At 46.9% G+C, this 57,671-nt stretch carries 50 protein-coding genes and 1 pseudogene (2 of these 51 only partly in view); 36 read left to right on the top strand and 15 right to left on the bottom strand.

Going from position 1 to position 57,671, the window contains the following annotated elements; translation table 11 throughout:
• Nucleotides 1–39 (top strand): annotated as a pseudogene (locus ACJJJA_RS19625) (transposase); its annotated part reaches 202 nt to the left of the window's first position; the annotation flags it as partial.
• Nucleotides 40–242: 203 nt separating this feature from the next.
• Here the strand turns inward: ACJJJA_RS19625 and ACJJJA_RS19635 are convergent.
• Nucleotides 243–566, bottom strand: a complete 324-nt coding sequence (locus ACJJJA_RS19635; protein WP_444905286.1) for a hypothetical protein — start codon at nucleotides 564–566, stop codon at nucleotides 243–245.
• Nucleotides 567–1,104: 538 nt separating this feature from the next.
• Between ACJJJA_RS19635 and ACJJJA_RS19640 the strand changes: the two genes are divergently transcribed.
• The 3 genes from ACJJJA_RS19640 (at nucleotide 1,105) to ACJJJA_RS19650 (ending at nucleotide 6,127) form a co-directional block, all read left to right on the top strand.
• Nucleotides 1,105–1,989, top strand: a complete 885-nt coding sequence (locus ACJJJA_RS19640) for a hypothetical protein (protein WP_444903125.1) — start codon at nucleotides 1,105–1,107, stop codon at nucleotides 1,987–1,989.
• Nucleotides 1,990–2,014: 25 nt separating this feature from the next.
• Nucleotides 2,015–3,211: a hypothetical protein gene (locus ACJJJA_RS19645; protein ID WP_444903126.1), complete on the top strand. Its 1,197-nt coding sequence runs from the start codon at nucleotides 2,015–2,017 to the stop codon at nucleotides 3,209–3,211.
• 1,728 nt (nucleotides 3,212–4,939) lie between these two features.
• Nucleotides 4,940–6,127, top strand: coding sequence for a TolB family protein (locus ACJJJA_RS19650; protein ID WP_444903127.1), 1,188 nt, complete (start codon nucleotides 4,940–4,942; stop codon nucleotides 6,125–6,127).
• 230 nt (nucleotides 6,128–6,357) lie between these two features.
• Here ACJJJA_RS19650 and ACJJJA_RS19655 read toward each other — a convergent pair whose 3' ends face one another.
• The gene (locus ACJJJA_RS19655; RefSeq protein WP_444903128.1) at nucleotides 6,358–9,165 is read right to left on the bottom strand and encodes an Ig-like domain-containing protein; all 2,808 of its coding nucleotides are present in this window, start codon (nucleotides 9,163–9,165) and stop codon (nucleotides 6,358–6,360) included.
• A gap of 576 nt (nucleotides 9,166–9,741) precedes the next feature.
• Here ACJJJA_RS19655 and ACJJJA_RS19660 point away from each other — a divergent pair.
• Complete coding sequence (locus ACJJJA_RS19660) at nucleotides 9,742–10,560, top strand: hypothetical protein (RefSeq protein ID WP_444903129.1); 819 nt, start codon at nucleotides 9,742–9,744, stop codon at nucleotides 10,558–10,560.
• A gap of 196 nt (nucleotides 10,561–10,756) precedes the next feature.
• Here the strand turns inward: ACJJJA_RS19660 and ACJJJA_RS19665 are convergent, their stop codons facing one another.
• Nucleotides 10,757–11,662 carry a LysR family transcriptional regulator gene (locus ACJJJA_RS19665; protein WP_444903130.1) on the bottom strand — a complete coding sequence of 302 codons (906 nt, stop codon included), beginning with the start codon at nucleotides 11,660–11,662 and terminating at the stop codon, nucleotides 10,757–10,759.
• A gap of 142 nt (nucleotides 11,663–11,804) precedes the next feature.
• Between ACJJJA_RS19665 and ACJJJA_RS19670 the strand changes: the two genes are divergently transcribed.
• Both ACJJJA_RS19670 and ACJJJA_RS19675 read left to right on the top strand, forming a co-directional pair.
• Nucleotides 11,805–13,295: an aldehyde dehydrogenase family protein gene (locus tag ACJJJA_RS19670; protein ID WP_444887162.1), complete on the top strand. Its 1,491-nt coding sequence runs from the start codon at nucleotides 11,805–11,807 to the stop codon at nucleotides 13,293–13,295.
• 36 nt (nucleotides 13,296–13,331) lie between these two features.
• Nucleotides 13,332–14,456 (top strand): alkene reductase, encoded by a 1,125-nt coding sequence (locus tag ACJJJA_RS19675; RefSeq protein ID WP_444887163.1) that lies wholly within the window; start codon nucleotides 13,332–13,334, stop codon nucleotides 14,454–14,456.
• A gap of 183 nt (nucleotides 14,457–14,639) precedes the next feature.
• On the opposite strand, the gene ACJJJA_RS19680 is transcribed toward ACJJJA_RS19675, so the two are convergent.
• Together ACJJJA_RS19680 and ACJJJA_RS19685 are read right to left on the bottom strand one after the other, a co-directional pair.
• Nucleotides 14,640–15,341, bottom strand: a complete 702-nt coding sequence (locus ACJJJA_RS19680; RefSeq protein WP_444903131.1) for a cytochrome c biogenesis CcdA family protein — start codon at nucleotides 15,339–15,341, stop codon at nucleotides 14,640–14,642.
• Entirely contained in the window at nucleotides 15,334–15,735 is a 402-nt protein-coding gene (locus tag ACJJJA_RS19685; protein WP_444887164.1) for a thioredoxin domain-containing protein, read from the bottom strand. The genes ACJJJA_RS19680 and ACJJJA_RS19685 overlap by 8 nt, the downstream gene beginning before the upstream one ends.
• A 342-nt stretch (nucleotides 15,736–16,077) precedes the next feature.
• On the opposite strand from ACJJJA_RS19685, the gene ACJJJA_RS19690 reads away from it, so the two are divergent.
• From ACJJJA_RS19690 to ACJJJA_RS19725, 8 genes are all read left to right on the top strand, one after another.
• The gene (locus ACJJJA_RS19690; protein WP_252083269.1) at nucleotides 16,078–16,437 is read left to right on the top strand and encodes a hypothetical protein; all 360 of its coding nucleotides are present in this window, start codon (nucleotides 16,078–16,080) and stop codon (nucleotides 16,435–16,437) included.
• 49 nt (nucleotides 16,438–16,486) lie between these two features.
• A complete protein-coding gene (locus ACJJJA_RS19695) occupies nucleotides 16,487–17,050 on the top strand; it encodes a DUF4166 domain-containing protein (protein ID WP_444903132.1) in 564 nt (187 codons plus the stop codon).
• A 219-nt stretch (nucleotides 17,051–17,269) separates the two neighbouring features.
• Nucleotides 17,270–20,290, top strand: a complete 3,021-nt coding sequence (locus tag ACJJJA_RS19700) for a DUF2339 domain-containing protein (protein ID WP_444903133.1) — start codon at nucleotides 17,270–17,272, stop codon at nucleotides 20,288–20,290.
• Nucleotides 20,291–20,579: 289 nt separating this feature from the next.
• Nucleotides 20,580–21,317 carry an OmpW/AlkL family protein gene (locus tag ACJJJA_RS19705; RefSeq protein WP_444903134.1) on the top strand — a complete coding sequence of 246 codons (738 nt, stop codon included), beginning with the start codon at nucleotides 20,580–20,582 and terminating at the stop codon, nucleotides 21,315–21,317.
• Nucleotides 21,318–21,482: 165 nt separating this feature from the next.
• On the top strand, nucleotides 21,483–21,914 hold the full coding sequence (locus ACJJJA_RS19710; RefSeq protein WP_444903135.1) for a DoxX family protein: 432 nt from the start codon (nucleotides 21,483–21,485) through the stop codon (nucleotides 21,912–21,914).
• Nucleotides 21,915–21,992: 78 nt separating this feature from the next.
• Nucleotides 21,993–22,964: a glutathione S-transferase family protein gene (locus tag ACJJJA_RS19715; protein ID WP_444903136.1), complete on the top strand. Its 972-nt coding sequence runs from the start codon at nucleotides 21,993–21,995 to the stop codon at nucleotides 22,962–22,964.
• 636 nt (nucleotides 22,965–23,600) lie between these two features.
• Nucleotides 23,601–24,497, top strand: coding sequence for a LysR family transcriptional regulator (locus tag ACJJJA_RS19720; protein ID WP_444903137.1), 897 nt, complete (start codon nucleotides 23,601–23,603; stop codon nucleotides 24,495–24,497).
• A 230-nt stretch (nucleotides 24,498–24,727) separates the two neighbouring features.
• The gene (locus ACJJJA_RS19725; RefSeq protein WP_444903138.1) at nucleotides 24,728–25,423 is read left to right on the top strand and encodes a pirin family protein; all 696 of its coding nucleotides are present in this window, start codon (nucleotides 24,728–24,730) and stop codon (nucleotides 25,421–25,423) included.
• Nucleotides 25,424–25,447: 24 nt separating this feature from the next.
• On the opposite strand, the gene ACJJJA_RS19730 is transcribed toward ACJJJA_RS19725, so the two are convergent.
• Entirely contained in the window at nucleotides 25,448–26,590 is a 1,143-nt protein-coding gene (locus ACJJJA_RS19730; RefSeq protein ID WP_444903139.1) for a flavohemoglobin expression-modulating QEGLA motif protein, read from the bottom strand.
• Nucleotides 26,591–27,098: 508 nt separating this feature from the next.
• Here ACJJJA_RS19730 and mbhE point away from each other — a divergent pair.
• Genes mbhE through mnhG form a run of 7 tightly spaced genes read left to right on the top strand, consistent with a single transcriptional unit; the run spans nucleotide 27,099 to nucleotide 32,835 of the window.
• Nucleotides 27,099–29,384, top strand: coding sequence for a hydrogen gas-evolving membrane-bound hydrogenase subunit E (gene mbhE / locus ACJJJA_RS19735; RefSeq protein WP_444903140.1), 2,286 nt, complete (start codon nucleotides 27,099–27,101; stop codon nucleotides 29,382–29,384).
• Nucleotides 29,381–29,800 (top strand): Na+/H+ antiporter subunit B, encoded by a 420-nt coding sequence (locus ACJJJA_RS19740; protein ID WP_444903141.1) that lies wholly within the window; start codon nucleotides 29,381–29,383, stop codon nucleotides 29,798–29,800. The genes mbhE and ACJJJA_RS19740 overlap by 4 nt, the downstream gene beginning before the upstream one ends.
• 1 nt (nucleotide 29,801) lies before the next feature.
• Entirely contained in the window at nucleotides 29,802–30,176 is a 375-nt protein-coding gene (locus ACJJJA_RS19745; protein ID WP_252083283.1) for a Na+/H+ antiporter subunit C, read from the top strand.
• The gene (locus ACJJJA_RS19750) at nucleotides 30,173–31,693 is read left to right on the top strand and encodes a Na+/H+ antiporter subunit D (protein ID WP_444903142.1); all 1,521 of its coding nucleotides are present in this window, start codon (nucleotides 30,173–30,175) and stop codon (nucleotides 31,691–31,693) included. Before ACJJJA_RS19745 ends, ACJJJA_RS19750 begins: the two co-directional genes overlap by 4 nt.
• Nucleotides 31,694–31,695: 2 nt before the next feature.
• On the top strand, nucleotides 31,696–32,169 hold the full coding sequence (locus tag ACJJJA_RS19755) for a Na+/H+ antiporter subunit E (protein ID WP_252083285.1): 474 nt from the start codon (nucleotides 31,696–31,698) through the stop codon (nucleotides 32,167–32,169).
• Nucleotides 32,169–32,504, top strand: coding sequence for a cation:proton antiporter (locus ACJJJA_RS19760; RefSeq protein ID WP_252083286.1), 336 nt, complete (start codon nucleotides 32,169–32,171; stop codon nucleotides 32,502–32,504). Before ACJJJA_RS19755 ends, ACJJJA_RS19760 begins: the two co-directional genes overlap by 1 nt.
• Nucleotides 32,491–32,835, top strand: coding sequence for a monovalent cation/H(+) antiporter subunit G (mnhG, locus tag ACJJJA_RS19765; protein WP_444882736.1), 345 nt, complete (start codon nucleotides 32,491–32,493; stop codon nucleotides 32,833–32,835). Before ACJJJA_RS19760 ends, mnhG begins: the two co-directional genes overlap by 14 nt.
• A 19-nt stretch (nucleotides 32,836–32,854) precedes the next feature.
• Here the strand turns inward: mnhG and ACJJJA_RS19770 are convergent, their stop codons facing one another.
• From ACJJJA_RS19770 to ACJJJA_RS19785, 4 genes are read right to left on the bottom strand one after another with little or no spacing between them, the layout of a single operon-like run.
• A complete protein-coding gene (locus ACJJJA_RS19770) occupies nucleotides 32,855–33,955 on the bottom strand; it encodes a 5-(carboxyamino)imidazole ribonucleotide synthase (RefSeq protein ID WP_444903143.1) in 1,101 nt (366 codons plus the stop codon).
• Nucleotides 33,956–33,960: 5 nt separating this feature from the next.
• Nucleotides 33,961–34,452 carry a 5-(carboxyamino)imidazole ribonucleotide mutase gene (gene purE, locus ACJJJA_RS19775; protein WP_286036982.1) on the bottom strand — a complete coding sequence of 164 codons (492 nt, stop codon included), beginning with the start codon at nucleotides 34,450–34,452 and terminating at the stop codon, nucleotides 33,961–33,963.
• Nucleotides 34,453–34,458: 6 nt separating this feature from the next.
• On the bottom strand, nucleotides 34,459–35,388 hold the full coding sequence (locus tag ACJJJA_RS19780) for a sodium-dependent bicarbonate transport family permease (protein WP_252083289.1): 930 nt from the start codon (nucleotides 35,386–35,388) through the stop codon (nucleotides 34,459–34,461).
• Nucleotides 35,389–35,390: 2 nt separating this feature from the next.
• Entirely contained in the window at nucleotides 35,391–35,612 is a 222-nt protein-coding gene (locus ACJJJA_RS19785; RefSeq protein ID WP_444903144.1) for a hypothetical protein, read from the bottom strand.
• Between the two features lie 112 nt (nucleotides 35,613–35,724).
• Here ACJJJA_RS19785 and ACJJJA_RS19790 point away from each other — a divergent pair, with 112 nt between their 5' ends.
• The 3 genes from ACJJJA_RS19790 to ACJJJA_RS19800 all read left to right on the top strand — a co-directional run bounded on the left by ACJJJA_RS19790 (nucleotide 35,725) and on the right by ACJJJA_RS19800 (nucleotide 40,094).
• Nucleotides 35,725–36,678: a LysR family transcriptional regulator gene (locus ACJJJA_RS19790; RefSeq protein ID WP_444903145.1), complete on the top strand. Its 954-nt coding sequence runs from the start codon at nucleotides 35,725–35,727 to the stop codon at nucleotides 36,676–36,678.
• 252 nt (nucleotides 36,679–36,930) lie between these two features.
• A complete protein-coding gene (locus ACJJJA_RS19795) occupies nucleotides 36,931–37,695 on the top strand; it encodes an OmpW/AlkL family protein (protein ID WP_444887180.1) in 765 nt (254 codons plus the stop codon).
• A 17-nt stretch (nucleotides 37,696–37,712) separates the two neighbouring features.
• Nucleotides 37,713–40,094: an autotransporter family protein gene (locus ACJJJA_RS19800; protein ID WP_444903146.1), complete on the top strand. Its 2,382-nt coding sequence runs from the start codon at nucleotides 37,713–37,715 to the stop codon at nucleotides 40,092–40,094.
• A 38-nt stretch (nucleotides 40,095–40,132) separates the two neighbouring features.
• On the opposite strand, the gene ACJJJA_RS19805 is transcribed toward ACJJJA_RS19800, so the two are convergent.
• From ACJJJA_RS19805 to ACJJJA_RS19815, 3 genes are all read right to left on the bottom strand, one after another.
• On the bottom strand, nucleotides 40,133–41,029 hold the full coding sequence (locus tag ACJJJA_RS19805) for a glycosyltransferase (RefSeq protein WP_444903147.1): 897 nt from the start codon (nucleotides 41,027–41,029) through the stop codon (nucleotides 40,133–40,135).
• A gap of 269 nt (nucleotides 41,030–41,298) precedes the next feature.
• On the bottom strand, nucleotides 41,299–42,225 hold the full coding sequence (locus ACJJJA_RS19810; protein WP_444903148.1) for a glycosyltransferase family 2 protein: 927 nt from the start codon (nucleotides 42,223–42,225) through the stop codon (nucleotides 41,299–41,301).
• A gap of 217 nt (nucleotides 42,226–42,442) precedes the next feature.
• Nucleotides 42,443–43,210 carry a class II aldolase/adducin family protein gene (locus ACJJJA_RS19815; protein WP_444899838.1) on the bottom strand — a complete coding sequence of 256 codons (768 nt, stop codon included), beginning with the start codon at nucleotides 43,208–43,210 and terminating at the stop codon, nucleotides 42,443–42,445.
• Between the two features lie 81 nt (nucleotides 43,211–43,291).
• On the opposite strand from ACJJJA_RS19815, the gene ACJJJA_RS19820 reads away from it, so the two are divergent.
• A complete protein-coding gene (locus ACJJJA_RS19820) occupies nucleotides 43,292–43,981 on the top strand; it encodes a Crp/Fnr family transcriptional regulator (protein WP_444903149.1) in 690 nt (229 codons plus the stop codon).
• 7 nt (nucleotides 43,982–43,988) lie between these two features.
• On the opposite strand, the gene ACJJJA_RS19825 is transcribed toward ACJJJA_RS19820, so the two are convergent.
• Nucleotides 43,989–44,891, bottom strand: coding sequence for a bile acid:sodium symporter family protein (locus ACJJJA_RS19825; RefSeq protein ID WP_444903150.1), 903 nt, complete (start codon nucleotides 44,889–44,891; stop codon nucleotides 43,989–43,991).
• Nucleotides 44,892–45,107: 216 nt separating this feature from the next.
• Here ACJJJA_RS19825 and ACJJJA_RS19830 point away from each other — a divergent pair, with 216 nt between their 5' ends.
• The 10 genes from ACJJJA_RS19830 to ACJJJA_RS19875 all read left to right on the top strand — a co-directional run bounded on the left by ACJJJA_RS19830 (nucleotide 45,108) and on the right by ACJJJA_RS19875 (nucleotide 56,302).
• Entirely contained in the window at nucleotides 45,108–46,058 is a 951-nt protein-coding gene (locus tag ACJJJA_RS19830) for a DUF1853 family protein (RefSeq protein ID WP_444903151.1), read from the top strand.
• Nucleotides 46,059–46,231: 173 nt separating this feature from the next.
• Nucleotides 46,232–46,786, top strand: coding sequence for a GbsR/MarR family transcriptional regulator (locus ACJJJA_RS19835; RefSeq protein ID WP_444887187.1), 555 nt, complete (start codon nucleotides 46,232–46,234; stop codon nucleotides 46,784–46,786).
• Between the two features lie 199 nt (nucleotides 46,787–46,985).
• Entirely contained in the window at nucleotides 46,986–48,380 is a 1,395-nt protein-coding gene (locus ACJJJA_RS19840; protein WP_444899835.1) for a cytochrome ubiquinol oxidase subunit I, read from the top strand.
• Nucleotides 48,373–49,392: a cytochrome d ubiquinol oxidase subunit II gene (locus ACJJJA_RS19845; RefSeq protein ID WP_252083302.1), complete on the top strand. Its 1,020-nt coding sequence runs from the start codon at nucleotides 48,373–48,375 to the stop codon at nucleotides 49,390–49,392. The genes ACJJJA_RS19840 and ACJJJA_RS19845 overlap by 8 nt, the downstream gene beginning before the upstream one ends.
• Nucleotides 49,393–49,598: 206 nt before the next feature.
• Entirely contained in the window at nucleotides 49,599–50,291 is a 693-nt protein-coding gene (locus ACJJJA_RS19850) for a TetR/AcrR family transcriptional regulator (RefSeq protein ID WP_252083303.1), read from the top strand.
• A gap of 511 nt (nucleotides 50,292–50,802) precedes the next feature.
• Entirely contained in the window at nucleotides 50,803–51,054 is a 252-nt protein-coding gene (locus ACJJJA_RS19855) for an HP1242/YdcH family protein (protein ID WP_252083304.1), read from the top strand.
• A gap of 76 nt (nucleotides 51,055–51,130) precedes the next feature.
• Nucleotides 51,131–51,733, top strand: coding sequence for a glutathione S-transferase N-terminal domain-containing protein (locus tag ACJJJA_RS19860; protein ID WP_444903152.1), 603 nt, complete (start codon nucleotides 51,131–51,133; stop codon nucleotides 51,731–51,733).
• Between the two features lie 225 nt (nucleotides 51,734–51,958).
• Entirely contained in the window at nucleotides 51,959–53,542 is a 1,584-nt protein-coding gene (locus tag ACJJJA_RS19865; protein ID WP_444903153.1) for an ethylbenzene dehydrogenase-related protein, read from the top strand.
• Nucleotides 53,539–54,180: an Lcl C-terminal domain-containing protein gene (locus tag ACJJJA_RS19870; protein ID WP_444903154.1), complete on the top strand. Its 642-nt coding sequence runs from the start codon at nucleotides 53,539–53,541 to the stop codon at nucleotides 54,178–54,180. The genes ACJJJA_RS19865 and ACJJJA_RS19870 overlap by 4 nt, the downstream gene beginning before the upstream one ends.
• Before the next feature lie 79 nt (nucleotides 54,181–54,259).
• The gene (locus tag ACJJJA_RS19875) at nucleotides 54,260–56,302 is read left to right on the top strand and encodes a DNRLRE domain-containing protein (RefSeq protein ID WP_444903155.1); all 2,043 of its coding nucleotides are present in this window, start codon (nucleotides 54,260–54,262) and stop codon (nucleotides 56,300–56,302) included.
• Here the strand turns inward: ACJJJA_RS19875 and ACJJJA_RS19880 are convergent.
• Nucleotides 56,213–57,671, bottom strand: partial view of an alkyl/aryl-sulfatase gene (locus tag ACJJJA_RS19880; RefSeq protein WP_444903156.1) — the 3' portion only. 530 nt of this gene lie beyond the right edge of the window; 1,459 of the gene's 1,989 nt are visible here — the last part of the coding sequence; its start codon lies beyond the right edge, outside the window; it ends in the stop codon at nucleotides 56,213–56,215. The genes ACJJJA_RS19875 and ACJJJA_RS19880 overlap by 90 nt on opposite strands.

The raw sequence follows: 57,671 nt of genomic DNA on the forward strand, positions 1-57,671 counted from the left end.
GTCTGCAAAGCGTTTGAAATACCCCGATCATGCTACTACAAAAGCGGAAGAAAAACTTAACTTACTGCATGGAAATAGTTGACCACTACACAGAAGCGTAAACAAGACTGGGGATGAATACCGAGAAATCTAGTTCCAGAATAAATCTATATTGTAATTCTGTCAAACATCGCTAAGTATCTTCGGGCTAATCGCATAATGGGTGTCACGCGATGCACTCTTAGAATTACCAAATAGCGTATTCATCCAATAGAACTCAGGTTTCTCGACAGAAAATTGATCAGTGCCGTAAACAATATGGTTATGCAAACAACCAGCTTCCTTAATGGTATTGAAGCATGAATACCCATTCGCGATCTCTGCGCTGCAGCTGAAAAGGGAATTTTTTCCCTTGACTCTGCACCACGCTTAAATTCGGTATGCTCGCCGCCGGGATAGCCGTTATCTAATTCAATAAGACCGGACAGCTTATACCGCTGGCCCCGCTCCAACATTACCTGTATGAACCTCTGCTTCAAGTGCCTAGCAGCATAGCGAGTGATACCCAGATAACGAGCTAGCTTCATAAAGGAAATACCTTTCCTGATCTAGGTGATCAGAAACATATCAAGCAGCCGGACCTTAAGGGGAGCTTTGGGAAGTCAAAAATCGTACAGGGGGATAAGCGAAGTCTGACGTCGGTGCCAATCACATTGTTAAAGATTGCGATAACCGAGGTGTCGATGTTTTTCATACTCGCAGTAAGGGCAACAAAATCCAAGAAGCCAGCGTCATCAACAGATTGGACAGAAGTACTATTCCTCAGTGCCGTACATTTTAGGGAATAGGTGCAGAAAAATACTCTTCAGAAGCTACACCCTGTTGCAAGCCATAACAGATTCCCTTCCATATCAACGGTGCAACTACATTTATATACAGCTAATTATGACTTATTGCTTAATAAGGGTAGTCATTAGGAATTATTGAAACGGTCGTGCAAGAAATTTCTCTTTACTGGTATCTCTATGTGACTAACATCTCAATTTAATGATAGATTTTTAATGTATCAAAAATATTCGTCTATTAGAATAATGCTTAGCAAGTACTCAAAGGATTTATTCCAAAATGCTAGAGCGTCTGTTTGCTTCCCGCCGACATCCCTATATACCACATCGCAATGAAAGAGAGAAGATTTCCATTGATCTCTCAGGAAACCGCGTTAAATTTTTTCTCCCTCCTCACACTTGTCACGATAGCTTTGCAGAATTCAAATTGAACTACCCTGAAAAAATTAATATTTTTGACAATAGTGATTATAATAATGGTAGTGATTGCGAAGACATGGAGCGTGAAGGTGTTGCCAGGCAGTGCTTAATGGAACGAAGCTGGGAACTTTTTGGACCTATCTGGCGCAGCCGTCCCATTGGCACTATTGATTTTAATCTAATCTTAAATCGCCACGACACCCTTCCCCACAGTATGAGCTGCTTAAATCCCAAGCACTTTGAACAGGTTGTTATGCGCTGCCTATATTACTGGGGCCCTGGTAACCCTAACGATCATGTGCAAAAAGCCCCTGTTAATTGGAAACTTTATAAATTAGGTGAGGTTACAGCAATCTTTCTTGAGAGACATCGCCTTAATTCTCCAGAAATTCTGACAAAAAATCCCCATCATGAAACCTACTTTACTAGTAGTTTCTTTATTCCTCTTGATAGAGCCCACTATCTAACACTCAATTTTAGGTATCTAGGCTATGCCCCAGCTAAACACTGCTTAGTAGCTATGAATAGTATTCGCGATGCAGTTTGTAATAGCGTTAGCTTACAGCTTGGTATAAATATAAAAAAACAACTTGCTGAAGTACAACGACAGCGACCGAATGACAAAGCTAGTACTAAACGTAAACTTGAGCCCTGGGTTTATCCAGAGTGGCACAGAGGTGGTGAATTTGATGAAGATATAATTATCACCAAGCCCGGTAGCCCACCGCCAGACTGGTTGGATTAATTTTTACATTAAGCAAGGACAAGCTATGAAAAATAATACACTTCGTTGGATTGCCGTTGTCAACAGCGGTGAAAGTCCTAATATTAACCGCAATGTATTCATATCTTCACAATTGTACGACACTTGGATGACAATTAAGAATGAGTATATTGGCAACTACTATAAAACCAATTTAATAAGAGCTATCTATAGTTTAGCAACGACCCCCGGAGGTAGAAGTCTAAGTAATAAAAACTTAGAGATAGACGGAGCAAAAATTAATTACCTGATTACTCCGCAAGGTGATGTTCGCATTCACTTCCTTGCCGTCACCAGCGACAATACCTTAGATAACACAGATCAAAGCTCGGGACTTTACCGGGTGAGAATAGATAGAATAACGCAAGAATGGACAACTGACTCTAGGCGATTGCGATCGATGGATTACAATCACCGTTGGAATAATGCCCATTACGCTGCAGTTAGTGGTTCGTTTGATGATAAGGAAGAGGCAGGCCGATTACTTATTAAACATATAGTGCCTGCCTACAAAGCCGCTCTAAACCCCAAGGATCTAAATATAGGGAATAAACACTACTCTCTATTTTGGCAAAACCGTGATCATTCGACCAAATCCAATAGTAGAAAACTTGCTGCACTTATCCAACAGGCACAGACAAATAATGCCACCATCAACTGGCTAGTGCATGGCGAGGGCGCTGGCACATTTGCTCAAGCCCTACAACATCTGATTGAGCAGCCAAGCGTTTCTAGATTAGTTGCTATGCAAAACACCCTGGAAAATCAAAGCGTTTTCTTTTCTAATCCCCGGGGAAAAAACACAAAAGAAGAAAAACTCAAAGAGCTATGTGAAACTGCGGGTATACGCTGGCTAGGATCAAAACATAATAGAATGGATTTAAAAAATCCCGATGCAAGACAAGCTGCGATAGATGGAGCTATGGTAGTTGGATCTAAATTTACTGTTGGCGGTGGTATAACAGGTGGCCTCCTTGCAGCTACCGGATTCGATAAAGTGGAGAAAGCGATAGCCTCTGTACACAAAACTGTTGATCTTCTTTCACCAAACTTAGCAGCGAACGTAGCAATTATTAGTGGATTTGGTCTTTTGGGCTATATAGTGGGGAAGGACGCCAAAAAGCACACCAGCTCCTATATCCGAAATGTGTTCGGTGTTAAAGAAAACACCTGGGGCAATGGGCATAAACACTGGGCTGGATAAATTTTCTTGCTTTCGGATAATAAGTTCAATTGAAAAGGGAGAGCTTAGCTGGCAAATTCGGCATCTCTCCCAACCAAGCGATGGACCTTAACATACTACTACCAACAAAGTGAAAATTGACAAAACCTGATTTAAAACCTGAGAAGGCTAATCACTACTGGAGGCAATTGCGGGACTGCTGAAGCAACTCCCATCGGCGAATACTCGAGAGCTGTATATTATAATAGAAAACAAAGACCTCACCTTGAGCAAGCTTACGGAACTAAGCTATCGGCAAGCATAATAAACGCGGAAACTGAGCGATGTGCTACGTTAATAAATATTTGTCTTTTCTTAGTTAGAATTAGACCAAATTATTAGTTATACCTGAGTATGAACGAGATAGAACATATCAAGACAACAACCAGACATACACTAACGATCAGTATCTATGAGCGCTTTCATAAAACCATTTTTCAGGAACTCCACTAACCCTCATTGCGCCGCAAGATCTATAGAGGATCCTCAAAAGAATCTGGATGAATGGTTCACATAGTACAACAATAACCACACTCATCAGGACAAAAAACCTCAAAGAAAAACTCGTAAACTGAACTTTACCTATCAGAGCACCTTCTGAAAACCGGTAACTGACAGACCAAGTCTGGACTAATACACATTAAACTAAAATATGGCGTCAAGAATTACTTTCCTCCAACTGCAAAACCCCAACTAACGGTGATAGGCGACTATAAATCTTCCATGATAGCCCCCAATTACTAATAGCGCTGAACTATTACTGAACCCAAAAAAAAGAAATACCATTGAGCTTTATTAATTATTGAACACTTAGCACTTCTAAATCATTATTTACAAAGCAACGCAAACCTCAACCATAAATTTTTGATGTTGACAAAGTTACCATGTTGTTATTTTTTGCCTTAGAAAGACTTATGCTTAAATTCTCATTTGATACCCCAGATGGAGTTTCGACGCCACCAAATCTAGCCAAACACTTTGCGATTAATTTCGAACCATAAAAAGAAATAGATTCATCTTCAACAAGACGTTTTTTCCCAGTAGAATTTAAATACAATAGGAAATATTTATTCAGCCCCTCCCCTTCCAGAAAATAATTTATCTTTCAAGTCTAATTCATCACCCAATGCAGAGAAAACAAATAAACATAGCCCACAGCTAAATAATTAAAAATCTTACGAATGATTAAATTTGGCTCTCTTTCTTTCACACTAATACGTTGAACAGGGTAGTACAGAACCGTTTGGGCCACTTTTCAAAACCATTCCAACGGTATTACATATTCCTCCCCGGTCTAACATATGACGATAAGGTGTACCCTCTGATAAAATCCAACCATCATAACCACGCCTAATATCATTATCCCAATCTACAGGAATTGTATGTATATTTCCTGATGGGTGTGTATGCTGTGTACTTAGAGCACTTCCTTTCCCATTATATGAACCAATTCTTATTATTTGGCAGAATGATGATTCTATTCCACAGGATAAGACAGCACCGGAAGAAGACTATACCATACCGCTAACCCAGAATACCTGTTACAACCTGGTAAGCCTGGACTTCCAAGAGGCATTAGTAAGTCCGCAACAACCAAATGTATTAATGCGCTGTAAGAACTCGGCCATTAAAAATCCGATATGGTTAAATAACAATGACCTCGCTATTTTGCATAATGAATCTGATCATTGGCGGCTAATCAAATATTCAGTGAGAGATAACACGAGTCAGGTACTTTATGACTTGGAAGAGGGAAACCTAGCTCACTTTGATTATTCAATCGATGACGATTTAATAGCCGTCACCAGCTATCATCAAGATGGCCAGCTTTATATCGATATGCTGGATTCTAAGGGGGCGCTTTTAACCAGCCATCCGATTGACTATCCAGATGAGATATCTGAACACAGAGCCATTTCCCCTAACTTTTCACCGAGAGAGGATGAGCTAATCTTTAGTACAGGGCGAAGACTCTTCTCTCTCACCTATGATGGCAAGGTCAGTAGAATTCAGTTACCTCTGGACCAGTCTGCCAGCTCTCCAGACTTTCATCCAGGTGGACATAGAGCACTGGTTATTAAAGGGCAATACGATAGCGATATTGCCTCGATACCGCTAAACCTGCCTGGGGCTAGCACCACACCTTCAGAAGAAGATGTCAGCACAATTTACCCAAGCGCCACACGGTCGATTTCCGGGGAGGATGACAGTATTTTCCAACCCAATGGCAACTTGATTGCGTTTACCTCCAGGCGCTCTGGTGAAGACCAGGTGTGGGTGACTGATGGTAGTGATTTACGGCAGGTATCGCAGTTTCCAATCGATACCAATATCGACGGTATCCATTGGTCTGCCGATGGAGAAAGTATTCTGGTAAATGCCAATAATGAGCTCAATAAAATTTTCTTGGATGGCCGTGTAGAGGGCTTGCCCCTGAATGCGCCTGTTGATCAGCTCTTCCAGTGGGACAGTATCGATAATTCAGCGTTATTATCCTTGACGATTAAAGGGGTTACAAAATTTGCAGAAGTCGATTTAGATAGCCTTGAGCCCAGGTTTATCGATGAAAAACCAGTTAGCTGGGCCCAGAGGACTAAAGATGGCCGGCTGATCTATATGGACCATATGAACCGCTTCTGGCAGCCCGGCCCTGCTGAAGACCAACTAATTGAGAAGCTGGTTAATCAAGGTAGCGAAAAGAGATTTGTTATCGAAGATAATGTGATTTACTCAATCAATCAAAACGATCAGCTGTGGTCATACAATCTTGACACCGATAACTTTTCCATTTTGAAGGAAATGCACAGGGATATCGATTACTTGACCGATGTTAATCAAGAGAACCTGATGATTACCTATGCTGTTGCCGCTAAAAAGGAAGTGGCTGAGCTTTTTTAAAAAAATAGATAAGCCAAGAAAAAAGTTTAGGAGAATTTAGGCTACCCAATATTGAATACAGAGAAGTAATTAAATTATTTGGAAGCTTACAAAGTCGACATAGGCATACTGCCATCCCAGTAGAAATTACAGTATTGGTTGAGAACCACTTTATAGTCTCTGCGAAAAATTAAAATCCACATTTCAGGGTAGAGAAATAGGGCCCCTTAGAGCAGGGACCCTGTTGCTCGTTATTTGGAAGCTAGTGCACGTTGGCCAGAACGTAAGTCGATAACAACGACTCCTCTGACACCAAACATACCATTGTCATAGGCAAAGATTCTGCGGCCATCTGCATCAATGGTCAGGGAGTCAAGACTTGCCACTGCAACACCACCACCTCGACAGTCGCTATCACACCCCTTACCGCTGGAGAGGGTTGATTGTGAAAACCCATCCAGGTCGATGGCTACCAGACTTCCACTTTCAGTACCTACCAGAAGACGGTTACCAGTTGAATCCAAGACAACGTCAGTAGGAATCTGGTCTGTGGTACCACCGTGCACTGGCGCAGCAATAATTTTCCTGTCGCCAGTAGCCAGATCCACCTGCCAGATGCCTCCGATATCACCGACTCGAGAATCGCTGACAAAGGCTCGGTTGTTAACGAGATCCAGTGCTAAGCCCTCGACGGAGTCAAAGAAGGGCGAGGAGCCAGTGTAGTTATCGGAGATAATTTCCCTGTCACCGCTGTCAAGGTCGACGCTCATCAGCCCTGAGGCCTGTAATAAAAGCATACGATTGTTAGTGGCATCCAACTCCATAGCCTCTACGAGACCGTAGAACTCAGGACCCTCACCTATATCTGAAGCAGAGACTACCTCGGGTTCACCGCTTTCTAGATCAATCTTGAGCAATCGATCGGAGTATTCATCGAATATATAGGCGTTGCGACCTGACTCGCCGGAAACGATTGTAGACGCTACCACGCGCGGCGAGTCGTTCGGATCAAAGTAAGACACAATGGTACGGTTGCCGTTCTGCAAATCTATTTCCGCAGCTGCGTGATTACTTTGGGAGACCACCAATAACCGGTCGGTCGAACGACTATAGCTCACATCGTGCCATCTGTAGCTGGGTCCCGTCCCGACATGGTTGGAGGAAATTTCTGCACGATCACCAGTAATGGTGTCAACGGACATGAGCACCGGATCGATAAGAATTCCAGAAACCAGCAAACGATCGCTATCAGCCCCCCGGCCAATTGACCAAGGGTTTTCAAGTCGCAACCCTTTACCTTTAGTCCAACTAGTTACAACTGATCGATTACCAGTTGCAATATCCACTTGCAGAATATTCTGGGCGCTACCGTTGGCGACATAAATTTGATTACTATCAAAATCGACGATTAAATCCATTGGCTGGTAGACAGGTTCACCACTACCAATACCATTACCGCTTATTGTCGTTCTATCGCCGCTGGCAATATCTATCCTAAGAATAGAGTCGGTACTATCATCACCCACGTACAGCTGTCCATTCGCCTCATCTAATGCAACACCCTTCGGGTACACCATATCTGCACCAGTACCCGTCGGAGATGATGAGTTTGAGCTGGATATCACGGAGTAATCCCCGCTCGACAGATCAAATTTAATAATCTCTCCATAAGTTCCCGCTGCTCTTGTGGTGTAAGCTTCACCTCCAGAGCCCGTCAGGGTCAGTGAGGTGAGGTCTCCCGATACCCATTTGGTCAATTGCGTGCGGTCACCGCTGTCGCGTTGGACAGAGTAGATACTCCCGTTATCATCTAATACGATAAAGTAGTCATTGGCAGGATTGCTGCGTATTTCAGGGAAGTTTTGTTCCATATCGATCGGATCGAATGTCGGGCCTGAACCAACCGATGGCCCAGAAATCACTCGACGCGCACTGCCTACCTCAAATATCGTTCCTAAAAAGGCGTCGGCGAAATACCAGCCTCCGTAAAAGTTGTCATAGGACACACCGATTGGGTACGAGATTGACAGCTCGTTCTTGACGATGATTGATTCTTGAACCGTTTCACCAGTGACGAACTGGCTTGAGAGAGCGTAAGAATGTCTACCTTCACTAATTGGAGTATCAAGATACCAGGTTGAAGGAGAAGCTGTGTCCGCAGTCGGTGACTGTCCATCGAGAAGGATATTAACCAATTGCTCAGAGGCATTCTCACCACTTTCTAGGTTGAACACCCTGGCAGTAAGAGCGATACTGGAAAGCTTCCCACCCATATTGGCACCGCCGGTCGGGAAAATGATGCGAGCCGAAGGTGCCGGTAGATTAGTTACAGCGATCTGCAACGAAAGCTGCTTCGCGAGCCCTTCACTATCGGCGGCACTGATGAACAGCTGATAATTGTTATCCTCGTCACTATCCGCAGGCGACTCAAAATCTGGGGCCGTGTTGAAACGCAGCTCTCCACTAGTTGAATCAATAGAAAACAACGCAACATCAGCACCACCGCTCAAAGAATAGGTAACCTCGTCCTTATCTGGGTCCTTAGCCGTAGCGGTGTAAAAAATACCGCTAACACCTTCTTTGACTGTGATCTCAGCTGCAGAAGAAAATTCTGGAGCGCCATCATTAACATCAACAACGGTAATTACAATTTCCTGGGTTGATTGGCCGCCGTTACCATCGCTGGCCTCGACCGTTACCCGGTAGACGTTATCTCCATTTGAGTCGGCAGGATTTTCGAAATCCGGTGCAGAGCCAAAGCGTAACTGGTTTCCATTCTCGATTAAAAAACGGGACTGATCTTCACCACCGATAATACTGTAACTGATACTGTCTCCATCAGCGTCACTAGCCGATAGTGTGAGTAGAGCACCGGAACCATCTTCCCGGAAAGCTATTTCGCTTGAGGATAAGAACACGGGCGTACGATTGGATGGACTATTGGGGCTGCCACTGTTCGAACCACCATCGCTCGAACCGCTTCCACCACCTCCGCTACAGGCTGACAAAAAAATTAGTGGTAAAATTGTTGTCAATGTTTTTCCGAAAAACTGCTTCATATTCGGCTCCCTATTTAAAGGATCATTATAATTCTTATGATGCCTTGAATACCAACAGCGATATAACCTCTAGCCATACTCCTCCCTCTAAAGTATTCGGCATTTTTCGGCACTTACTTGATATTCTTCTGCAGAAAATATATCTCTTCGCAGAAGCTCCTGTGTTTTTGAACCTTCATGCTAATAGTGACTATTTAAATCCTACTCCTCTTAGATGCTTTCGACGCATCAAGCCATTTAAGATTTATATTGCCGTAGTAATCTCGCGATCGGTAAGTTTCGTAAGTTGTACACAGGTGCCACTTTATCTATCACAACGAACTCTTTACTGATTTCCGTTAGAAGGTGACGACACAGGTTTAGTGAATATAGGTTCCACCACTAATTAAGTTATCCCTTAAGCTGTAGCCAGTTGGCATGTTTGAATACCAGCTTTATCATGCACACATTCCTATTGGATATCACCTTTGCCCACTAGGTACTGATGAAAGCTCACCTCGGCATGGCAGCCCCCAGAAATTTACCATTTGGCGACAACCATTAGTTTTATAACCCGCGTACTATTAAGAGGTAACAATGAAGTGCATTCTGAAACTCCTCGTATTCACCATATTAATCTATTCTCAACTGACATCTGCCGAGCTTTCGGAGAACAGCTTGATATCACAGGAAGATGCAAACTTCGCCCAAAATTATATTGGCAGATTTATGCAAAAGGATTCCGACTATGTGGTAAGTCTTGTCGATCCAGAGCTGGCTGATGAACTCACACCTGAATTACTTGAAAAAATGCTCAGCCACCTCCCAGAGGGGAACCTGCTTTCCACTGAGCTAATTGGTTCAGAAGCACAAGCCACCAATGACACTTGGATTGGAAATTTCATCTTCGAGTATCACTTTGAAGGTGGCTGGGCCTTGGCAAATGCAGCAATTAAGCGATCGGAGGGAAAGACTACCATTATAGGGCTTAATGTTTATAAAACACTGGCATCACAAAAGGAATTGAACCGTTTCACCTTATCCGACAAATCCCATTTACACTATTTAGTGCTGGCGATGACCATTATTTCCCCAATATTTATCCTTATAACGCTGGTAGTCTGTATTAGAACACCACTACAAAAGCGCAAATGGTTATGGATACTATTTATCCTATTTAGTGTCGGGGCAATCAAGCTTAACTGGACCACTGGGGCTTACCAAATAAAGCTCCTCAGCTTCCAGCTTTTTGGAGGCGGAGCGGTATCCGCAAGTGAGCATGCTCCACTAATTCTTACCGCAGGATTCCCATTAGGTGCCATAATTTTCTGGTTCAAACGCCGCAGTTTGATTGGCCAAAACAAGAAGATCGAAGAGTGTCAGGCGGAGCTTAAGGAATCAAATAATTCTGTTTGAGAGTGGCCATATAGAAAAGCGAGTAACGATTTATATCCAGTCCCACGCATAACTATAGAGAAATTGCTTGAGCCAATTGAGAGTTCAAAGCTTTGATTTACTACTACAGTGAGCAGCTCTTCATTCCGGAGAGCTGCTCACTAAGACGAGAAATCGACACCTTATCCTGGAATCGATAATTCCAGAATATTGCCACTTATTGTGAAATCTCACTTTTAAATAATCTCATAAGCTGATCAACTACCCACATATGGAGCTGGCTGTGATTAGATCGGCTATGCCATGCTGCAATGACTTCAAATTTTGGGGTCTGTGTATCCAGATTGAGAGGAATCACTTTCTTATTGGGCAACAATCTTGAGGGGTAAAAAGCAATTGTGTCAGTGGCAGCAATAATATCTGGTGCGGCTGAAAAGCAAGGTACTGACATTACGATATTGCGCTTTAGTCCTTGCATAGCAAACCATTCATCGTGAGACCCTCTCAAGTTCGGGCGAGAAGGTGAAATAATCAATTGTGGAAGCTCTGCTACGTCAGCCAAAGTTAATGACCTGCCCTTTAGAGAAGATTTTTTTCCTGCAATACAGACATGTTGCTCTTCAAATAACAGTTTGTAAGGCAGGTCATCCGGGATGAAATCAGGGAAAGTGAGCGCGAGATCGATCTCGCCGGCAACCATTAATTGATTTAGGTTATCTGTTTCAAAATCCCTAACGATAACTTTAAGCTCTGGGGCAGATTTACGGACAACCTCTAGTAGTTGGGGTAGTACCGATTGAATCGCATAGTCTGTGGCGCTAATGCTAAAAACCCCCTTATAGGTTGCCGGGTCAAAAGCTATTGGGGTCAGCAGTGACTCTACATCCTTTAAAATGCTGCTGATCCTACCGCCCAGTTGTTCGGCAATAGGAGTGGGCACCATGCCGTTACCTTGCCTAATGAACAGACGGTCATCAAATACTTCCCTCAACTTACGCAGCTGTTCACTGATTGCTTGCTGAGTTAACCCTACCTTTTCCGCTACTCGCGATAGGTTTCTCTCTTGCAGTAGCGCTTCCAATATACGTAGCTGTTTCAGGTCTAACCGGGCTATACCATTCATATTTGTAACCAGGACAAAGAGCAGTTGTTTCTAATTGTATCTTTGCCTATCTATTATTCCCACCATCGTAAGGCACAGCCACATCTGGCTGGGGCTATTTAATAGCCCAAGTAGTTACTCTTCTAATTATCTGGAGATAGATATGAGCCGACCCACTAAGCGCTTTGCTCCTCAGGAATCTTATAAATTATTTATTGGTGGTGAATGGGTTAATAGCAACTCGGGGCGTACGATGGACAGCCTCAATCCTGCTACAGGCGAATTACTGACTCGCATACCGTTGGCCGATTCAAGTGATGTCGATGCTGCTGTCATTGCGGCAGAAGAGGCGTTCCCCACCTGGAAACTTACCTCCGCTATTGAACGACAGGATGCACTGCTCAGAATTGCAGACATGCTTTCAGAAAAGAAAGCATTTTTCGCCCACCTTGAGGCACTGGAAACCGGTAAGCCAATTCGCGAAACTTCAAATATTGATATCCCACTGGCCATAGACCACTTCCGCTACTTTGCAGGGGTTATACGCTCCCACAGCGACGAAGCAGTGATGATTGATAATCAAACCATGAGCTTGGTATTCAGCGAGCCAATGGGTGTAGTCGGTCAGGTAATCCCATGGAACTACCCTCTGCTGATGGCAGCCTGGAAGATTGCACCCGCTATCGCAACCGGTAACACCGTAGTGATTAAGCCATCCGAGATGACTTCATCCACCCTGCTGGAGCTGACCAAGATTTTCAAAGAAGTATTACCAGATGGTGTGGTGAACGTTGTCACCGGCGTAGGCCCAGAAGCGGGCCAGGCTTTACTGGATCACCCTAAAGTCGCGAAGCTGGCCTTCACCGGGTCTACCGGCATCGGCTATAACGTGGCCAAAGCTGCGGCTGATAAATTGGTACCGGCAACTCTGGAGCTGGGCGGTAAATCAGCCAACATTGTCTTCCCCGACACAAACTGGGAAAAAGCACTGGAGGGCGGAGCCCTGTCTATCTTGCTGAACCAAGGGCAAGTCTGTGAATCTGGTGCCCGTCTTTTTGTGCACGAAGATATTGTTGAGCGTTTTACTACGGAACTAAAAGCCAAGTTTGAAGCCGTGAATGTCGGCGACCCGATGGACCCCAGCACACAAATGGGTAGCCAGATCAGTGAAGCGCAAATGAACCGTATTCTTGGCTACATAGATGTCGCCAAAGAGGAAGGTGCAAAAATCCTGACTGGAGGTAAGCGATTACAAAAGCCGGGATTAGAACAGGGTTTTTATATTGAGCCGACAATCATTACCCATGCCGATAACGCAATGAAAGTCGCACAAGAAGAAATCTTTGGCCCAGTTGTTGTAGTGATTCCATTCTCCTCTGAGGAAGAAGTTATAGCGATGGCCAACCAATCCGATTATGGCTTGGCAGGTGCTGTTTGGACTCAGGATATAAACCGTGCACTTCGCGTTGCACGAGCTGTGGAAACTGGCCGCATGTGGGTGAATACCTATCACGAACTCCCTGCCCATGCACCGTTCGGCGGCTACAAGAAGTCAGGTATTGGGCGTGAAACCCATAAATCGATGATTGATGCCTACACGCAGAAGAAGAATATCTTTATCAGTCTTAATGAAAAGCCCTACGGTCTTTTTTAAGCCTCACTGTAATAAGCTTTTAGCAGGAAAGTAGTTATGAAAAACGAAGCACTATTCAGTGAAATCAACCTGGGCCCTTACACCCTGAAAAACCGCATTGTGCTGCCGCCGCTTACCCGGTCGCGTAGTTCACAACCTGGCAACATCGCTAATGACTTAATGGCCAACTACTACGCTCAGCGTGCCGGTGCAGGCTTTATGGTTACAGAGGGCACGCAAATTGAGCCCCGCGGCCAGGGTTATGCCTGGACTCCCGGAATTTATTCACAGGACCAGGTCGAAGGCTGGAAAAAAGTGACCAAAGCCGTACACGATCAAGGCGGTATTATTTTTGCGCAGCTTTGGCATGTGGGGCGAGTATCTCACACATCACTGCAGCCGGGTGGAACGGCTCCTGTTGCGCCGTCTGCAATCCGAGCAGATGCGGTAAAGGTATTTATTGAGACAGGGCCAGGGCAAGGTGCTTTGGCTGAACCCAGTGAGCCTCGTGCACTGACAACAGCAGAAGTTAAAGAACTGGTGCAACTCTATGCCCAGGCAGCACGCAATGCTTTGGAAGCAGGCTTTGACGGCGTTGAGCTGCATTGTGCCAATGGTTATCTTGTAAACCAGTTTATTTCTGAGCATACCAACCAACGCGATGACGAGTATGGCGGTAGCCTGGAGAACCGACTGCGTTTCCTCAAAGAGATTGTTGCAGCGGTATCAGCAGAGGTAGGTAATGATCGTCTCGGCGTTCGATTTGCTCCGCTGTTTGAAAGTACCGATGAGGACCGTGTTTATCTTGGCCTGGTGGAGAGTGACCCACACACAACCTATATCGAAGCTATCAAACTGTTGAACGAGGCGGGAATTGCCTATCTATCTCTAGCAGAAGCGGATTGGGACAATGCACCGGATTTACCTGAGAATTTCTACCAGGAAGTACGAGAGATCTTTGGCGGGCGCATCATGTATGCCGGCAAGTATTCCCCAGAGAAAGCTTTGCGGGTGTTGCAGGCGGGTAACGGAGATATCTTTGGTTTTGGCCGCCCTTTCATTGCCAATCCGGACCTTCCCACACGTATTCGTAATGATTGGCCTCTTAATAAAGTTGACCCGGAAACTATGTATGGCGGTACCGATGAGGGCTATACCGATTACCCTTCTTACCAGCCATAATTTTTAACAGTTCCTTAACAGGACATAAAAAAGCCCCAGTAATTGAAGGTTACTGGGGCTTTAAACTTACTCGTAAAGCTTCTTGGATTCCTGAGGTAATTTTCAGTGTTTTTCTAGACACTAAAATAACTATTAGTCGCTTTGGACACCTCGACTAAATAGTGATTTATTTTGAGATGATTATTAAAAACTAAAAGTCCACTCAGGAATCCAGTTCAGAGCCCAGGTTTCCAGGACTTTATCAAAGCCACTCAACACCATAATCCCAAGCAACAAAAGTATGGCACCAAGTGCTACTTTGCCACCAACAGCAAAAGCACCAACTGATGGTGATAAGCGGCTATAAATTTTCCGTGATAGCCCGCCTGCCACCAGTAGCGCAGCGCCGGTACCAAGCCCAAAAGAAAACATCACCATAAATGACTGGCCTAGTTGCTGGCCCATGGAAGCAAGCGCGATTGCTGCACCTAGCGTGGGACCAACGCAGGGCAACCAAATAATTCCTGTGAGAAAGCCGATACCAAACTGTCCGGCCCAGGCGCCATCACCAGTAATACTCGCCCCAGCGGTAACTTTCGATAAACGCAGAGTCACCCAGTCGGAAAGGGGTTTAATCAGTAGAATAAGGGCAACGGCCACAAGCAGGATTGCAGCAATATAGCGAAATAGCTCTGGGTCCAGCCCTAAAGAGACCAGCAGGAAACTGAGTACAGTTCCCGCCAGGGCAAATGACAAGCTGAGCCCTACGGCGAGCGCATAAGGCCCCCAGCGCCCAGCGTTGCTGGAGGCACCAACCACCATTGGCACCAGCGGCCAAACACAGGGGGAAAGAATACTAAGTGTGCCCGCAATCAAGGCCAGGGGGATGGCGCTGACTTCAAGCATTTTCGCCGCAGGCCTTAACTGAGTTAAAGATATTCTGGCGAATAACATCAGCGCGTGTTTCAGCAACACTGAACCACACCTGCTTGTCCCCACGATAGAGCAGCAGAGTTGACTGCCTGGGCGCACGGAAATGCTTTACCCACTCTTTTTGCTTGTCGAAATTCACATTAAGGATTGTGAGGCCGCACTGGGGGTTATCTTCCTGGAACTGCGCAAGAATTATGCCCTGCTTCTTACAGGTAGGGCACCAGTCTGCCCGTACATCAATCAATACGGGTTGCTTGGCAGCTTGCAGCTCTTTGAAGCGCTCTTCGGAGAAGGGCTCTCCCGCTGATGCGAAGGGCATAGAGAGCAGTAAGATAGCTAAGAACAGGGTGTGGTGAAATACTTTCATGCTAGTAATATCCCAAGTGAAGGGTTGAAAATTTCAATAAAATAAATAGGCAAGTTTGGCTGCTTACCTAGATTTGTCGTACTAGCTAGTAAATTTCTTACACCCGGTAGCTTTGAATATAAGCAACCTCACCTGTTCCGGAAAATCTGAGAACTGTGACAAATCTCAGGCTTCACTTATTGACTGGCTGTTCTTAACCATCTGTTGGGCCTATCTACCCACTAAGTCACTTGATTGCTGACAATATCCCTATAAGATCCCGCGGGTAATTTTTGCGACCGTAACAAGCGTGTCTCAAAGCTCTACGTCAGTATTCAATGTCAAATGGATTCAGATCGAAAAATGAACAAACTTTTTGCCCTTATAGCCATTACTCTTGCCACCGCTTCCTGCATGCAACTCGAAGTCAAACCGGGCCGTGTTATTGGCGATACCGTGGATGCGGGCAAAGAGGCTTATCAAAGTATTCAACGCAGCCGCCGCGGTGAGGAAGAGAGAGGTTTCTCCCACAAAACCAGTTACGATTCTGCCATTTCTAATGCCGCCAATATTGCAGGCTGCAAGGAAGAGCTAATGGAGGTGGTTAGTGTTTCAGACCTCGTTGTATCCCAGGTGATTTCTGAGTCTTCTGAAGTGCTGGTTAAGGATGGTGATAAAACCATTTACTGCGCAATGCGAGCTGTAGTTCGCCCTAAAGCTTGAACACTGCAGAAAACAAAAGAGTTCTAGTGATTTCTTTAAGTATTAACCAGTGAATACTGCTGTCATCAACTGGTTTGGGCCTAGTTTTAGTGAATTGAATCCACTTTTGCAGCACCTGCATACGCAAGGTGCCAAGCTGTATGGGGAAGTGGATATCCGTTTTGGTTCCAGCGTCGCCGGCTGGATTGGTCGGCGAATGGCGCACAAGCTAGGGGCTCCAACGACAGCTCGCAAAGTGCCTTTTTCTGTAGACATCCATCACTCCCCAGAAAAACTGACTTGGTCCCGCACTTTTGCCAGAACCCATACTGTTACCTCAGAGTTCCAGCCAGTAAAGACCTACCAACAAGGTGGTTACTGGGTGGAATCCACTGGCTCGGTCAAAATTCAGCTAGGGGTCTCAACAGAGGGTGGCAACTGGCAATGGATACAGCAATCTGTGTCACTTTTTCGTATTCCTATTCCAACAATATTCAGGCCCAGGGTTTCCGCTGGAAAAGCCGTTGTGAATGGGCTCTACCAATTTGAAATAAAAATCTCCTTGCCATTGCTGGGCCTTATCTTTGGCTACTCAGGTACATTAAAGAAAGACGATGGAAAAATGATCGATTAAACCCGTGCAGTTCACTAGGGAGCCCCTGAATAACTCCGTAATATCTCTGCAGATTTTGAAAACTGCAGGTGTTAGGCACAGCTTGCAGCGAATGGCCATAGCCCTTTGCAAGGCAGCTGTAGTCTTCAAGACCCGCTTACAGGGTTTTCAGAGGCTCCCCCGGGACTTGTTGTAAAAACAAACACGGGATAGTCTCGACCAAAACGATAAGAGCAAGTTATGGAAAGTGAACTGCTGTCGCTCCGGGCTGAACTAGCCCTTCTGGAACGTGACAACCGGCGTCGGCTGGAGACCTTCGAAAGGCGACTCTCCGCCCTTGAGGCACAACTCAAGCGAGGCAATACAGAAAACAAAGATGCCTTGTCAGAAAACACTACAGGGTTAGAGGATGATTTAGCCCTACTTATGGGCTCCCCCTCTGAGTCCCGGCAAACCATTGAGCCAACCCAGCCAGCAAACATACCCCTTACAACCACGTCTGCTGAATCCAAATCAATTCCACAAAAAAACAAAAAAGCATCAGTAGCCACACCCTGGTTGCAGGAGGGATTAGCCAGCCTAGTGGCACCAGCTCTGGAACCGCTGAATCGTGTGTGGGAGCCCCTTGCGAACTTTTATCGCCATTACCAGCGCCAGGGTAAAGCCCCGGTATTCTTTATGACCGCTGCCGGCATATTGGCACTGGTATTTGGCTTCGCATACTTGCTGCAGTTCTCTTTCAACAGCTATTTGGGCCCCGCCGGTAAGGTTGCCCTGGGCTTTCTGGTTGCGGCGGCAACCACTTTTGGCGGTGTGACTTTTAGCCGGCGTATGCCCCATATGGCGGACTACGGCTCTGGATTAATAGCGCTCGGAGTGATTCTTCTCTACCTGTGTGGGTACTTTGCTGGGCCTTACTATCAGTTGCTGCCTGTTCCTGTTGGAGTCGGCCTGTTGGTGGCGACAACAGGGCTCTCTTACTTACTGGCTTTATTGTTTGAGACACGCGTGGTGTCCATGGTCACACTGCTGGGCGGCGCCACCATGCCTTTGGTGACGAATCATTTTGATCCTTCCGCACTTGTTTATCTCAGCTATTTATTGGCTCTCGCCCTGGCGATGCTGCATTTGTCCAGGCAAATACGCTGGCCACAGCTTGCGATCGTAACCATGGTACTGAGCGCAGGCATGCTGGAGTTTTCCGTCTCAAATCTGGATGAGGCTACATCTACCTGGGGGCCATTACTAATACTACACGGCTTCTTTTATGGTTTTGCCCACTACGCTCTGCGAGGACTAAGCGCTGAATTAATAGAGTCCAAAGGGCTAGAGCGAAGGCGCTTGATTATTATTGCCGCAAATCTGGTGCTGTTTATCCACATCTGCTGGTCCCTGGCACCCAGCAGCAACGCGCTGGGTGTTGTGTGGTTGCTGAACCTTCTACCCTGGATAGCACTGGCTATTTATTCACGCTGGCTGTTTGGCTACAACGCCACCAGCATTTCCGCCCGTGTTGTACAGAATATGGCTCTACTACACGGTGGATTACTGGCAGGCTTGGCGATCCTTGCGTTGTGCAGTCCCGCTTTATTGGGGATTGTCTGGTGTCTAGAGGGATTGTTGCTGATTTTTCTCGGTGCCCGTTTTGGTTTTATCAGTGTAAGAAGCGAGGGTTACATCGCCCTATCTGCAGCTGGCATTACCATGCTGTGGCAAGCTCTGACCTGGGTAGCTGGCGGAGTTGTTCCCGCACCAATGTTGCTGTCATTAAGCGCAGATGCTGGTTGGGGTAACTGGTTGGCGCTCTGTGCGGCTGCCTTCGCATTAACCCGACTGTTGCAGCACTGCACAGATCGGATTACTCCTAGAGAGCACCATTTAACCTCTTTCGCAGATAACGCTTTTGTGGTGTTTTTATCCGCAAGCTTTCTGCTATCTGTTGGCATCCTCTGGCCCCAGGGTATGTGGCTGCTTGCCTTGCTACCGATGGGCTTTTTAATCTGGCACGGCAAGCGCACTGGCTCAGCATTTAGTGAATGGTTTGGACTCAGCCATTACTTACTGCTGTTTATCCCACTACTCGCGAGTGCATCGATTGTGGGTAACTTGCATTTCTACGATCAAATACCTTACGGAAAGATCGCTAGTGTAGAGGCCTTCCTTAGCTTGTGGATGATTGCAGCTCTGTATAAACACCTGGATATGCAATCCACTGGCTTCTCTCTGGCACTCAATTTGCGCAAGCTGTTTTACGCTCTGGTGCCAATATTTTTCCTACCAACAGTACTTTATAAGGCCAACGACTACTTCCCCATCGCCGTTTGGCTGTCTGGCGCTATCGCCCTGGCACTTTATACACACCTGAAACTGGAGGTAATAAAACAGGAACTGCGCATATTGATCGCAGGCGCAAGCTTTGTAGCAATAATCAGTTGTGCTCTGCAGGAGTTCGCCAACTGGCAAGGGTTTGCCTTGAGTGGGTTGCTGTTGGGGCTGGTATCAATGGCGGCACTGTTGTGGATCGGCCAGGGATTGCGGAGGAAGCCAGTCGGCCAGCATTGGCGGTTGGCCCTGCATCGGGCACTTAAGCCAATCTTTCCATTGGCCTTTTACTATCTCGCGGCAACGCTACTTATTATTAGCTACGCACTAAGCCGTGACTTTGCACTGGCACTTTTACTATGCCAGCTGTACTTCGCTGGTCTGTATATTTTTAAACCCCAATTAGCGCCGCTGCGCAACCAGTTGACCCCCCTTTATATGCTGAGTCTGCGCCTGTTTGAGTTTATTACCTTGTTGCAAGTTGTAGCGGTCATTGCCAATTCCGCCAAGGCGCCAGTGTTGGGAGTGTATAACCTGGTGGCCCTGGGAATCGCTTCACTGTTGGTTTATCAGCGCTTTTTCGCCAATAGAGCCGTATGGCCCGGCCGCAGGATGTTTAACCTGTGGGTGCTACACCTTACAGCCATCCCAGCTTATATTGCGCTGCTGGCGCAAGTGCTGGAAACCATGTGGCTGCCGGCAATATCATTTGCCTTAGTGGTACATGCAACATTGCTACTATTCCAAACCCTAAAACCTGATACCAAAAAGTTACTGAAGCTCTCACTCATGTTGTTCGGCATTGCTGCACTAAAAATTGTACTGTGGGATATGCAGGACTTTTCCCTGATACAAAAGATTGTGGTCTGTATGCTGGTGGGGCTGTGCATGCTGGGGGCGGCATTCCAGTATCAGAAATTTCTGACACCCAGAAATTGAAAATACCAAAAATACTGATCAGCTTATCTCAAAAATGTAATGGGCCTTTTTAGGCCCATTACTATTTACAGTTGTTAAATTAGTTATGATTTGTGTGGGGTTATACAAGAACTCCATATGCTCTATCTTTTGAAGCAATACTTACAAAGGCTTGGCACAGATCACCCTCTATATTGCTGCTAAAGACGTCTTATCACATCAAAGAACACCTTACCCCGACCGCCCATTTTCCGGCCAACTACACTGAATGCGTAACTCCATTTCGATAAAATGCGCAGGGAAGCAAGAAATGAAACGGCTTCAGTTGGCAATAACGCTTTTTGTCACCTTACTCTTTAGTAGCCAAGCTTTGGCAGAGTATAAAAAAGGAGACTTTATAGTTCGTGTTGGCGCCGCTGCAGTAGCTCCCAACGACGATTCCGACAATCTGCGCCTAAATGGCACCATACTGCCTGATACACGAGTTTACGTGGATACTGGTTACTCCGTGAGCTTTACGGGCACCTGGTTATTCGCCGATCATTGGGGGCTGGAGCTGTTGGCTGCACTGCCATTCAAACACGACCTTAAGGTGAGTGGCCTGCCAAACCCGAATACCGGGGAACCTCTGGGCAGGGTTCGCCTGGGGGATATCAAACACCTGCCTCCTACCCTCACATTGCAGTGGTACCCGGTATGTACAGAATCCTGGGTGCAGCCATATATTGGTGTTGGAGTAAATTACACCCATTTTTTTAGCGAGCATATCAACCGTGTAGCCCAGAACTACTTTGAGACAGTACTCGGAGCCGAATCACGAGCAAGACTCAAGCTGGACAACTCCTGGGGACTTGCCGGGGAGGTTGGTATAGATGTCGCCTTTGGCAGGGAGAGCCGCTGGTTGTTTAACGCGGCTATTTGGTATCTGGATATTGATACCAAGGCAAAGATCCATTTTCGCTCTGGAGCTGATGACAGCTCTCACATTCGGGTGAATGTGGATATAGACCCATTTGTTTACTCCCTGGGTATCGGTTACCACTTCTGAGGTGTTCAGCACATCACAGCCCATTCATTCAATTTATTAGAACGAATAAGCCTATTTATACCAATTTTCATTCTATTGAATATCCCTAAACTGTTCCTTAAAGACATCGACTACTTAGCCAAAACCCAGTGTTATCCACTTATTCACATTTTGAGGAGCATCCCTATGACCACTTCTACTTTATCCACAGCCCAGAAAAGTACAAACCCGAATCTGTTTGCAGACATCGCCGACCTCAGTGGGCGTATCGGCCTGGCAGCAATCTTTATACTAGCGGGAGTGAATAAGCTTCAGAACTATGAGGGCAGCGCCCAGTACTTGGCTATGGGCGGCTTGCCAGAATTCCTTCTGCCACTGGTAATCTTATTTGAGATTGGCGGAGCCCTGGCATTGATCGTCGGCTTCCATGTTCGCCTTACCGCCCTGGCATTTGCGGCATTCAGCCTGCTAACCGCGGCCTTGTATCACCATAACTTAGCTGATCAGATGCAATTTTTGATGTTCTTTAAAAACATGGCCATGGCTGGCGGCTTCCTGGTTCTGGCCGCTCATGGCGCCAGGCACTTAAGCATCGATAAGCGTAAAAAAACCATTTAATAATTTATACAACATACTTTTGTATCGCCCTAACTACCCTAGGGCCGATTAGCACGAATACTGATTCAGGAGAGAAACATGGGACTATTAGTCAACGGCCAATGGAAAGACCAGTGGTATGACACCAAAGATTCCAGCGGGTCGTTTAAGCGAGAAGCTGCTCAACTGCGCAATTGGATTACCCGTGATGGCAGCGCAGGCCCCAGTGGTAGAGGTGGCTTTAAGGCGGAATCCGGGCGTTACCATTTATATGTATCTCTGGCTTGCCCCTGGGCCCATCGAACCTTAATTTTCCGCAAGTTAAAAAAACTGGAGGAGCACATCAGTGTTTCTGTAGTCAGCCCGGATATGCTTGAACATGGCTGGAGTTTTAATACCGATGAGGACAGCAGTGGTGATTCGCTATTTGGCTATCAGTTCTTGCATCAGCTATATACACATAATAAAGCTGATTACACTGGCCGCGTTACTGTGCCAGTGCTTTGGGATAAGCTGCAAAATTGTATTGTCAGTAATGAGTCCTCAGAAATTATCCGTATGCTTAATCAATCGTTTAATGAAATTAGCAGTGATACTCAGGACTTTTTCCCTAAGGAAAAACAAACGGAAATTGAGACTATTAATGAACTAGTTTACGAAAACATCAACAACGGCGTATACCGAAGCGGTTTTGCCACCACTCAGGAAGCCTATGAAGAAGCCTATACAAATTTATTTGATGCCCTGGATCGGGTAGAGAATATTTTAGGCCAACAGCGCTATCTAGTAGGAGAGAAAATCACTGGGGCCGACTGGCGGTTATTTACTACCCTAATACGCTTTGATTCCGTCTATCACGGACACTTCAAGTGTAATCGCCAACGTCTTGAGGATTACCCTAACCTCAGCAATTATGTACGCGAACTATACCAGTGGCCCGGAGTTGCAGAGACCGTGAACTTGCATCATATCAAGCGACATTACTATTTTAGCCATACTATGATTAATCCCACTCAGATAGTTCCAGTGGGACCGGATATCGATTACACCAGTCCCCACAATAGGGTGTAGATCTACCCCAAAAGACAGTTACCGCCCGTTTATCCTTATATCCTTACAGTGGCCGCAACGCGGCCTCCTTTTTACTTTGGGGTCTTAAAGAGTGAATCTGTTTGTAGATAAACCGCGCCACAATAGTTTACAAATCACAGGGTTAATTACTGAGCAAGCCAATTTCGAAATTTTCCATGTACGGAATACAAAGATTAATATGCCAGGGAATATATATACGTCTCTGAACAGAGAATATAAGACTTTGAGGTTTCGCCAAAACCATTACGGTAAAGCAACAAACTTTTTCAATATCAATAAAATAGTATTCAACTTTTCTCTATATCTGTTTCAAAAGTGACACGAGCAATACCATACTCGAATCAGAGCTTATCTTGCTTTTCATCCAACTGGCTTTGATGCATTCAAAAACAAAACCGCTAATTCACTCATTCTCTCCTCCCCTGGACAACAAGTGTAAAGATACAACACAAGGAGATACCGAGATTTGTCTCCTTCCATAGCGCCTTACCAAGCCGAAGAAACAATTACTTTCAAAGCTTCACAGGAGTACCACCTATAATTTTCACTATCATTCTGTGTAGTCGAGGAATAAAGTATCCTTTTTGAAATGATTCTCAGGAGAGGTAAAAACTCATGCAAAAGACCACCCTTGAGCAATGGCGGATGTTCAAGGCCGTTGTAGATGCTGGCGGTTTTAATCAGGCAGCCTCGGTGGTTCACAAGAGCCAATCCAGTATTCACCATGCGGTAACGAACTTGGAAGCCGCACTCGGTGTTAAGCTGTTTGAAGTATCGGGGCGTAAAGTAGTACTTACTGAAGCTGGTCGATTAATGCTGCGTCGTGGCAAGTTCCTACTGGAAGAGGTATCTCGTATTGAGGCTATTGCTGATAGCCTTAGTGAAGGGGTGGAATCGGAGTTACGCATTGCGGTAGATGGAGCCTTTCCACAGAAGGTAGTCTTCCAGGCTTTAGAGAAAGTGTCTGGAATCTACCCTCAGGTCAATATTGATATTGTGGATACTGTTTTATCCGGTACCAACGAATTAATTCAGGAAGGACTCGTAGACTTGGGCCTTTCGGCCTTTACCATGGATGACAGCCTCAACGATGAAATCTGCCGTATCAAATTTGTGGCCGTGGCTCACAATGCACATCCACTACTCCAGTTTGACCGTGAGTTAACATTTGAAGATCTAAAATCCTATCGGCAGATTATTGTGCGGGATTCGGCGATTCAAACAAACCGGGATTCAGGCTGGCTGGGAGCAGAGCAACGCTGGAAAGTGGGTAGTTTGCGTGCATCTCTAGATTTAATCACCCAGGGCATGGGGTTTGCCTGGCTGCCTATGCCACTGGTGGCTGACTCACTCAATGATGGGACTCTGAAACTGCTTCGCTTAAAAAAAGGCGGGACACGTTCCACCAGTTTTTATATAAACTTCAAAGACCTGGATAAGCTTGGTCCTGTGGCTCGGGAATTTATTGGAGAACTGCGCCTACTAACCCTGGAGATGCCAGCCTCTGAGTAATAGTGCTTATTCTTCATTTTTTCCTGCTTCCCTTCTTCTCCATAAATCTATATTTCTTTATCGTTTTCTCTTTTTTAGCATGGGAAGACGGGATAGACGAATATTAAGTTGGAGGCCATTCATTCGATTAAGGCGAATTACTTATCCGTTTTTATCCAATATTTGTTTTCGTAACCATTATCTATCATAGCCCTATCATCACAACCAATCTTATTAATAGGGATCAGGCTATGTATTATTACAGACCCTCACAAGCACGTGGTAGAGCCCGTTTTGGCTGGCTAGACAGTAGACATAGCTTTTCTTTTGGGCATTATTACGACCCTAATCATATGGGGTTTTCTGTACTGCGTGTTATCAATGATGACACTGTTATACCTGGTGCAGGATTTGATACTCATGGCCATCGGGATATGGAGATTATATCCTACATTTTGCAGGGTGCGATTGAACATAGAGACAGTGAGGGTAATCGTTTGGTCGTATCAGCTGGAGAGATTCAGAGGATGAGTGCGGGAACCGGCATCACTCACTCGGAATACAACCACTCACAAACGGAGCAGCTTAAATTTCTGCAAATCTGGATTGAACCGAATCGCCGAGGCATAAAACCTAGTTACGAACAGCAGTCAATCCCACAACGGGATAAGCTGACTGCGCTTATCACCCCCGATGGAAGCGGAAACACACTCTCCATACATCAGGATACCAGTCTATACCGTTTGCAATTAAATACCGGAGAAAGCATTACAATACAAACCCATGAGCGGCCCGGCTACTTACATGTCATTGAAGGTGAGGCCAGTGTAAATGATAAATCTATACTGGCCTCAGGGGACGGCCTGGGTTTATTCAAGAAACAAGTACAACTGAAAGCGATAAAGAATAGCATCACGGCCCTGTGGTTTGACCTACCAGCCAACTGAATTTAGGTAAGACTCTCTAAAAAATTATTTAATCGCATGGGCAATAAACCGTTTAACGGGATCAATAGACTGCGGTTCTTTTATCGCAGGGCTGATAAAATGTGGTGCATGCAGATAGCCTTTATCAATCAACCGAGAAATAAGAGGCAGATATTCCTCTGATACCTTACCGGTCATAAGGTTATTAAAATCCTTACAGTTTTCCATGGCATTTAATATCTGATGAAAACCTTGTAGATAAAGATAATCCTTGGTGAAGCCACCACCTCGATAGACTCTGGTAGTAATCGTAAAGGCCAGATTTTCCTCCACCTGATATTTTTCTTTGAGCAGGATAAAAGTACGTTTAAAATCCCTCTCTTGTAACATGGATTGCACCGCAACCACCCGCAAGGCCAATACTTTTAGTCTTGGCAGAGTGAGGTATCCAGCCAGGTACTCACACAGAATAGCCAAGCCTTCCTGAGTAGTTGTATTGACCGGGCAACCCAACTCTAGAATTTTTAGCGTCTGGCTACGGGCGTTAAGAGTGGTGACCAGGTGAACCCCCAGCTCATGGTGAGCCAACGCAGAGACCTCAGTCTCCGAAATATTGGCATGGGAGTTGATTTTAATCGTACTACCAGCCACCAAAGCATTGGCAATCATATGATCGTCGATGCGAATATCGTAGCTATAGCCCTGTCTATTAGCGAAGTCACTGAGATACTGCATCATCTCATTAGCATTCAGAAACCGATCATCACTAGATTCCAAATCATCAGGCAAGTGCAGAATAAAATTGGCATTATTTACATCCTTATCTGTGGGCTCTCCAAAGTAACGCAAGGAGTTATAAACAAAATCATCCGTTCCCACAGAGTGAAACTGGTCCAATTTATCGACATAAGATTCGATGATATCGCTATATAGCTTGGTCAGATCCTCATCTGGCAGGGATTCTACTGGAAGGGCATAAAGCAGCCGTTTGCGCTGAAATATGTCCATTTTTTGTTCACGGTATACAAACTGAGGATTAATGGAAAACTTCTTCGAGAAAAACTCTTCTTTCATCGCCCGAAAATTTCTTGGCTCAATTGCCGCAAGAATTTCCACCCCACGCACCAACTCAAATAAATCTTGATCTAGAATCTTTAGCTCAGGATGTTCGTTAAGTGACCGATCCATAGTTGCATCCGTTAAGCATATTATTTATGAAATTAGTGAAATTCTTATCTTGCTCAACTACCCAGGAAGCCTCTAAATAGCAGGTATTCTACCATCAAATTATTATCCTACTTCTATTTATGCAATATGGCGCAAATTCATACCCTCAGAAGAACATCTGACTCTAAGTAAGATAAATTTCTTAGTCGAACAAACCGACACTCACCAAGATATTTAGCTTGAGCCCCTAAATACCTCAGATTCTGTAATTGACGGTTACCCTATCCAGGTTTTTAAGCGATTCTAATAAGAATTATTTCCAACTAGCTGATTGACAATTACTTTTGGCAAAAACACTCCTAAAAAGTATATATAGAGGTAGCTAGTCGTAATTTCCATTCAATTCGATTCGTATCAATTGAACAGTATTCCAATCGACAGCAACATAATAATCTCGATACTAAGATTCCGCGCCAGCTCTATTGCCAATTCCCTCCTAAAATAGATCGAGGCAATCGGGGATGTATTGATGGGCGCAGTGGGCGACACGGAAGGTCGCAAAATCGATCAGGCTACGCCAGGGAGATGGATATCCCTACTCTCACCTGTGCTTCCGACTATTTTCACCATTATCTTAATGGTGCATATGCCGGATATTTCAGCCGGTAAGGAATTCTCCTTTGGCGTTACCTGGGTTGAAGCACTGGGAATTGACCTGCGTTTTTATGTCGATGGCCTGAGCTTCCTTTTTGCCCTATTAATTAGTGGCATTGGAGTTTTTGTTACCATCTATGCTGCCGCTTATATGCGCGGCGACATCGATTTGCGCCGATTTTACTTTTACCTCTACCTTTTTATGGTGGGGATGCTGGGTTTGGTTCTGGCGGGAGACTTAATTACCCTATTTGTTTTTTGGGAAATAACAACCATTTCCAGCTATCTACTAATTAGCTATAACAACACCAGCGCCATTGCACGTCGCTCTGCTTTACAAGCCTTGCTGATCACCACACTAGGTGGGTTGTGCCTACTCGTTGGGTTACTACTACTCGCCTCTCTGGCAGAGAGTTTCGATTTAATCCAGGTATTGGCTACCGGTGAAACTGTACGAGCAAGCCCTCTTTATTTACCGATCTTAATACTGATATTAATAGGCGCCTTTTGTAAGTCTGCACAGCTGCCCTTTCATTTCTGGCTGCCCAATGCTATGGCCGCCCCTACTCCAGTAAGTGCCTATCTTCACTCAGCCACCATGGTAAAAGCTGGTATTTACTTGCTCGCGCGTATGCATCCAGTGTTAGCACATACCGAGTATTGGGAATGGATTTTGACCTGTACGGGTGCCGCTACGGCAGCGGTTGCAGCCTTGGCGGCGCTGCGACAAACCGATCTGAAGTTGGCCCTGGCGTATACCACCCTGATTGCGCTAGGTACCCTGACCATGTTCCTGGGCTCCGATGCCTCGGCTGCTGTGGCCGCTGCCATTACCTTTCTTATCGTGCACTCTTTTTACAAAGCGGCACTGTTTATGGTGGTGGGCATTATCGACAAACAGGCCGGCACACGCAATCTCAACAAACTGGGCGGACTCGGCCACTCAATGCATATTACTGTGATTGCGGCTTCAGCGGCGGCTCTCTCCATGGCCGGGTTTCCACCTTTTTTAGGCTTTATCGGTAAAGAGCTTAAATATGAAGGCGCTTTAGCAGTGGCCTCAGAACCGGCGCTGGTTGCCACAGTGGCGGTTTTTGTCAATGCCGTCACGGTAACCGTAGCGGGAATGGTGGCGATCAAACCGTTCTGGAAAAAAAAGCCGCAACATATATCCAATGTTCAAGAAGCACCACTGGGCATGTGGATTAGCCCGTTAATTTTGAGTGGCTTGGGCCTTACTTTCGGTATGGCGCCAGATCTTGTTGGTGGCGGCTTGGTAGAACCGGCACTGAGCGCAGTTCTGGGAATCCCAGAGACCATTAAACTTAAGTTATGGCACGGCATTAATATTCCCCTGCTGATGAGTATTCTCACTTTTGTTTTAGGAGTCACCATGTATCTGGGCTTACGACGCATGCGTGCTTGGTTGGCCTGGGATTTCAAATATGCGCCCACCAATGCCGATCAGTTGTGGGATAAATCTCTGGATTTACTCAAAGCCTTTGCCGCACTACAAACCCGTATACTACAAAACGGTATTATGCGGCGTTACCTAACAGTAATTTTTGTCACTGTGTCCCTGGCCCTCGCTTATGCCCTGATACGCAGTGGACAATTTCCTATGGAATACGCTTGGCCACGCCTCAACCTAAAGGAATGGGCCGCCTTGTTATTGACCGTGGGAGGGGCCTATATGGCGGGCTCGGCGCGCAAGCCACTTATTGCCATCTGTGCCCTGGGAGCCCTAGGAGTGGGAATTGCCCTGATCTACTTATTTCTTGGCGCACCGGATGTGGCGATCACCCAACTGCTAGTGGAAACCCTTTACCTGGTATTGGTTGCGGCAATCCTGCCGCGCCTACCGGTATTTAATCCCGGTCGAAAGGTATTGTTCCGCCCACGAGATGCCACCCTCGGCGCGGTTTTAGGTCTACTGGTCACCTTCAGCTTACTTGCGGTACTACAGACACCTCTGGAGAGCCCAACCACCGAGTTTTTTGAAAAAGCATCGGTTCCGGAAGCCCATGGCCGCAATATCGTCAACGTCATTTTGGTGGACTTTCGAGCACTGGACACATTTGGAGAAATTATTGTGGTCTTCACTGCGGCTGTGGCTGCAGTCACCCTACTCGGCCATCAATTGCGGCGAGGTAAGCAATGAATTCGCTGATACTTCAAACCGCAACCCGAGTACTGGTAGCTCTGATTCTCTTGTTCTCTATCTATATGTTACTGCGTGGGCACAATTATCCAGGAGGAGGGTTTATTGCTGGGTTGATCGCCGCCTCCGCATTTGCCTTATTTGCCATCGCTTGGGGTATGGAGTCCGCACAGAGTGCCCTAAAGATTCCCCCGAGCACTTTGGCTTCGAGCGGTGTACTCATCACCGCAGTTTCCGGAATGCTGGGCCTTTTTTCTGGTGAAGCGCCATTCTCAGGACAGTGGCTGCAGATTACCGGTGGTAAAAATACTGGCGGAATCACTATTAGCAATGTACTGATTTTTGATATCGGGGTTTATTTCGCAGTGCTCGGCGCTGTGCTGACCCTGATTTTTGCCCTGGAGGAGTCCAACTAAGATGGAAGGTCCACTCGCTCTCGTTGTTGGCATTCTGATCGCTACCGGTGTCTACCTGATGTTGGCCAGAAATTTACTACATTATCTTTTTGGGCTGATACTCATTAGTAATGCCGCCAACTTGGCAATATTTGTCGCGGGGCGCGTCACTCGCGCCGCCCCTCCCCTAATTCCAAAAGGCATGGAAGTTGCTCCTGGGCCAATTTCCAACCCCTTGCCTCAGGCATTAATCCTTACCGCCATTGTGATTGGCTTTGGCCTACTGGCCTTTGCTCTGGCCCTGATTGCTCAGGCCTATAAAGTACTCGGCACCCTGGATGTGGATTCGATGCGTATTGCCGAGCCGGTTTTGCCCAAGAGGGATAAATCCCCTTGAGCTGGTTACTGGCCCTACCCTTCCTAGTACCAATCCTTACCGCACTCGCCACTTTTCCAGCGCGAGGGCGAAAGCGCCTGTGTGGTGCTATTTCTGTCTTTGGCTGCACACTTCTACTCGGTGTGACCTTTATCATTCTGTACCTGGTGGAAACAGGCGGCACCCGTGCGGCACAGATGGGAGATTGGGCTGCGCCATTCGGTATCACCTTAGTCGCAGATCGGCTGAGCGCCATTATGCTACTAATTAGCGGTATCGTTGGATTCTGTGTGTCGGTCTTTTCCCTGTCTGATATCAGAAAATACCGGGTTAAACTGGGCTTTCATAGTTTCTTCCAGTTATTACTGGCCGGAGTTTGCGGTAGTTTTATTACTGGAGATTTATTCAACCTGTATGTCTGGTTTGAGGTGATGCTGATTGCCTCTTTCGCATTGCTGGTGCTTGGTGGAGATCGTATTCAACTGGATGGCGGAATTAAATATGTAGCACTTAACCTAGTTTCCACATTGCTAATGCTGACTTCTATCGGCATGACCTATGGGCTAACAGGCACCTTGAACATGGCCCAGCTGCATGTCTCTTTAGCCACTGTGGATAACCCTACCGCTGTTTCTGCTCTGGCGGTGTTATTTATCTGTGCCTTTGGTATTAAAGCTGCCATTTTTCCATTATTTTTTTGGCTGCCCGCCTCTTATCATGCACCACCTGTCACAGTGACCGCAGTTTTTGCCGGCCTACTTACAAAGGTAGGGGTTTACGCTTTAATCCGTACCTTCACTCTGATTTTCCCCAGTGAGCTGGAGTTCCCCCACACTATTTTGCTGGGTACTGCATTATTGACCATGCTCACCGGCGTATTGGGCGCAGCGGCACATTATGAATTTCGTAAAATTCTCGCATTCCATATCATCAGCCAGATTGGCTTCTTGGTACTGGGCTTGGCGCTCGATACACCACTGGCATTGGCCGGAGCGATCTTTTATACCATTCATAATATCGTCGCCAAAACCAATTTATTTCTTATCAGTGGTACTGCCAAACGCCTGACAGGCAGTTACGAATTAAGCCAGATTGGAGGCCTCTATCGGGCCAGTCCACTGCTTTCTGTTTTTTTCTTTATCGCCGCCTTCAGCCTGGCCGGTTTTCCACCGTTGTCGGGTTTCTGGGCCAAACTATTGCTATTGAAGGCAAGCCTAGATCTAGACGCTTACTGGGTTGTGGCCGTGGCCTTAATTACCGGAGCCCTGACCCTGTTTTCCATGAGCAAAATTTGGGCGGAAGCTTTTTTAAAGGACCACCCGAAGGACTATTGTCAGAGTTTAAAGAATATTCCCCAGCAGGAGCGCTACCAGCGCCTATTACCGGTGGCATTACTAGCCCTGATCACTCTAGTGCTCGGGCTGGTACCGGGCCCTTTAATCGACTACTCACTGGCCGCGGCAGGGGAATTGTTGAATCCAAGTGATTACATTGAGGCAGTACTGGGAATGGAAACCCAATACGCGGGGAACCACTAATTATGCGCGTATTTTTACTCAATTTAATATTGGCCATTAGCTGGTCGGCCCTGACCGGTAATGCGACACTGACAAACTTTTGTTTTGGTTATTTTGTCGGTTATCTGGCATTGCGGGTTTCGCCCAAGATCCCTGAGGGAACCAAGTACTTCCAGCGTCTACCTCGCCTAATCCGCCTAGGCAGTTTTTTTCTACAAGAACTGGTACTTTCAAGTTTACGTGCAGTCTTGGAGGTGTTCTCACCAAAATTACAAAGCCGTCCACAGGTAGTGCGGCTACCTCTAGAAATAACCGATCAAACCCAGATTTTTATACTGGCGAATTTAATATCACTCACACCGGGAACGGTAGTTCTGGAAATCACTCCGGATAACTCTGAATTTTTGGTACACACTATGTTCGTTGATGACCCAGATATTTTTCGTGAGGAAATTCATCTGGGATTTGAGAAACGCGTGCGGGAGGCGTTTTCCTGATGCACAGTACTATCGTTGATATCAACGCGCCGCTAATCGTAGCGGCCATTAATGTCTCATCACTCATTTTATTGCTGGCTCTGGCCATGTGTTTTATGCGAATTTTTCTCGGTCCAACACTGGCAGACCGGGTTGTAGCCCTCGATGTGCTGAATATTCTTGCAGTGGCCTATTGCGCTCTGTTGGCGATTGCCTCGGGAGAGCCAGCCTATCTGAGTGCGGCCATTGCCCTGGCGCTGGTAGCCTTCCTGGTGAGTGTCGCCTTCGCCCGCTTTATCGAGAAAAGCGGAAAAAAGACCGTATTACAAGAGGGAGGTGGCAGTGGTATTCGATGAGGTTTTTATCGCTACCCTTTTGCTAGTGGGCAGCCTATTCGGTTTTAGTGCGGCTTTGGGTTTGTTACGAATGCCGGATTTCTACACTCGCATGAGCACTTCGGGAAAAGCCGCCACCCTGTGCTGCGGACTGTTACTGGGGGGCGTAGCCGCAATGTTCCACGATACCCAGGTAACCGCACGCGCAGTGGCGGCGCTGCTATTTTTGCTCTTCACTGTGCCCATCGGGGTGCATATGATTGCGCGAGCGGCCTATCGGGTAGGCACCCCTATGTGGCGAGGCAGGACCGCCAGCCCCCGTTTCAAAAATCCGAAGAGGGACTTACAGTAGTCCTGCCCAGGTGAATCAGTTACTGCTGATAGAGATCGGTAATCATCGCCTCACAGCGCTGAGCCAACTCTGCTGAACTGTCATCCACTAAGAGCACATGGCCCATCTTACGCCCGGGACGGAGCGTCTTGCCATAGAGCCAAACTCCCTCATTCTTGCCTGTTGGCGCTCGATCCACACCAAGCATATTGACCATGGCAGCGGGCCGCGGGCAGTCGGTGTCCCCCAGTGGCATATCCAATATCGCACGCAAATGATTGGCAAATTGGCTGGTGTCCGCACCCACTAAAGTCCAGTGACCGCTATTGTGGACCCGTGGCGCAATTTCATTCACCAGCAAGCCTTCACTGGTGACAAAGCACTCCACTGAGAGTACGCCCACATAGTCCCAGTCATCCATCAGCTTTTGCAAATAGGCACGGGCACTGGCCAATAATTGCTCATCCTGATAAGGCGCCTTGGAGAGTAACAGCGTACCTTGGCGATGCAAGTTCTCAGTTAGTGGGTAAGTCTTTACTTCCCCTGAAACAGAGCGGGCACCGATCAGGGAAACCTCACAGGAAAAATCTACCGAGGCTTCCACCACGCAGGGCAGATCTTTGGCCTCTTCTATGGCTTCCTGCAGCTCTGCTGCATCTTTCACCCGCCACTGGTTCTTACCGTCATAGCCATTTTCACAGCTCTTGATAAACGCTGGATAACCGAGCTTATCCAAGGCATTCAGTAATTCATCGCGCCCCTGCGCCGGCATAAAAGGCGCAACCGGAAGACCACTCTCAGTAAGTGCCCGCTTCTCTCTCAAGCGGTGTTGGGCTTTCTCAAAAACATGGGGATCTGGGTAAACGGGACAGAAGCGTTGCAACGCTCTCAACAGCGCCACATCCACCTGCTCACGCTCGGCGGTAATCACCTCAGGGCAACCAAGTGCCTGAAATAAATCCTCGCCACTGCCCGCCTCATCCAGCCTGACTATTGTGCCGAGACCTTCAACACAACCCGCGTCCTCGCCCTTCTCCGCCAGGAAACTAAATGTAATACCGAGGGGCTTACCCTCTTGTGCCATCATCTGCGCCAGCTGCCCGCAGCCGACAATAGCGATATGTCTGGTTACTTCACTCACTGACTTCACTCCACCGTTAGCGGAACCTGGTCAGTTTGACGCTCGCGCCAAGCGATCAGTCGCTCCTGTAGTTCAGCATCGCCCAGGGAGAGCATCTGTGCCGCCATCAGGCCCGCGTTATAAGCCCCAGAGGCACCTACCGCCTGGGTAGCTACGGCGATACCTTTGGGCATCTGCACGATGGAAAGAAGGCTATCCATTCCGGTCATAAAACGGCTTTCAACAGGCACGGCAATCACTGGCAGCGGGCTCATAGCGGCAATCATTCCCGGCAGGTGGGCAGAGCCACCAGCTCCGGCAATAATCACCTGGGTGCCGTTTTTGTGGGCTTCACTGGCGAATTCCACCAGACGCTGGGGGGTTCTGTGAGCGGACACAACCGCAGTGGCAAAAGGAACCTCCAGCTCGTTCAAGGGTTTGGTGGCATTGGCCATGGTGGGCCAATCCGATCGCGACCCCATAACGATGGTGACTTTTTCAAAGGGCAGTGATTTCACTTGCGGCTAACTCCAATGTTGAACAAACGCCAGGTAGACGGGAATCGCCACCAGGACATTGAAAGGGAACGTTATCGCCAGGGACAGTGTGATGGACACGCTGGCATTGGCCTGCGGCAGAGCCACAGACATAGCTGCGGGCACCGCGATATAGGAGGCGCTGCTACCGAGTACTGCCAGCAGGAAAATTCCTCCCGCCGACAACCCCAGTAATGCTCCCAGGGCACCCCCGGCTGCACCGCCTAGCAGGGGCATAAATATACCAAAACTCAGCAAGAACGCACCCTGCCCGCGCACATCTGCCAGTCGCGCCGCCGCGACTCTGCCCATTTCCAGCAGAAAAAGAGCCAGTACACCGTGAAATAACTGGCCAAAGAAAGGCATTACTGTTGCAGTGCGCTCACCGGCCCAGGCGCCGATGGCGATCCCGCCAAGCAGGAGAAGAACCCCCTGATTGCAAGTCAGTTCATGAGCCAGGCGCCCCTTGTTGCTGTTCTGCATCGATTTCCGTGCTAGAAGAATTCCCACCACGATAGCCGGAACTTCTAGCAGGGCAACAAATAAGGGGAAATAGGCTTCATAATCGATACCCTTCGCCTCCAACAGGGCCACCGCCACAGCATAGGTTGCCACACTGACCGACCCGTAGTGGGCTGCAGTAGCCGCTGCATCCAGCCGACTCCATTTGCCTATCCAATAGAGAAGCGGGAAGGCCAACAAAGGAAGCAGTGCACCAAAGGCCAAAATTGCGAGAGATTGAGGAATCAGGGTGGAAGCGGAATAAGTACTGAGCGCCGCCCCACCCTTGAGCCCTATAGCCAGCAGCAGAAAGATCACACAGCTTTGGTAGAGACCGGTGGGCAGGCGTAAATCACTACGTACCAGCTGCGCCAGAGCCCCAAGGATGAAGAAACCAACTACAACATCCAGCTGCATGATCAGTGCTTCCCGCGCTTGGAGCGATCACGGAGTTCAGATAGGGGTATTCGAATTTTCTGGGGAACACGCTTCATTAGCACGTACCCCACATTGGCAAGCACCACCACCAGCCCCACCACCATTAGTGCGGCGGCATCAATACCAACCAGCACCAATATCCATCCAATGGACATAACTAACAGTCCTACCAAGGTACCAAAGTAAAGTTGTGACTTGTGCATGCAGAGGCCCCCTATAGATTGAAGTGGGCGCATTATCCCTAGGTAGACCAATAGATAAAAATAGATAATGATTATGCTAACTATCATCCTTTATCTATGAATAAGAAAAATCATGTTATCCAGCAGAGCTCACTCCCGCATCGGCACTGTCAGGCAGTTGGAGGTTTTACTTACAGTATATGAACACCGTAGTATCAGTGGCGCCGCAAAAGCGCTGCACCTGACTCAGCCCAGTGTATCCATGCAGTTGGCCAAGTTGTCTGGTGCCGTAGGCTTGCCCCTCTACTACGCCGTAGGCAAGCAATTGCAATTCACTGAAGCCGGACAGACTCTGGTGGACAGTGCCCGAGAAATCCTCAAGAGCTATGAATATCTGGAATTAAAGCTAGCCAGACTGCGCGGTCTAGAAACAGGGCGTTTACAACTGGCAGTCGTCACTACCGCCAAATATTTTATTCCCCACCTGATTGGCGAATTTTACGAGCAGCATCCAAAGTTGGATATTCTCTTTCGCGTGGGTAATCGTCAGCAGATCATCGGCTACACCAGTGAGGATGAGGATGATTTTTATGTGTTCAGCCATCCTCCCAAAAACCCTGATCTGGAATTGGTGGAATTCCTGCCCAATCGACTGTTGGCCATAGCACCGGAGAAGCACCCGTTAGCAGGTAGAAAAAAAATTCCCCTTGAAGAGTTTGCCAGCGGTCCCTTCCTGCGGCGCGAGGAGGGCTCTGGAACCCGTCACGCCATTGAGCGTTTCCTACAGGAGAGATATATCGACCTCAATATTCGCATGACCATCGAAAGTAATGAAGCGATAAAGCACGCTGTAATGTCAGGGCTCGGGGTATCTATTCTCTCCGAACATACTCTCGCATTTGGCGGCCATTCCGGCCTGTCAATTTTAGAAGTGGAATCCCTGCCAATTATTACCCATTGGTATCTGGCCAGGCGAAAGTCCCGTCCATTATCTCCTGCCGCCGCAGAATTTCTTGAGTATGCCCGCAACCTTGAGACGGTACCGGTAGAGAGCGGTATCGCTTGGCCTCTATCTCCCAATCAATAATCCATAGTGTAAAAGCACAGAAAAATTCAGTATTTGAATTGGCTAACTCCGCACACAGGTTAAACCTCTTGGCTGATAGCCAATCTTTCACCAAAAAATCCCGATTTAATACTCGTCAAATTTCCTCTGCACCTGCCGAATCCTGCTACTTTTTGGATACCTATTGGTGAGTCCAAAATCACCAGTTATCTAATGCAACGAGAAACAATAAATGGCGCCGGCCGTCATCGATTTTCACAGAAAGGTATAACGATGAAAATCCAGGGAATAATTTTCAGACTCTTTATATTCCTTTTAGCCACAAGCACAATCAGTGTTAAAGCTCAAGAGGATTGGCGCAACATTGACTGGGGTGAATTTATAGTTCGCTTCGGGCTCAGTTATGTTGCTCCCAATGATGCCGGAACTTCACTGAAATACCGGGTATTACAACAATGGGACTTATATAATTCGACCTGGGAAATAGACACAGCACAAACTTGGCAAATTTCCGGAGTATGGCGCCCCTCAGACCGCTTGGGGTTCGAGCTGATGCACATTAACAGTGCTGCCTATGATGTGACTCTCGACAATTTTACTGGCAACCCAGGCAGCAGCCAAATTCAACTGGGGGATTTTAAGGTATCGACCACTCTCGCCTTTGCTAACTGGTATTTTCTCGATCCATCCTATTTTTTTCGACCCTATCTAGGCGCCGGTATTAACTATACCGATTACCATACGGTTTCTATCAGCCGCCAATTTGATGAATATTTGATGGACTCAGGTATGTCAGTGGCGCCAGGGGCTCTTAATATGGGACATTCCTGGGATTGGGCTCTTCAAGGGGGAATCGACTTCAACCTAGATTTCCGTCAATTTCGTTATCCTCTGTTAATTAATCTGGCGGCTCTTTACTACTTATCAGATACCGACCCCACAGTTAACTTCCCCACAGAGTTAGGATCAGACCGCCTCTACGCACACTTCGATTACAACCCATGGATCATCAATGTTGGCATTGGCACCAAGTTCTGAATGGCGGAACTCTGTAAATGAAACTTAGTGCAGATACCCCAATGGAAAACTATAAATCAAACTTTTTCGTCCGCCAGTGGATTAATGCTTTACTTTTTTCTCCCGCATTGACACTAGCGATTATTTTCCCCTTGAAAGCCATCGCGCAGTGTACTCCGAGTAATACGGGTACCAATGGCGCAGATCAAATAACCTGTGACGAAGATAATGATGCAGAAGAGGCCGATGTCGATGCACTAGGCGGCAATGATACCTTAGATTTAAATGGCGGTACTATCAATAGCGCCTTCGGTGGCGAAGGCGATGATGCCATTCATGTAAAAGGGGCAATAGTTAAAGATTCTGTCTTTGGCGGAAATGGAAACGATCTAATCGTACTGGATAATCGCAATAGCGACATTGGTAATTACCTCAATGGCGGGGGGATTTATGGCGGAGCTGGTGACGATAATATTCAAATTTTAGACGGGCTCACCTTTCATGTTTGGGGTGGCGAAGGTAACGACCAAATCACTCTGGATGGAGGCTTCATTTTTAATTACCTGGATGCCGGCGGGGGAGATGATTACATCCATTGGGATGAGGGAATTAGCAATGAGATACGTGGTGGTACTGGATCAGATACCTTAGTCATTGACTCCTATTCTTTCGATGGTGATGCAATTTTAAATGGTGGTGATGACCTCAGTGCAGAAGATGGGGATATCGACACACTGATTTTCAAGCTAGACTATCATGTGGATGGCAACAAACTAACCAACTGGGAACGTGTTGTTGTTTGGGGTAGTTCAAAAATTATTTTAACTGGCAGTTTAAATGTTGGCGGCGGCCAAGACGCTGAAAACAATCCATTAGGGTTACACATCAAATGGGGCGGCCAAACTTTTATAGATGCCAAAGAGTATAGAATTACCGGCAACGTTGCTAACGACGGCACTATCGATCTTACGAATAAAGAATTCAACACTCTAATCATTCAAAAAGATAGTGATAATAATTATGGACACTATAGCGGCGAAAACGGACGCCTGTGGTTAGATGTAGCACTCAATGACAGTTCTGCCGGCAGTGACCAGTTAATCATCAGAGGGGATACCAGCGGATCAACTTATGTAACCGTTTATAATCGCAACGGCACTGGCGCACGTACCCAAGACGATGGAATAAAACTAATTTCTATCGAGGGTGACTCTACTGAACATGCTTTTATTTTAAACGGCGACTACATTACCAAAGATGAGCAACCAGCAACTATTGGTGGAGCATACGCCTATACCCTGCACCACAGTGACGAAACTGGAAATGAGGATGGTAATTGGTATCTACGTTCTACGGTAAGTAATTCAAGTCGCCTTCCCAAAGGCGGTATGATTCGCTGGCAGCCCGCTGCGGTAATGTATGAAACCCTTCCGCAAGTGCTGCGCTCTTTAAATATCCCCTCCACATTGCGGAGTCGTGTAGGCAATCGTTATTGGGTTGGTAGCAGTTATCGGGACGTCTATAACACCGATTACACCAGTTCATTGGAAACCGCTATTGATCGCAAGGGACTATGGCTACGTAATGGCGCACGCTATATAACTACAACTCCCAAAGAGTCCACCACCTGGGCAAGTTGGAATCAAACTTATTATCAATTTCAGTTTGGTATCGACTTTCCTCTCAACCTATTAATTCTTGACACCACACCTATTGTTAGTTTGGCTTTGCACTATGGCGATTCAAGAAATACAGTAGAATCTTTTTTTGGTGATGGCAATATAGATGCCAAAACATATGGCGTCAGTAGCTATTTAACCTGGTATGGCTACCAAGGCCTGTACCTGGATACTCAGTTTAAGCTAAGTTGGTTTGACTTTGACTTCGACGCAGAAGACCTGCGTGCTCTCCGCAATAGCAGTGAGGGCTATGGTTATGGCTTTTCTGTAGAAGGAGGGTGGAGCTTCAAGCTCTATGATTATTATTCTATTACCCCCCAAGCACAACTTATTTATACTTCTGAGGAAGCGGAGGATTTCGAAGATACCTACGCCGTAAAAGTAGGAGATATTAATAATAATGGGTTTTTATTACGCCTAGGCACCACTTTTGAAAAGCGCAAAAGCCAGCGTAAATCAAGTAGAAATATGTACGGCTCCCTACCTCTAGAGCGCTTTGGTTATTATGTAACTCCTGGAGTCACTCTGAATCTCAACCAGGAAACTGACTTGGTCGTTTCTGGAGCCCGCCTCTACCAAAAACCAGACTTTTGGTATGCAGACTTAAGAATGGGGGCTAGCTATGAGGAATGCGGGGACCACTGTTCCATTTATACCGAATTATTTTTCAGCAGCGGCCTGGAGAGTATTGGGGACAGTTTTGTGGGAGGGCTGGAGCTTGGATTTCGTTATAAATGGTAGACTCTAGCTTCTAATCTCAACGACAATTCAATCTTTTACTATTTTAACAAATCATAGATGTCATATTCAGAGAAAACCTTCTTAATTTTGCAATCATTCCCCTGACGGTTCTTATGATTTTCCTTCATTAATGCATATTCTTGTGAGCCCTGAATCATTAAGAAGCGATGTCTCCAGCTACGGGAATCAGAAATACGCGCAGCCAAAGTCCCGCTTTTAATACTCATTGCCTTCAACCAAATATCATCTGCATTTGGGCACAGGGTCATAAATTTTTCGGGGTCAAACGCATCCTTATGCAAGGAGTTTGGGGGATACATAACCCCTCCCATGCCAGTTGGAAAGACTAAATGAGATGCCTCTGTGTCCCTTATGCTACTTTCCCAACTTCCATAAGGCAGTAGTGCTCCTTTTTTATCTAGACGCATTCGATGAGCCCTGTGGCAATAAATCTTGGATGGATCTTTTTCATATGCCTGATAAAGTAAATCAATCATATCCGGCGGATAAAGAACATCATCGTCAACAGTAACAATCAGGCTGTCAGGAAATCTTTCAAAAGCATAAGCATATTTTTTATAGGGTCCCAGATCTTCCTCAACAAAAAATATTTGCAGCCCTCTTTGCTGTTGCTTTTTAAGGGTCTCGGGCAAAGTCTTATTTGGAAAGTTCTTGGTAGACAACCACAGAACAATTGCATCAGCCTTAAGGGATTGCTGGAAAAGGCTTTCAATACACAAATATAAATCGTGGATTCGCTTATCGAAGGACGTTAGAGATATAACGATATTATCTCTCTTAGTATTTCCCACTCCAAGATCTGTATTGCTTGAAGCGTGTAGACCAAGCAACTGGCAGCGAACAAGCGCTTCCAACTTCAAATTATTGTTTAGGTCGTGCTTTTTTAAGCGCTTCTTTAAAAAATATTGGAACATTCAGGGCCATCCAGCAAACTCAACCTATTGTACCGAATAGCCGAACAGCAATCCGCTCAGCTTGGGAACACCATCAAAAGAGAAGAGGGCGGAAGTGGGTACAAACTTGGCAGATTATGCCAGATGCCACAGCCAATGGCCACTCAAACACCATATTTAGGACAAAAACCTAATTAAAGGCCGAGGGGCAGTTTCTTTCACCTAAAAAAAAGTGCTTAAGTAGCTTACCCCTATCTGGGGCAGCTCTGATCTTTCACCCAAGTCACCCCCTAGTGAGGACTTAAAACAGGCTGATTTCGCTCCTGTAAATAGTCAAGTATTTGATACTCTGAAAACACCCTTTTAATCTTGCAGTCATTACCACCTGTGCCTCTCAAGTTAATCTCCTTTAACTGTTGAATCTGTGACCCCTGAATAGTAAGAAAGCGTTCCCTCCAGTATCGATAGTCTGGAACCCTAGTAACATATTTTCCTCGCAATAAACTCATCGCCTTCAACCAAACATCATCAGCAGCAGGACATAACTCCATAAATTTTTTACTATTGAAAGCATCCTCATGTAATGAATCCGGAGGGTACAAAACCCCAGCCATTCCCGTAGCAAAAAGGAATGGAGATGGCTCACTATTTAGCCCATAGGAGCGCCAACTTTCGTAAGGTTTCAATTCCCCTTTTCCGTTTAACAGAATCTTATGTGCCCTATGGCAATGGATATGTGAGGGAGCTCTCAAATAAGATTGATATAGTAAATCGATAGTATCTGAAGGATAAAGCACATCATCATCCACAGTGACGATGAGACTATTTGGAAACATATCAAAGGCATACATATATTTCATATAAGGCCCAAAATCATTCTCCACGAAATGAATTTGTAGGCCTCTAGCCTGCTGTTTTCGAAGTATCTCAGGTAATCTCCTATCGGGGAAATCACGTAAGGATAACCATAGAATTATTGCATCTGCTCTCAAGGATTGTTGATAAAGACTTTCTATACATAAGTAAACATCATAAATACGCTTATTATAAGAAGTCAGCGAAACGACAATATTATGCGGCTTATCATTGCCAACGCCGGATGACTCACAATTTAGAGCCTTCAAGCCTAGAAGATGACCTAAAACCAGAGACTCCACCTTTAAATTATTATTAGAGTCATGTTTTTTTAATCTTTTTTTAAGAAAGTACTGGAGCATGTTGGAATACCGTTGATTAGCCTTCGAGGACTCATTGGTGGCGATAAGCCCACATTAATTCCATTTTGTTGAAAGTAAAGTCCATTAGCCAGGTCTAAATCAGGGTTCCTTTCATTGTGGCGCTTAATTCCCCAGTATCCAGTTTAAATCTTAAATTTTTGATCAATGCCCTGAAATATAGAACCTAAAATCACATTCAGGGCATTTGGGACAGATGCTATTCAGTATACCCAGGGTTAACTCTATCCAGCCTCCTTAAAAATCCAGGCCAAGCCAATAGCCCCCCTTGATTACTGGTAACCATATCTCCTTCACTCACTATTTTATCCACAATATTTTGAGGCACCGGAGTGAGTGGTCGGTTACCAGCAAGAGCTGTAACCTGAATTTCACAGGCACGTTGCAATATAAACATTGCTAAAAAGGTATCAGGAATAGTAGAAGCACAGGTTAACAGTCCGTGATTGCGCAAGATCATATAGTTCGCTGATCCCAGGTCAGCCACCAAACGTGACTTTTCATCCTTGCGCACAGCAATTCCCTCATAGTCGTGGTAGGCAATACTTGAAAGGGGAAATAGTGATTGCTGCGAGATTGGCAGTAACCCCTCAGCATGAGCAGATACAGCTACCCCAGCAGTAGTATGGGTATGTATAACGCAGTGGGCATCTTTCCTCGCTTCATGAATTGCGCTGTGAATAGTAAACCCTGCAGGATTCACCATTGCCGCATTTTCATCCACTTTTTCCCCCTGCAAATCGATTTTTACCAAGCTGGAAGCAGTAATTTCATCGAAAAACATTCCAAAAGGGTTAATAAGAAAGTGTGATTCCGGCCCAGGAATACGTACAGAGAGATGAGTGAAAATAGTATCGTCCCACCCAAAATAGGCGATCAATCGGTAAGCCGCCGCCAAATCTATGCGTAATTGCCACTCTTCATCGCTAACGCGTCCCTCAAGTGAAGGTATGGTTTCCAGTTTCATCGTCCTCTCCCCAGCTTTATCAGAGCTCAAATTCTGAATCATCCCTGCTGTAAACACTGTCAAATTGTTTACACTTGGCGAATGAATAAAAACATTACTTTCCTTGATAAATGCCCACTACTAGCAGGCCTACCCAGTGAGGCTCGAGAATTCTTAGCCCAACAGGCACAATGCCAGTACTTTTCTCAGGGTGATAGCATCTACCCTTCGGGCTCCCATCAGGAGCGCCTTTCAATTATCGCTGAAGGACAAGTAAGAATATGCTCCAGTAATTTTGCCGGGCGCGAAGCGACCCTTGCGATTTTAGATATTGGAGCTTGGTTTGGTGATACCGTATTTTGCCCTGGCACTCCGCGAGTATTTGGAGCAAGCGCTCACACTGACTGTGCTGTAGTCGATATTCCGGGTGAAATCTTGAGGGCAAAAATGAAACAACACCCCGAAGCCTACCCAATAGCATTGGAACAAATTAGCCTCAGGCTTTGGACAGTAATGTCCATTATCCAGGACGATGTACTACGTGGTACCGAAGCGCGAATTGCTCGACGTCTGCTTTTTATGGCCCAAATGCACAACGGCGGCGAAAAAAGTGGCCCAACCAGTTTCCGCCTCACCAAAGAACTACTCGCCAACACCATGGGGATGACCCGGCAGGGAGTACACCGGGTATTAAAGAATATTGAATCCAAGGGACTAATAGAGTGCTCTTACGGTCGCATCAGTGTGCCGGATATCTCGCACTTGGATACCTATATAAAGCTGTTGGATTGAGAGGATTTCATCCGACCCCGCCAGCTTGCGCCGCGTCTGCCTCCCCAGCTTCGCGCGCTTTCTTGCGGCCATAATAGGCAAGCAACATTCCCGATGGAAACATAAGTACTCCATATACGGCTGAAGGCACCGACATTTCACTGGAGTGCATCAGTGTGAGGGTCACCATGAGACCAATAGTCCCGTTCTTGATGCCCAGCTCGGTAGCTACTGCCAGACCATCCCGCCGGGAAAGCCCACTGAAGTGGCTGATGATTAAGCCAGTCAACACCCCCAGTAAATTCAGCAAAATTGTAGAGGGGCCGGCCAACAGCATGAGCTCTCCAATCCGGTCTCTCATACCCCACACCAATCCCACCACTAAAATGACCAGTACCAGCGCCCCAAAAATACTTACAATGCCCTCAGCGCGGCTGGCTAAATGAGGGTTCCAAGCCCGTATCAACATACCAATCACCACGGGCAGCAAGACTATCACCGATAACATGGCGACAGTTTTGGCAAAAGGGAGAACGATTTCCTGCTCTGCTCCAAAGTATTGGCGCAGGGCAAAATTGGTGAAGAATGGCAGGGTCAGAATCGTAATTAGGCTTGCCGAAACCGTTAACACTATGGAGAGCGCTACATTACCGCGAGCGAGTAACGTAAAAAGGTTTGAGGTCGTTCCACCCGGGCAGGCTGCAATAATCACCAAACCCACAGCTATCGGTGCGGGTAAACTGAGCGCCCAACACAGAACAAAAGCCACAAGTGGCATAAGTACAATCTGGGCAAGTGTGCCCACCACTAACCCACCTGGTTTTACCGTCACCTGGTGGAAATCCCTGGCGGTCAGGGTCATTCCAATGCCCACCATAATGATAAACAGTGCGATGGGTAGACCGATCGAGATCATAGGCCCTGATTCCACATTCACCTCCTCTTTTTATTATTGTCTGGCTATATCTCCCCATATCCCATGTAGATTACGCTTTGGCAAAAACGTGTAATCCACACGAGGTGAGATCTAGGGGGACAGCAGTTTTATTATTAAATATCTCTCTGGAAGATGAACCCTAGCACAGTCCCAAGTCAAGTGCCGACTCTGGTAGAATCAGAGCGCTTTTTTGCCGCTAACAGGGTTTATATGACCAATCGACTCCCCAGCCCTATTGTAGATGACTGGTCCAACCTACTTTGGTCCCTGGGCAGTAGCGATATTGTTGATACTAGTGACAAATCAACTAGCACCATTGACCTGCCATGGCTACCTATGGCTCGCCGCAACCAATTGCACACTTATTTTTCCCGCAAAGAAGTCAAACAAGAATTAATAGATAAGCTCGAAACATACCTGATTGAAGGCGACCGGCACAAACCCACCAACCGGCTTGGCCTTTACTTTGAGCGACTCTGGTCTTTCGCTTTTCAATACCACCCCGATTACCAGTTGCTGCACCAGAACCTGCCCCTGCGTATTGAGGGTAGAACTCTCGGCGAACTGGACTTTGTGGTTCATCACCTACCCAGTAATCGCTGCGAGCACTGGGAGGTTGCGGTGAAGTTCTACCTCTCTCAGCCCGTCGGCTTCTGGGTTGGCCCAGGCCTCAAAGATCGCCTGGATATCAAATTAAAGCGTATGGCGGAACATCAACTGCCTCTCATCCAACAACAATCCGTACAACCTCTATTAGAAGCTCAGGAGCTTTATATTGATCGGCAGTGGACGCTGATGCCAGGCCGACTCTTTAACCGATTACAAACTAATCAGACACCGGGGAGGAATCTGAAGCATCTATGCAATAGTAATTGGTGGACCGACTTGGAAACCCTCGGAAACCTTGCCACTCAAGGAAATATCTCAGCAGACCTGCGCTGGCTCCAGCTTCCCAAAAAAGCCTGGCTAGCATCAATAGAATGGGAAGAATCCCACGGCGTCTCTTTTGAGCAACTTATGGCCGAACTACAGAGCTCAGCAATTGATAAGCCTCTATGTTTTGCTCTTATGGGCCAAGAAGGTGAAATGAGTCGCGGCTTTATTGTACCTAGCGACTGGCCGCGTAGAGCACAGGCATCACTCCCACAGAAACACCCATAACGTCCTGAGAGAAAACACTTTCTGCCTACCACTACTTGTGGGCCCGCCCCCCCTGACAATTTACTTATCTACACCCACAGCAAAAAACTTAAAACAAAATTTTTCCAATTATTTATTGACTTGGATCAATTTACATTTACAATTTTCAGAAATTTCTGAAACTTAAGAAGAAAATGAAACTATCCAGTCAAGCCCAGGCTTTTGTACTGCACTTTGGAGAAATGGGCAGCCGGTGGGGTTTTAATCGCACCGTGGGCCAGATGTTTGCCCTGCTTACTATCCACCCTTCCCCCTTAAATGCCGAGCAGCTGGCTCAGGCACTAAAGATCAGTCGTGGCAATGTGAGTATGGGCCTCAAAGAACTGCAGGCCTGGCGCCTTGTTGAGCTACAGCACCAGCCAGGTGACCGAAAAGACTATTTCACCGCTGCAGGCTCCATCTGGGAGCTTGCTCGAACTGTATTTGAAGAGCGACGTAAACGCGAACTGGACCCCACCCTGAGCCTACTGCGCCAGCTCTTGCTCAATGAGCCTCAGGATGAACAAGAAGCACAGGCTCAGGAGAAAATTCAAGAAGTCTACAGTCTGCTGGAATTACTTGAAGAGTTTGCCAACACCCTGAGCAAGCTGGAACACGACGATTTACTAAAGCTAATGAAACTGGGCTCCGGCATCGTCAAGCTACTGGAGCTGAAAAGTAAAATGACAGGAGGAAAGGCTCCAGAATAAACCTATACCTGAATTGCCCGCTGGGCAACTAAGACAAGCGGTAAAAGGATAAACCGCCGCCGACACAACGTCGGCAGCCGCTCAATAAACACCGTGGGTCCATACTCCTGCAATGGTGTTTAACGGGCACCCCCGGGCCTATCAGGAAGAGTCGCCCGGTTATCTGGTTAATAAATTAGTCCGACCAGCAGAGGCTCCCATGCTAGATACTCTGATCCTCTCCCGAATACAGTTTGCGGCCAATATCAGTTTTCATATTCTCTTTCCCACCATCACAATAGCCCTCGCCTGGATTATTGTTTTCTTCAAGCTTCGCTACGACCAAACTGATAATCCTGTTTGGATGAGAGCCTATCGTTTTTGGGTAAAGGTCTTTGCCCTAACCTTCGCACTCGGTGTCGTTAGTGGCATCACTATGTCTTTCCAATTTGGTACCAACTGGCCAGGGTTTATGGCACGGGTTGGCAATATCGCCGGGCCTCTCTTGGGTTATGAAGTGCTTACCGCTTTTTTTCTGGAAGCCACTTTTCTAGGTATCATGTTGTTTGGAATAAATCGTGTCCCCAGCAAAGTTCACACCTTCTCAGCCTTTGTAGTGGCTATTGGCACCACACTTTCCGCCTTCTGGATCATTGCACTCAATTCCTGGATGCAGACCCCATCCGGCTTTGAACTACGAGATGGTGTCGCCTACCCAGAGAGCTGGCTGGCTATTATTTTTAATGCCTCTTTCCCCTATCGCCTCACTCATATGCTACTGGCCTCTGGTCTCACTGCAGCCTTCTTTGTCGCAGGTATCTCTGCTTACCGGATACTTAAAGGTGACCCAAAGCGTGCACCGCGGCTAGCACTAAAAACCGGGTTGGTATTGGCAGCTGTTTTTATTCCAGTCCAGATCTTTGTCGGCGACCTACACGGTCTTAACACTTTTAAGTACCAGCCGCAGAAAGTGGCGGCAATGGAGGGAGTATGGGAGACCGAAAGGGGCGCGCCACTATTACTCTTTGCAATACCCGATGGTGAGAAGAAAACCAATCATTTCGAGATAGCTATCCCCAAAATGGCCAGCTTTATTCTGACCCATGATTTAAATGGAGAAATAAAAGGTATCGAAGAATTCCCCAATGATCATCCGCCGGTTGCACCCGTTTTCTTCGCCTTCCGAATTATGGTGGGTATGGGGATATTAATGCTGGCTGTCGCCTGGGGAGGTTGCTACCTCCTCTGGCGGCGCAAAGAGCTACCCAACTGGGCGCTCAAAACCCTGGTAGGAATGACGTTCGCAGGTTGGGTAGCCACCTTAGCAGGCTGGTATGTCACTGAAATTGGTCGGCAACCATGGCTTGTGACCGGGGTTCTCAAAACCGCAGATGCCGTAACCCAGATTCCACCTTCCCATGTGGGCTTCTCTCTCACCCTATATCTGCTTGTCTATGTCATCCTGCTCTATGCCTATATTCACACCCTAAAAGTAATGGCTTTGAAATCGGTCAAAGTGGAGGAGTTTGAAACCAAAGAACCTCTCGCCGGTGGCAGCCTGACCAACCTACCGAAATCCACCCAAGAGCAATCCAAGGGGGAATCCCATGAATGAGGCCGCATCATCCGCAGCCTATTGGCTACCCGTTGTCTTTATCGGCCTAATGGGTCTAGCAGTACTGGTTTACGCCATTTTGGATGGTTACGACCTTGGGGTGGGTATTCTCCTCCCCCTGGGTAAGGAGGACGAGCCCCAGCGGGACACCATGATTGCCTCGATTGGTCCTTTCTGGGATGCCAATGAAACCTGGCTGGTGCTCGCCATCGGCCTGTTGCTTATCGCCTTTCCCATCGCCCACAACCTAGTGCTGATGCATCTCTATATTCCAGCAGCGATAATGCTGGTGGGGCTGATTTTGCGCGGTGTGGCTTTTGACTTCCGCGCCAAAGCGGCCGTGGGACACAAGCTCGCCTGGGACAGGACGTTTAAAGCAGGATCCATAATCACCAGCCTGGCCCAAGGTTATATGCTGGGGCAATATGTGATGGGGTTCCAGCCTGGCTGGCAGGCACAGCTTTTCTCTGCAGTCAGTGCCCTGGGGGTAACTGCCGCCTACAGCTATATGGGCTCGGCCTGGCTGGTATTGAAAACCGAGTCACTGTTGCAGGAACGGGCAGTACGCTGGGCGCGTCGGGCTGGGCGGGCGACTCTCCTTGGCGTAGTCTCAGTCTCCACGATCAATCCACTGGTCAATCCAGCCGTTTTTGATCGTTGGTTCAGCTATCCACTGGTGATGTTCGTACTCCTGATACCCACCCTGTGTTTTCTGGCTTTTATTTTTAATGACCTCCTGCTGGCCAGGTTACCCAAAGCCAACGATAGGCACAGTGCGCTGCCCTTCACATTGGTAGTGACTATTTTTCTGATGTGCTTTATCGGCCTGGCTTTTAGCTTCTTTCCCGACATAGTGCCTGGGCAGCTGAATATCTGGCAGGCAGCCAGTGCCACCGCTTCACTGAAATTCATTTTAGTGGGCGCCCTGATTGTAGTGCCGATCATACTGATCTATACGGCATTCTCGTACTATGTGTTTCGCGGTAAAGCTTCCGAACTTCACTACCATTAGCACAACCTTTTTCGAATTGTGTGGGATAGTAACACTTGATCAAAATTAATCCGCCAGCGCGGAACTATCCCACAATTCGAACAAAATCCCCTTGCTCCCCGAAATTGGTACGATAATAATCATCAATTCCAGAAGACAATTTTTTACAAGGAAGTAAAGCGCACTTCTGGCGCTTGCCAACTGCGCTTGTCTAAGGGGAGGTGAATTTGAACCAAATCGATCGACGTGCTATTAGCCGGCGCGACACTGCTAGTCCGCGCAAACCACAACGTAAAAACGGCCGTGAGAAGTATGAAAAGCTTCTCGACGCGCTGGAAACCCTCATTGCCGAGCAGGATTCCACGGACATAAGTCTAGCCAATCTGAGCCAGGTAGCTGGGGTCCCAGCTGCATCCGTGTACCACTTTTTCCCAAGCGTAGATGCCAGCCTTACCGCTCTGGCGGAACGTCACTACAAGTCATTTGGCGATGTGGTACTGGGGCACTCTGATTTCTCACCAGCGGATAGCTGGCAAGATATGCTCTACCACCTGTGCGACTTAGTGCGTAGCTATTACGAAGATAATATCTCCGCACTCAAAGTACACTACGGGCCACAGTCCAGCTGGGCTCTACGTCAATTACAGATGGAAAACAACTGGCGCTTGGCAGATACCTTGATTAAGAATCTGTCTCGTGAATTTGAGTTGCCTCCATCACAGGACTGGCGCGACCGTTTTATGTGCGCCATCAATATCAATGATTCGTTTTGTTCCCAGGCATACTCGCGTTTCGGAAGAATTACCGAGGAAGCCGCCGCAGAGGGCAAGCGTGCCGCTGCAGCTTACTTAAAGCTGTATCTCGGAGAGCTGTTGCAAAGACGTCAGTTGCGCTTTGCTCCATTAGAAGCCTCTGCATAAAGCCTAAATTTTATTAATTAAAATTTAGATAATATCGACACACCTAGGGCCTGGCAATAATATTTGCCAGGCTTTTTTGTGTACCCAGCCAACAAAACTTCCAATTAGTTAAATTTCATTTTTTATCAATATAAAAATTACGAATGCGGCAATACTGAAAGCCATTAACATTTCACCATCGCTTTCGCCTTACAATGTCATAAACGACACACTCAGAGTAAACTTCTGATCAATCACAAGCATACTCTCTAAAAAAACTGGCATTCTAAAATTTTCTTTTGTTAGAATTTTTCTTCATAAAGAATACCGACTTCAAGAAATCCTATAATTGAACAACCTTTTCACACCTAAAAATTAGCCGCCTAATACGTTATCAGCTTGAAACAACGGGGGTAAATCATCGTCCAATGATTGGCAGCCCAGTCTGCTTCTTGGTGGTGGTTTTTGTGACTTCAAATTCACAAACTAATATTACCCTTGATGCTTTAACTGAATGGAGGGGAGGTTTTCTATGTCCATAGCCGCGCATGAGCTGGAGTTGGATTTTCCCGAGTACGCCGATACTATCAAGCACCTGATCAGGAATGACGTAGAATTCAAGCTAGATAACGACCAATATCGAAAACTGGATAAACAAATTAGAGGACTACAGGATAGTGGCATCGGCACTGATGACGATCACTATTCAAGACTAAAAAAACAACGTGCCTATCTCAAACAACACCTCTATAACCGTATTACTGATGTCATTCCCCATCATTAGTAGTTATTTTGCAAAATTAGCGGCGCCTCATCACCAATGCCGACCATATAGAGTGGCTGAGTGATTAAGCGCCGCTATGCAACTCTTTCTGACTTACTCCTCCCCCTTTGCCCGAAAAACCCGAATTGTTATAGAAGAACTCAAGTTACACTCCCGCGTTAGTGAGGTTTTTTCTCACCCTTTTCACAATACAAATGATTTAATATCCAATAATCCTTTAGGTAAAGTTCCCTGCCTGACCTTAGATAACGGCAACGTTATTATGGATAGCGAAGTGATCTGTGAGTTCCTAGATAAACAACTTGGAGATGGCCACCTCAGCTCTGCGATAGACAATGACTGGAATTTAAAAACACTCTATAGTGTGTCCTCAGGTCTAATGGAGATCTTGGTTCACAGACAGGTAGAGAAAATTCGCGGGCGTGAAGGGCTTCAGTCAGAATTTTGGTGGCAGCGCTACAACAGTGCAATCAATCGTACCCTGGATTTTTTTGAAGCCAGAGTCCTTCAATTTCCTCAGACATTTTGTCTTCTACAAATTGCGCTCGGCTCAGCACTTTCATACCTAGATTTTCGGCACGAAGACTTCAACTGGCGCAAAGATAGGCCACAACTAAGCGCCCTGTCAGAAACCCTCGAAATACGAGAAAGCTTCAAAATAACGCCATTACGCGACTAACTTAACTTTGAAATCTTTAAGTAAAACTTAGCGTCGCCAAGCCTCCCTACAGTTTCTCCCTAATTAAGCATGGCCTAAATATTTTCAACGCGTCCCCAACATCACTTTTTTAGCAACGACTGCATTTTGGCGGAGTAATGAGTTTTAACCATTTCTCAGAGCCACATAAGTTTCTCTAAACTGTCATATCCCGCCGATAGCCTGTGGGCTTTTTAGGGCCTAATTATGTCTGACAGATCAAAAAGCCCCATGTGGATACTGCTGCATGCTGCATTAGCAATAGCAGTGATCTGCAGTCTTTTCAGTGGGTTGCGTATTGCCACACTCACTAAACCCGCCATTGCCTCAATTGAAGAACTGCTGCCCCAGGGAGAGGTACACAGTGTACATTTCTTCTCTGCACTCCTGCTTTCGCTGGTTGCCCTTTCTTATTTATACTCGAATGCTATTCGACTTTATCGAATTGAACAATCATGCGCTCATAAACAATGGAATTACCACCGAGTAGTCACCTGGGGGGGCATTAGCCTCATTGGCATCTCGTTGGCCAGTGGCTGGCTGCTCTTTGCTGGGATAGGCCAGTTATCACTGGTCCGAACATTACATTTTTTCGCCGCGCTTGGACTCAGCGTCTATATTTTTCTACACGCAGGCGTTTATCTACTGCAGTTCGGGCAAAGTGCTCTTCTCTATATCCTCAAGCCAGCCACAAACAGAAGAGTTCAACTGGCATTGCTATGTAGTTTGCTGCCCATCTTTCTGCTCGGCGGTTGGCTGCTTCTGACCAACTTTTCTTATTATCAACTGCCGGTAACCTCAATTCCTATCCATACGATCATTGATATTGATGGCCATGCCGATGAACCCCAATGGGCAAAAGCTCAGCCACTAAAAATCAGTACCGATGGCGGCGCAAATTTTTATCAGGGTCGTACTGATGTGCATCTCAAAGCTCTGCAAAATGGTGAGGAGATTTATTTTCATATTTCCTGGCAGGATCCCACAGAAAGCCTGACTCATTTACCCCTGATAAAAACGGATCAAGGTTGGAAGATCAAGCAGCAAGGCTTTGAGAATTTTGATGAAAAGAATTTTTACGAAGACAAATTTGCCTTGTTACTTTCCAGTCACTGTGACTTCGGAGGTGCTGGCACCGCCCATCTCGGACGTTCACCACTGGCAAACAAGCCATCAAACTGGCATGGCAAGGGGTATCACTACAGCCAATCGGGGCAACTTCACGATCTTTGGCACTGGAAAGCAGTACGCACTAATAAAATGTATCTGGCGGATGACAATTTTATCGGCGCGCCAGATAAAGGGCGTGCAGGTAAACGCCGCTACACGGCAGGTTACCAACAGGATGCAAAGGAATCCGGTGCTTATTTACTGAACTGGAAATGGTATTCCCCCACTGGCATCACTCCTAAACGCTTGCCTAGTGATGCTAATGTATTGGCTCCCTTTCAAAATGTTAAAGAAGGCCAGGAGCTTGATTGGACCATCTCCTGGTTTGATTACCAACCTTACTCAGCAGAAAGCGACCTGATAGCACCAGGTACTCTAATGCCTTCGGTACTTTATACCTCCAATCGCTTCGAGGGTGATCGTGCGGATGTTAGAGCCAAAGGTATTTGGCGTGATGGATACTGGTCGCTAGAGCTTGTACGCAAATTAAATACAGCCTCTCCCCTGGACATTCCTATCGAAGATGGCACCTGCCTGTGGGTTTCCGCATTTGATCGCGCACAAGTTTCCCACACCCGTCATACCAGAGCCATCCAACTGAATCTGAGTAAAGCGCTATGATCACGCGACTCTTTTTGATTTTTATTCTCCCCGCCTGTCTGATTGGTGCTGCCGTTATCCACACACCACAGGCTCCAAAACCGCAGCAATACCACCTTCTAAAAGTGAGCGCTGAGGGAAAAGTAATGGATACCTGGGAGGGCCCCTGGTCCTGTGTCTGCGATAGCCGCAGCGGTCTGCTGTGGGAGGTCAAGACAGATAGTGAGGACATTCACGATGGACGTTGGACTTATTCGCGACTATTAAACAATCAGGGCGTTGCCAATAATGGAGATTGTTATTTCGAAGCAGAGCGCTGTGACACAGAGGATTTAATCCGGCACACTAACCGGGAACAACTCTGTGATGCAAAACATTGGCGCCTGCCCTCCGCCAGCGAACTGCGTTCACTGGTGGCTCCAGACGTACAGCCGGGAAGCCCCAGTATCGAAACTGGATACTTCCCCAAAACCCAGCGCGGTGATTACTGGACCAGTGATGGCGACCTCCCCCTCGAAGGCATCTACTCCTATCTAAAAGTCGGTGGCGCAGCGGTCAATTTTATAAATGGGCAAACCGTCACAATTCCCTATCGCAATGCAGCTTTCACACGCTTGGTAACCAATCGTTCAAGCATCTGTCACATCGTTCCCCAATAATTCCTGCGCGCCACCAACCTGCCCCCTCCAGGCGGTGGCCTCTCACAAAAAGTCCCAACTTTGCAGAGGAATTTCCGCAATGAGACGATATATAGGCCCCGCTCTCACTATTTCGACATTGTTGCTGGCAGTCAACGTCAGTGCCGCCACCAAACACTACCGCCTTGCCTGGGATGGCGATGCTTCCAGCAGTGCTGTCATCGGTTTTTCTCCAGATGGCAACAGCAGTAATCCCTATGTCAGCTACGGTTACTCCACCAATGAAAGCAGCTGGAAAAGCGCATTTGTCAGCAATAGCGAAACATTCGATAGCGGTATCACCAGCCATTTTGTACGCCTGCAAAATTTGAATGCGGACTCTCCTGTTTATTTTCGTGTATGTGACCAAAATGGCTGTGGTGAGCGATTTTGGTTTAGGACAGCTCCAGCAGAAAACGCGCCTTTTGTAGTAATTGCCGGTGGTGATACCCGCACAGGACATACCACTCGTCGCCAGGGAAATACTCTGCTAGCTAAAATACGCCCTCTCGCAGTAATGCATGGCGGCGACTTCACCAATGCCAATAGCGCCTCAGAAATGCGAGAATTCCTCGACGACTGGGAGTTGACTTACTCCAGCGATACAATTGATGGTTATAGCTACAAGCGAATCTACCCATTGATCCCCACTCACGGCAATCACGAAGATGATAATTACTCGACCATCTGCGAAGTCTTCGGCGTGGATTTTAATGGCGATGGAGACTGTTCGCCCAGCGACACTTATGGTGCCGTGCAGGTGTCACCTTTACTGCGTATTTACACCTTAAATAGCCAGTTTCAGAATAGTGGATGGTCCTCTTACGCCAGCGCAATGAATAATTGGCTGTCGAGCGATTTATCCAGCTATGGCAGCGCCGCCAGCTGGCGTCTCGCCCAATATCACAAGCCCATGTTCCCCCATTACAGCGGCAAGTCTGACAATCCCACTTTATTTAACTGGTGGGCGCAGTCATTTTACGACTATGCGATGAACCTGGTGGTGGAATCCGATACTCATCTCACCAAAATGACTGAGGCCGTGATACCCAGTGGCAATAACTTTTCTACCACCAACAACGGCGGTACCGTTTACGTGGGGGAAGGGAGTTGGGGTGCTCCAGCCCGTTCAGCTAACGACGCCAAAACCTGGACCATCGACATGGCCAGTATCCAGCAGTTTAAGGTCATCCAGGTGAATGAAAGTGGACTGGTAGTGCGCACCGCACAGTTCGATGACACTGCAGCAACTCTGACTCGGGAGGCACGTGCCGCCGATCCACTCATCCTGCCAGATAATGTGAATTGGTGGAGCGCCAACCGCCTGGGGGAATCCATGAATTTGATCGCTAATAACGCTGGCCGCAGCGTGATTCAAGAGAGCTCAGATAGTAACGGCAGCTTTTCCCTACCAATAAGCGATGATGTGTTTATCTCCTCCCGTTTCGCATCAAGTAATTTTAACCATGACCCCGAAGGACTACTGGCCGATGGGAGTGACCACACCTATGGGACACTCTACACACTGATTAAATTTGATCTAGGCAGTCTTTCCGGCTGCTCCTCTATCAGCTCTGCCACTCTGCAGCTGAATGTCACGAATCGATCGGGTAGCACTTTCGGTATCTACCAGGCCGCCAATAACTGGAGTGAGGAAAACGCCACCTGGAACTCTGTGGGGGGCTCATCGGTACGTGGCAATCTGGCAGAGAGCTTTGTGCCTTTTTATAAGGGTTTAGAAAGTATCGATCTTCTGTCTTCCGGGCTTCTCAATAGTTGGCTTAGCGGTATAAATACCGGGCTTGTTATTGCCGCGCGCACTGGTATTAACGGTGTGGACTTCACTTCCAAGGAAAGCGGCATGTCACCGGCACTCAAAGTTGAGGCTACTTGTAACAATTTTGCTCTAAAAGCGAAGCCGGCCGCTTCCACTTATCAGGGACTCATACCGCAACGACTAACGGGTGATATGAGGCCCGACAAACTGTTGCCTACCTTGCCCGGCATCTCCCAATTAAGGGGTCACCAGGTTGAAGTTCCTATCAAACTTATCGAAGAGTCTGCCAAACTGGATCAAAGCCAAGGGATTGCCGCGCACCTTTAAGCGCCCCTCCTTGATCATGGTGGGAGCACCGACCAAACCACTGAACATCAGTCGCAGGTCGGTGCTACTTAGTGCCAAACTCGCTGAGGGATCTTCACTGTGTCGATCTGGATAACCGTGTAAAACTCCATTTTTAACGACCACTAAGTATTTATTTTTATTGTCCGTCATCTCAATATTTAAGCGGATATCCGCATCCGCCGCCTTCTCCCCATTGAGGCGTACCGCCATAGCATCAAATAAAAGTTGTAGAGGCACCCGCGCAACAATTTCTTCCGGCGGCTGCATCTCCTCACGGAACTCAACTCCGTGGCGTAATTCCCTGGCACCGCTTAAATAAAAATTGCGCCAAATTCCAGACTCCGCCTGATACCCCAGCTGTTCGAAAGCATCCGCCAATAAATAACGTGCCTCCTGATTTTTTGGCTCAGCAAAAACCAAGTGCTTTAACACCATCGCCACCCAACGGTAATTTCCCTGGGAAAAATCCTGCCGTGCCCGTTTCATTATTTCTTCTTTGCCTCCCATATACTCTACATAGTGAAGCGCGGCTTCTTCCTGAGGGAGTGGGTGTAGATTGGAAGGGTTCCCATCAAAATATCCTAGATAACGGTTGTACACCGCTTTTGCGCCCACATTGACCGTACCGTAATAACCCCGGTTAGCCCAGGTGTGGGAGAGCGCCTCTGGCAATTGTATTTGTTCGGCGATTTCGATCATGTCGTGGCCATGGTTAGCCAGGCGTAGAGTCTGATCGTGAATATATTTGTAGAGATCTCGTTGCTTTACTAGGTAATCCAGCGCCTCACTATTTCCCCAGGTGGGCCAGTGATGGCTACTGAAAACCACCTGGGTATCTCCACCAAATTTTTCCATGGCTCTCTCTATGTAGCGACTCCACGCCAGCGCATCCCGAGTTTTAGCACCGCGAAGCGTATAGATATTATGTAAAGTGTGATTGGCAATCTCACTCATACATAGGGCGTTAAACTGGGGAAAGAAGAAGACCATCTCAGTGGGAGCTTCGGCTCCAGGGGTGCTCATAAAGATGATATCTACACCATCTATTTTCATCTCTGCCCCTTCTTCGGGAATCAACTGTGTAGGCGTTGCAATACCGTGCTCTCCATCAGACACGCGATTGCCAAGACCCGAGGACACAAATCCATCTGGGCTAGATGGTAACAGGTCCCCAAATTGGTAGAGCGCCCGCCGCTGCATCACATTGCCCGAGCGGACATTCTCGCTGATTGCCTCCTCGGAAAATCCGTCAGGCGCGATAATTTCCACACTTCCTTCGGCTAGCTGTTGCATGGTGAGAACTCCCGCTACACCGGCAAAATGATCCGCATGGCTGTGGGTAAAAATT

Source organism: Microbulbifer mixtoriginis (SeqCode) (genome assembly GCF_052466865.1).

What these genes read in the sequence shown, in the direction of transcription:
- ACJJJA_RS19635 (WP_444905286.1), bottom strand. Translation starts at nt 566, where the DNA reads ATGAAGCTAGCTCGTTATCTGGGTATCACTCGCTATGCTGCTAGGCAC.
- ACJJJA_RS19640 (WP_444903125.1), top strand. Translation starts at nt 1,105, where the DNA reads ATGCTAGAGCGTCTGTTTGCTTCCCGCCGACATCCCTATATACCACAT.
- ACJJJA_RS19645 (WP_444903126.1), top strand. Translation starts at nt 2,015, where the DNA reads ATGAAAAATAATACACTTCGTTGGATTGCCGTTGTCAACAGCGGTGAA.
- ACJJJA_RS19655 (WP_444903128.1), bottom strand. Translation starts at nt 9,165, where the DNA reads ATGAAGCAGTTTTTCGGAAAAACATTGACAACAATTTTACCACTAATT.
- ACJJJA_RS19660 (WP_444903129.1), top strand. Translation starts at nt 9,742, where the DNA reads ATGAAGTGCATTCTGAAACTCCTCGTATTCACCATATTAATCTATTCT.
- ACJJJA_RS19665 (WP_444903130.1), bottom strand. Translation starts at nt 11,662, where the DNA reads ATGAATGGTATAGCCCGGTTAGACCTGAAACAGCTACGTATATTGGAA.
- ACJJJA_RS19670 (WP_444887162.1), top strand. Translation starts at nt 11,805, where the DNA reads ATGAGCCGACCCACTAAGCGCTTTGCTCCTCAGGAATCTTATAAATTA.
- ACJJJA_RS19675 (WP_444887163.1), top strand. Translation starts at nt 13,332, where the DNA reads ATGAAAAACGAAGCACTATTCAGTGAAATCAACCTGGGCCCTTACACC.
- ACJJJA_RS19680 (WP_444903131.1), bottom strand. Translation starts at nt 15,341, where the DNA reads ATGCTTGAAGTCAGCGCCATCCCCCTGGCCTTGATTGCGGGCACACTT.
- ACJJJA_RS19685 (WP_444887164.1), bottom strand. Translation starts at nt 15,735, where the DNA reads ATGAAAGTATTTCACCACACCCTGTTCTTAGCTATCTTACTGCTCTCT.
- ACJJJA_RS19690 (WP_252083269.1), top strand. Translation starts at nt 16,078, where the DNA reads ATGAACAAACTTTTTGCCCTTATAGCCATTACTCTTGCCACCGCTTCC.
- ACJJJA_RS19700 (WP_444903133.1), top strand. Translation starts at nt 17,270, where the DNA reads ATGGAAAGTGAACTGCTGTCGCTCCGGGCTGAACTAGCCCTTCTGGAA.
- ACJJJA_RS19705 (WP_444903134.1), top strand. Translation starts at nt 20,580, where the DNA reads ATGAAACGGCTTCAGTTGGCAATAACGCTTTTTGTCACCTTACTCTTT.
- ACJJJA_RS19710 (WP_444903135.1), top strand. Translation starts at nt 21,483, where the DNA reads ATGACCACTTCTACTTTATCCACAGCCCAGAAAAGTACAAACCCGAAT.
- ACJJJA_RS19715 (WP_444903136.1), top strand. Translation starts at nt 21,993, where the DNA reads ATGGGACTATTAGTCAACGGCCAATGGAAAGACCAGTGGTATGACACC.
- ACJJJA_RS19720 (WP_444903137.1), top strand. Translation starts at nt 23,601, where the DNA reads ATGCAAAAGACCACCCTTGAGCAATGGCGGATGTTCAAGGCCGTTGTA.
- ACJJJA_RS19725 (WP_444903138.1), top strand. Translation starts at nt 24,728, where the DNA reads ATGTATTATTACAGACCCTCACAAGCACGTGGTAGAGCCCGTTTTGGC.
- ACJJJA_RS19730 (WP_444903139.1), bottom strand. Translation starts at nt 26,590, where the DNA reads ATGGATCGGTCACTTAACGAACATCCTGAGCTAAAGATTCTAGATCAA.
- mbhE (WP_444903140.1), top strand. Translation starts at nt 27,099, where the DNA reads ATGGGCGCAGTGGGCGACACGGAAGGTCGCAAAATCGATCAGGCTACG.
- ACJJJA_RS19740 (WP_444903141.1), top strand. Translation starts at nt 29,381, where the DNA reads ATGAATTCGCTGATACTTCAAACCGCAACCCGAGTACTGGTAGCTCTG.
- ACJJJA_RS19745 (WP_252083283.1), top strand. Translation starts at nt 29,802, where the DNA reads ATGGAAGGTCCACTCGCTCTCGTTGTTGGCATTCTGATCGCTACCGGT.
- ACJJJA_RS19755 (WP_252083285.1), top strand. Translation starts at nt 31,696, where the DNA reads ATGCGCGTATTTTTACTCAATTTAATATTGGCCATTAGCTGGTCGGCC.
- ACJJJA_RS19760 (WP_252083286.1), top strand. Translation starts at nt 32,169, where the DNA reads ATGCACAGTACTATCGTTGATATCAACGCGCCGCTAATCGTAGCGGCC.
- ACJJJA_RS19780 (WP_252083289.1), bottom strand. Translation starts at nt 35,388, where the DNA reads ATGCAGCTGGATGTTGTAGTTGGTTTCTTCATCCTTGGGGCTCTGGCG.
- ACJJJA_RS19785 (WP_444903144.1), bottom strand. Translation starts at nt 35,612, where the DNA reads ATGCACAAGTCACAACTTTACTTTGGTACCTTGGTAGGACTGTTAGTT.
- ACJJJA_RS19790 (WP_444903145.1), top strand. Translation starts at nt 35,725, where the DNA reads ATGTTATCCAGCAGAGCTCACTCCCGCATCGGCACTGTCAGGCAGTTG.
- ACJJJA_RS19795 (WP_444887180.1), top strand. Translation starts at nt 36,931, where the DNA reads ATGAAAATCCAGGGAATAATTTTCAGACTCTTTATATTCCTTTTAGCC.
- ACJJJA_RS19800 (WP_444903146.1), top strand. Translation starts at nt 37,713, where the DNA reads ATGAAACTTAGTGCAGATACCCCAATGGAAAACTATAAATCAAACTTT.
- ACJJJA_RS19805 (WP_444903147.1), bottom strand. Translation starts at nt 41,029, where the DNA reads ATGTTCCAATATTTTTTAAAGAAGCGCTTAAAAAAGCACGACCTAAAC.
- ACJJJA_RS19810 (WP_444903148.1), bottom strand. Translation starts at nt 42,225, where the DNA reads ATGCTCCAGTACTTTCTTAAAAAAAGATTAAAAAAACATGACTCTAAT.
- ACJJJA_RS19815 (WP_444899838.1), bottom strand. Translation starts at nt 43,210, where the DNA reads ATGAAACTGGAAACCATACCTTCACTTGAGGGACGCGTTAGCGATGAA.
- ACJJJA_RS19820 (WP_444903149.1), top strand. Translation starts at nt 43,292, where the DNA reads ATGAATAAAAACATTACTTTCCTTGATAAATGCCCACTACTAGCAGGC.
- ACJJJA_RS19830 (WP_444903151.1), top strand. Translation starts at nt 45,108, where the DNA reads ATGACCAATCGACTCCCCAGCCCTATTGTAGATGACTGGTCCAACCTA.
- ACJJJA_RS19835 (WP_444887187.1), top strand. Translation starts at nt 46,232, where the DNA reads ATGAAACTATCCAGTCAAGCCCAGGCTTTTGTACTGCACTTTGGAGAA.
- ACJJJA_RS19840 (WP_444899835.1), top strand. Translation starts at nt 46,986, where the DNA reads ATGCTAGATACTCTGATCCTCTCCCGAATACAGTTTGCGGCCAATATC.
- ACJJJA_RS19845 (WP_252083302.1), top strand. Translation starts at nt 48,373, where the DNA reads ATGAATGAGGCCGCATCATCCGCAGCCTATTGGCTACCCGTTGTCTTT.
- ACJJJA_RS19855 (WP_252083304.1), top strand. Translation starts at nt 50,803, where the DNA reads ATGTCCATAGCCGCGCATGAGCTGGAGTTGGATTTTCCCGAGTACGCC.
- ACJJJA_RS19860 (WP_444903152.1), top strand. Translation starts at nt 51,131, where the DNA reads ATGCAACTCTTTCTGACTTACTCCTCCCCCTTTGCCCGAAAAACCCGA.
- ACJJJA_RS19865 (WP_444903153.1), top strand. Translation starts at nt 51,959, where the DNA reads ATGTCTGACAGATCAAAAAGCCCCATGTGGATACTGCTGCATGCTGCA.
- ACJJJA_RS19870 (WP_444903154.1), top strand. Translation starts at nt 53,539, where the DNA reads ATGATCACGCGACTCTTTTTGATTTTTATTCTCCCCGCCTGTCTGATT.
- ACJJJA_RS19875 (WP_444903155.1), top strand. Translation starts at nt 54,260, where the DNA reads ATGAGACGATATATAGGCCCCGCTCTCACTATTTCGACATTGTTGCTG.